Origin of the sequence: Streptomyces sp. NPDC006134, assembly GCF_040628835.1 — a bacterium.
Lineage (GTDB): Bacteria > Actinomycetota > Actinomycetes > Streptomycetales > Streptomycetaceae > Streptomyces.
This window is the reverse complement of record NZ_JBEXTV010000035.1, coordinates 1-57671: the sequence shown is the minus strand read 5'-3', so window position 1 is coordinate 57671 and position 57671 is coordinate 1. Positions and strand designations below refer to the sequence as shown.

Annotated in this window: 47 protein-coding genes and 1 pseudogene (1 of these 48 running past the window's edge); 15 read left to right on the top strand and 33 right to left on the bottom strand. The window is 73.1% G+C overall.

Going from position 1 to position 57671, the window contains the following annotated elements:
• Together ABZ340_RS22745 and dapE are read right to left on the bottom strand one after the other, a co-directional pair.
• Positions 1 to 507: the 5' portion of a TIGR00730 family Rossman fold protein gene (locus ABZ340_RS22745; protein ID WP_358783631.1), read on the bottom strand. It extends 252 nt beyond the left edge of the window; 507 of the gene's 759 nt are visible here — the first part of the coding sequence; it begins with the start codon at positions 505 to 507; the stop codon falls past the left edge of the window.
• Between the two features lie 122 nt (positions 508 to 629).
• Positions 630 to 1709: a succinyl-diaminopimelate desuccinylase gene (gene dapE / locus ABZ340_RS22740; RefSeq protein ID WP_358783630.1), complete on the bottom strand. Its 1080-nt coding sequence runs from the start codon at positions 1707 to 1709 to the stop codon at positions 630 to 632.
• A gap of 163 nt (positions 1710 to 1872) precedes the next feature.
• Here dapE and ABZ340_RS22735 point away from each other — a divergent pair, with 163 nt between their 5' ends.
• A complete protein-coding gene (locus ABZ340_RS22735) occupies positions 1873 to 2832 on the top strand; it encodes a heavy metal transporter (RefSeq protein ID WP_358783658.1) in 960 nt (319 codons plus the stop codon).
• Positions 2833 to 3141: 309 nt separating this feature from the next.
• The gene (locus ABZ340_RS22730; protein WP_358783629.1) at positions 3142 to 3573 is read left to right on the top strand and encodes an ATP-binding protein; all 432 of its coding nucleotides are present in this window, start codon (positions 3142 to 3144) and stop codon (positions 3571 to 3573) included.
• 193 nt (positions 3574 to 3766) lie between these two features.
• On the opposite strand, the gene ABZ340_RS22725 is transcribed toward ABZ340_RS22730, so the two are convergent.
• Both ABZ340_RS22725 and fdxA read right to left on the bottom strand, forming a co-directional pair.
• A complete protein-coding gene (locus ABZ340_RS22725) occupies positions 3767 to 4906 on the bottom strand; it encodes a bifunctional succinyldiaminopimelate transaminase/glutamate-prephenate aminotransferase (protein ID WP_358783628.1) in 1140 nt (379 codons plus the stop codon).
• A gap of 119 nt (positions 4907 to 5025) precedes the next feature.
• Positions 5026 to 5346, bottom strand: coding sequence for a ferredoxin (gene fdxA / locus ABZ340_RS22720; protein WP_014674796.1), 321 nt, complete (start codon positions 5344 to 5346; stop codon positions 5026 to 5028).
• A gap of 140 nt (positions 5347 to 5486) precedes the next feature.
• Here fdxA and ABZ340_RS22715 point away from each other — a divergent pair, with 140 nt between their 5' ends.
• Entirely contained in the window at positions 5487 to 6602 is a 1116-nt protein-coding gene (locus ABZ340_RS22715; RefSeq protein ID WP_358783627.1) for a GNAT family N-acetyltransferase, read from the top strand.
• On the top strand, positions 6599 to 7471 hold the full coding sequence (locus tag ABZ340_RS22710; RefSeq protein WP_358783626.1) for a transglutaminase-like domain-containing protein: 873 nt from the start codon (positions 6599 to 6601) through the stop codon (positions 7469 to 7471). The genes ABZ340_RS22715 and ABZ340_RS22710 overlap by 4 nt, the downstream gene beginning before the upstream one ends.
• Before the next feature lie 165 nt (positions 7472 to 7636).
• On the opposite strand, the gene ABZ340_RS22705 is transcribed toward ABZ340_RS22710, so the two are convergent.
• The 8 genes from ABZ340_RS22705 to ABZ340_RS22670 all read right to left on the bottom strand — a co-directional run bounded on the left by ABZ340_RS22705 (position 7637) and on the right by ABZ340_RS22670 (position 15400).
• Positions 7637 to 8254 (bottom strand): response regulator transcription factor, encoded by a 618-nt coding sequence (locus tag ABZ340_RS22705; RefSeq protein WP_358783625.1) that lies wholly within the window; start codon positions 8252 to 8254, stop codon positions 7637 to 7639.
• A complete protein-coding gene (locus ABZ340_RS22700; RefSeq protein WP_358783624.1) occupies positions 8251 to 9453 on the bottom strand; it encodes a histidine kinase in 1203 nt (400 codons plus the stop codon). Before ABZ340_RS22700 ends, ABZ340_RS22705 begins: the two co-directional genes overlap by 4 nt.
• Complete coding sequence (locus ABZ340_RS22695; RefSeq protein WP_358783623.1) at positions 9450 to 10190, bottom strand: ABC transporter permease; 741 nt, start codon at positions 10188 to 10190, stop codon at positions 9450 to 9452. Before ABZ340_RS22695 ends, ABZ340_RS22700 begins: the two co-directional genes overlap by 4 nt.
• Complete coding sequence (locus tag ABZ340_RS22690; RefSeq protein WP_358783622.1) at positions 10187 to 11149, bottom strand: ABC transporter ATP-binding protein; 963 nt, start codon at positions 11147 to 11149, stop codon at positions 10187 to 10189. The genes ABZ340_RS22695 and ABZ340_RS22690 overlap by 4 nt, the downstream gene beginning before the upstream one ends.
• Before the next feature lie 140 nt (positions 11150 to 11289).
• Positions 11290 to 13653, bottom strand: a complete 2364-nt coding sequence (locus ABZ340_RS22685; RefSeq protein WP_358783621.1) for a hypothetical protein — start codon at positions 13651 to 13653, stop codon at positions 11290 to 11292.
• Positions 13654 to 13836: 183 nt separating this feature from the next.
• The gene (locus tag ABZ340_RS22680) at positions 13837 to 14247 is read right to left on the bottom strand and encodes a DUF6113 family protein (protein ID WP_358783620.1); all 411 of its coding nucleotides are present in this window, start codon (positions 14245 to 14247) and stop codon (positions 13837 to 13839) included.
• Positions 14244 to 15119 carry an N-acetyl-1-D-myo-inositol-2-amino-2-deoxy-alpha-D-glucopyranoside deacetylase gene (gene mshB / locus ABZ340_RS22675; RefSeq protein ID WP_358783619.1) on the bottom strand — a complete coding sequence of 292 codons (876 nt, stop codon included), beginning with the start codon at positions 15117 to 15119 and terminating at the stop codon, positions 14244 to 14246. Before mshB ends, ABZ340_RS22680 begins: the two co-directional genes overlap by 4 nt.
• An 86-nt stretch (positions 15120 to 15205) precedes the next feature.
• Positions 15206 to 15400: a hypothetical protein gene (locus ABZ340_RS22670; RefSeq protein WP_358783618.1), complete on the bottom strand. Its 195-nt coding sequence runs from the start codon at positions 15398 to 15400 to the stop codon at positions 15206 to 15208.
• Positions 15401 to 15645: 245 nt separating this feature from the next.
• Between ABZ340_RS22670 and ABZ340_RS22665 the strand changes: the two genes are divergently transcribed.
• A complete protein-coding gene (locus ABZ340_RS22665; protein WP_358783617.1) occupies positions 15646 to 17763 on the top strand; it encodes a prolyl oligopeptidase family serine peptidase in 2118 nt (705 codons plus the stop codon).
• Between the two features lie 177 nt (positions 17764 to 17940).
• Here ABZ340_RS22665 and ABZ340_RS22660 read toward each other — a convergent pair whose 3' ends face one another.
• The 5 genes from ABZ340_RS22660 to ABZ340_RS22640 are packed head-to-tail and all read right to left on the bottom strand — an operon-like array spanning position 17941 to position 23525.
• The gene (locus ABZ340_RS22660) at positions 17941 to 19014 is read right to left on the bottom strand and encodes a dipeptide ABC transporter ATP-binding protein (protein ID WP_358783616.1); all 1074 of its coding nucleotides are present in this window, start codon (positions 19012 to 19014) and stop codon (positions 17941 to 17943) included.
• Positions 19007 to 19990 carry an ABC transporter ATP-binding protein gene (locus ABZ340_RS22655; protein WP_358783615.1) on the bottom strand — a complete coding sequence of 328 codons (984 nt, stop codon included), beginning with the start codon at positions 19988 to 19990 and terminating at the stop codon, positions 19007 to 19009. Before ABZ340_RS22655 ends, ABZ340_RS22660 begins: the two co-directional genes overlap by 8 nt.
• A 6-nt stretch (positions 19991 to 19996) precedes the next feature.
• Positions 19997 to 20977 (bottom strand): ABC transporter permease, encoded by a 981-nt coding sequence (locus ABZ340_RS22650; protein ID WP_358783614.1) that lies wholly within the window; start codon positions 20975 to 20977, stop codon positions 19997 to 19999.
• Positions 20970 to 21893: an ABC transporter permease gene (locus ABZ340_RS22645; protein WP_358783613.1), complete on the bottom strand. Its 924-nt coding sequence runs from the start codon at positions 21891 to 21893 to the stop codon at positions 20970 to 20972. The genes ABZ340_RS22650 and ABZ340_RS22645 overlap by 8 nt, the downstream gene beginning before the upstream one ends.
• A gap of 9 nt (positions 21894 to 21902) precedes the next feature.
• The gene (locus tag ABZ340_RS22640) at positions 21903 to 23525 is read right to left on the bottom strand and encodes an ABC transporter substrate-binding protein (RefSeq protein WP_358783612.1); all 1623 of its coding nucleotides are present in this window, start codon (positions 23523 to 23525) and stop codon (positions 21903 to 21905) included.
• Between the two features lie 325 nt (positions 23526 to 23850).
• On the opposite strand from ABZ340_RS22640, the gene ABZ340_RS22635 reads away from it, so the two are divergent.
• The 5 genes from ABZ340_RS22635 to ABZ340_RS22615 are packed head-to-tail and all read left to right on the top strand — an operon-like array spanning position 23851 to position 29672.
• Positions 23851 to 25680 (top strand): ABC transporter substrate-binding protein, encoded by a 1830-nt coding sequence (locus ABZ340_RS22635; protein WP_358783611.1) that lies wholly within the window; start codon positions 23851 to 23853, stop codon positions 25678 to 25680.
• Positions 25681 to 25718: 38 nt separating this feature from the next.
• Positions 25719 to 26768, top strand: a complete 1050-nt coding sequence (locus tag ABZ340_RS22630; RefSeq protein ID WP_358783610.1) for an ABC transporter permease — start codon at positions 25719 to 25721, stop codon at positions 26766 to 26768.
• Positions 26765 to 27679, top strand: coding sequence for an ABC transporter permease (locus tag ABZ340_RS22625; RefSeq protein ID WP_358783609.1), 915 nt, complete (start codon positions 26765 to 26767; stop codon positions 27677 to 27679). The genes ABZ340_RS22630 and ABZ340_RS22625 overlap by 4 nt, the downstream gene beginning before the upstream one ends.
• Positions 27676 to 28668, top strand: coding sequence for an ABC transporter ATP-binding protein (locus ABZ340_RS22620; RefSeq protein WP_358783608.1), 993 nt, complete (start codon positions 27676 to 27678; stop codon positions 28666 to 28668). The genes ABZ340_RS22625 and ABZ340_RS22620 overlap by 4 nt, the downstream gene beginning before the upstream one ends.
• Positions 28665 to 29672 (top strand): ABC transporter ATP-binding protein, encoded by a 1008-nt coding sequence (locus ABZ340_RS22615; protein WP_358783607.1) that lies wholly within the window; start codon positions 28665 to 28667, stop codon positions 29670 to 29672. Before ABZ340_RS22620 ends, ABZ340_RS22615 begins: the two co-directional genes overlap by 4 nt.
• An 85-nt stretch (positions 29673 to 29757) precedes the next feature.
• Here the strand turns inward: ABZ340_RS22615 and ABZ340_RS22610 are convergent, their stop codons facing one another.
• From ABZ340_RS22610 to ABZ340_RS22580, 7 genes are all read right to left on the bottom strand, one after another.
• Positions 29758 to 30906: a dipeptide ABC transporter ATP-binding protein gene (locus tag ABZ340_RS22610; RefSeq protein WP_358783606.1), complete on the bottom strand. Its 1149-nt coding sequence runs from the start codon at positions 30904 to 30906 to the stop codon at positions 29758 to 29760.
• Positions 30899 to 31954 (bottom strand): ABC transporter ATP-binding protein, encoded by a 1056-nt coding sequence (locus ABZ340_RS22605; RefSeq protein WP_358783605.1) that lies wholly within the window; start codon positions 31952 to 31954, stop codon positions 30899 to 30901. Before ABZ340_RS22605 ends, ABZ340_RS22610 begins: the two co-directional genes overlap by 8 nt.
• A gap of 11 nt (positions 31955 to 31965) precedes the next feature.
• The gene (locus tag ABZ340_RS22600; protein WP_358783604.1) at positions 31966 to 32937 is read right to left on the bottom strand and encodes an ABC transporter permease; all 972 of its coding nucleotides are present in this window, start codon (positions 32935 to 32937) and stop codon (positions 31966 to 31968) included.
• Positions 32930 to 33859, bottom strand: a complete 930-nt coding sequence (locus ABZ340_RS22595) for an ABC transporter permease (protein WP_358783603.1) — start codon at positions 33857 to 33859, stop codon at positions 32930 to 32932. Before ABZ340_RS22595 ends, ABZ340_RS22600 begins: the two co-directional genes overlap by 8 nt.
• A gap of 82 nt (positions 33860 to 33941) precedes the next feature.
• Positions 33942 to 35570, bottom strand: a complete 1629-nt coding sequence (locus ABZ340_RS22590; protein ID WP_358783602.1) for an ABC transporter substrate-binding protein — start codon at positions 35568 to 35570, stop codon at positions 33942 to 33944.
• Positions 35571 to 36130: 560 nt separating this feature from the next.
• A complete protein-coding gene (gene typA, locus ABZ340_RS22585) occupies positions 36131 to 38047 on the bottom strand; it encodes a translational GTPase TypA (RefSeq protein WP_358783601.1) in 1917 nt (638 codons plus the stop codon).
• Positions 38048 to 38268: 221 nt separating this feature from the next.
• A complete protein-coding gene (locus ABZ340_RS22580; RefSeq protein WP_358783600.1) occupies positions 38269 to 40605 on the bottom strand; it encodes an ABC transporter family substrate-binding protein in 2337 nt (778 codons plus the stop codon).
• 299 nt (positions 40606 to 40904) lie between these two features.
• Between ABZ340_RS22580 and ABZ340_RS22575 the strand changes: the two genes are divergently transcribed.
• From ABZ340_RS22575 to ABZ340_RS22560, 4 genes are read left to right on the top strand one after another with little or no spacing between them, the layout of a single operon-like run.
• The gene (locus ABZ340_RS22575) at positions 40905 to 41195 is read left to right on the top strand and encodes a hypothetical protein (RefSeq protein WP_358783599.1); all 291 of its coding nucleotides are present in this window, start codon (positions 40905 to 40907) and stop codon (positions 41193 to 41195) included.
• A gap of 45 nt (positions 41196 to 41240) precedes the next feature.
• Positions 41241 to 42077 carry a hypothetical protein gene (locus ABZ340_RS22570; protein ID WP_358783598.1) on the top strand — a complete coding sequence of 279 codons (837 nt, stop codon included), beginning with the start codon at positions 41241 to 41243 and terminating at the stop codon, positions 42075 to 42077.
• A gap of 26 nt (positions 42078 to 42103) precedes the next feature.
• Positions 42104 to 44131: a fumarate reductase/succinate dehydrogenase flavoprotein subunit gene (locus ABZ340_RS22565; RefSeq protein WP_358783597.1), complete on the top strand. Its 2028-nt coding sequence runs from the start codon at positions 42104 to 42106 to the stop codon at positions 44129 to 44131.
• Entirely contained in the window at positions 44128 to 44895 is a 768-nt protein-coding gene (locus tag ABZ340_RS22560; RefSeq protein WP_358783596.1) for a succinate dehydrogenase/fumarate reductase iron-sulfur subunit, read from the top strand. The genes ABZ340_RS22565 and ABZ340_RS22560 overlap by 4 nt, the downstream gene beginning before the upstream one ends.
• A 31-nt stretch (positions 44896 to 44926) precedes the next feature.
• On the opposite strand, the pseudogene ABZ340_RS22555 reads toward ABZ340_RS22560, so the two are convergent.
• Positions 44927 to 45943 (bottom strand): annotated as a pseudogene (locus ABZ340_RS22555) (hypothetical protein); the annotation flags it as partial.
• A 407-nt stretch (positions 45944 to 46350) separates the two neighbouring features.
• Here ABZ340_RS22555 and ABZ340_RS22550 point away from each other — a divergent pair.
• Positions 46351 to 47976 carry a hypothetical protein gene (locus tag ABZ340_RS22550; RefSeq protein WP_358783595.1) on the top strand — a complete coding sequence of 542 codons (1626 nt, stop codon included), beginning with the start codon at positions 46351 to 46353 and terminating at the stop codon, positions 47974 to 47976.
• A gap of 56 nt (positions 47977 to 48032) precedes the next feature.
• On the opposite strand, the gene ABZ340_RS22545 is transcribed toward ABZ340_RS22550, so the two are convergent.
• From ABZ340_RS22545 to ABZ340_RS22510, 8 genes are all read right to left on the bottom strand, one after another.
• Positions 48033 to 50681, bottom strand: coding sequence for a SpoIIE family protein phosphatase (locus tag ABZ340_RS22545; protein WP_358783594.1), 2649 nt, complete (start codon positions 50679 to 50681; stop codon positions 48033 to 48035).
• A 220-nt stretch (positions 50682 to 50901) separates the two neighbouring features.
• The gene (locus tag ABZ340_RS22540) at positions 50902 to 51330 is read right to left on the bottom strand and encodes an ATP-binding protein (RefSeq protein WP_358783593.1); all 429 of its coding nucleotides are present in this window, start codon (positions 51328 to 51330) and stop codon (positions 50902 to 50904) included.
• A gap of 221 nt (positions 51331 to 51551) precedes the next feature.
• A complete protein-coding gene (locus tag ABZ340_RS22535) occupies positions 51552 to 52001 on the bottom strand; it encodes a (deoxy)nucleoside triphosphate pyrophosphohydrolase (protein WP_358783592.1) in 450 nt (149 codons plus the stop codon).
• A gap of 160 nt (positions 52002 to 52161) precedes the next feature.
• Positions 52162 to 52353 (bottom strand): SPOR domain-containing protein, encoded by a 192-nt coding sequence (locus ABZ340_RS22530; RefSeq protein ID WP_358783591.1) that lies wholly within the window; start codon positions 52351 to 52353, stop codon positions 52162 to 52164.
• Positions 52354 to 52796: 443 nt separating this feature from the next.
• Positions 52797 to 53549, bottom strand: a complete 753-nt coding sequence (locus ABZ340_RS22525; protein ID WP_358783590.1) for a GntR family transcriptional regulator — start codon at positions 53547 to 53549, stop codon at positions 52797 to 52799.
• Between the two features lie 146 nt (positions 53550 to 53695).
• On the bottom strand, positions 53696 to 54898 hold the full coding sequence (locus ABZ340_RS22520) for a DUF4190 domain-containing protein (protein ID WP_358783589.1): 1203 nt from the start codon (positions 54896 to 54898) through the stop codon (positions 53696 to 53698).
• Between the two features lie 350 nt (positions 54899 to 55248).
• Positions 55249 to 56817, bottom strand: a complete 1569-nt coding sequence (locus tag ABZ340_RS22515; protein WP_358783588.1) for a S8 family peptidase — start codon at positions 56815 to 56817, stop codon at positions 55249 to 55251.
• A gap of 328 nt (positions 56818 to 57145) precedes the next feature.
• Positions 57146 to 57547 (bottom strand): hypothetical protein, encoded by a 402-nt coding sequence (locus ABZ340_RS22510; protein WP_358783587.1) that lies wholly within the window; start codon positions 57545 to 57547, stop codon positions 57146 to 57148.
• Between the last annotated feature and the right edge of the window lie 124 nt (positions 57548 to 57671).

The following is a 57671-nucleotide window of genomic DNA, read 5'->3' as shown; positions in this document are numbered from 1 at the left end:
CCCTTGCGCGTACTTGACGAACATCATCTTCCGGACGAAGAAGTAACGGAAGTTCAGGCCGATGTCGACGTACGGGTTCAGCCCCTGCTCGAAGGGCAGCTCGATGCCCAGGCCCACGGAGATGCCGTTCGCCTCGCAGGCGCCCCGGTTGGCCGCCTCCATGGCGCCGGGGCCGCCGCCGGTGATCACCGCGAAACCGGCCTCCACCAGGCCGCGCCCCAGCCGGACACCCGCCTCGTACTCGGGCGAGTCCACCGGGGTCCGGGCGGAGCCGAAGACGCTGATGGCGGGCGGGAGTTCGGCGAGGGTACCGAAGCCCTCGATGAACTCCGACTGGATGCGCAGCACCCGCCAGGGGTCGGTGTGCACCCAGTCGGTGGGCGCCCGCTCGTCCAGCAGGCGCTGGTCCGTCGTGCCGGCCTGGACCTGGCCGCGCCGGCGAAGGACCGGTCCCAGCCGCTGCTCCTCGGGCGGACGCTTCTTGCCCTCGGGGTTGCCGGTAGCCATGCGAGCTCCCTCCGCTTGCGGTTTCCTGCACCTCAGCGTAGATCTACGCGGGTTACGTACGGGGGACCTCAGCATGTCCGCCACGCAGCGCCGTGAAACCCGTTCCGGGACGGCCGGGCAGGTCAGGCGGTCAGCCAGGCCCTCAGCCGCTCCTCCCCCGCCAGGATCTTGGCGACCTCCACGCGTTCGTCGCGCTTGTGGGCCAAGTGCGGGTTGCCCGGTCCGTAGTTGACCGCCGGGACACCCAGGGCGGAGAAGCGGGAGACGTCCGTCCAGCCGTACTTGGGCTGCGGGGTGCCGCCGACCGCCTCGATGAAGGCCACGGCGGCCGGGTGGGACAGGCCCGGCAGCGCGCCGGGGCTGTGGTCGTCGACGACGAACTCCGCGACCCCGCAGTCGGCGAACACCTCGCGGACGTGGGCGAGGGCCTCCTCGGGCGTGCGGTCCGGCGCGTAGCGGAAGTTGACGGTCACCACGCACGCGTCGGGGATGACGTTCCCGGCCACCCCGCCCGAGATGCCCACCGCGTTGAGGCCCTCGCGGTACTCCAGGCCGTCGATGACCGGGTACCGGGGTTCGTAGGCGGCCAGCTTCGCCAGGATCGGCGCCGCGGCGTGGATCGCGTTGGAGCCCATCCAGCCGCGCGCGGAGTGGGCCCGCTCGCCCGCGGTCTTCAGCAGCACCCGCAGGGTGCCCTGGCAGCCGCCCTCCACCTGGCCGTCCGACGGCTCCAGCAGCACCGCGAAGTCGCCCTGGAGCCACTCGGGGTGGGCCTCGGCCACGTGCCCCAGCCCGTTGAGGTGGGAGGCGACCTCCTCGTTGTCGTAGAAGACGAAGGTCAGGTCGCGGTTGGGGGCCGGGACGGTCGCCGCGATGCGCAGCTGCACGGCGACGCCCGCCTTCATGTCGCAGGTGCCGCAGCCCCACAGCACCCCGTCCTCGTCCAGCCGCGAGGGCACGTTGTCCGCGATGGGCACGGTGTCGATGTGCCCGGCGAGGATCACGCGCTGGGACCGCCCCAGGTTCGTGCGGGCCACGACGTTGTTGCCGTACCGGTCCACGGTGAGGTGCGGCAGGGCGCGCAGCGCGGTCTCGATCGCGTCCGCGAGCGGCTTCTCGGAGCCGCTGACGGAGGGGAAGTCGACGAGCTGGGCGGTGAGCTTCGCTGCGTCCAGGGCGAGGTCAAGCGGGGTGTCGGCCATGCCGTCGACCCTAGCGCGCCGGTCTTGCGCCCACCGCCTGCCCACGGTCCCCACCAGGCACGGGAGGCACGGTTTTCTCCAGTACCTTGTATCCGTGTCAGAGCCGTCTCCCACCGTCACCGTCACCCGCCGCGGCCGTCTCCTGCGCGTCGGGGCGGCCTTCGTGGTCCTGCTCGCGGTCGCCGGTTACCTCGTGGTGCAGTACGTCACCGGCGGCACGGGCGCACCGGGATGCAAGGTCGTCTCCGGCAAGGGCGACGGGGCGACGTACGAGTTCACGCCGGAGCAGGCGGTGAACGCGGCGACGATCACCGCGGTGGGCACCGCGCGCGGCCTGCCGGAGCGGGCCGTGACGATCGCGCTGGCGACCGCGTTGCAGGAGTCCGCGCTGCGGAACATCCGCCACGGCGACCGCGACTCCCTCGGCCTGTTCCAGCAGCGGCCCTCGCAGGGCTGGGGCACCCCGAAGCAGATCATGGACCCGGCGTACGCGGCGGGGAAGTTCTACGACCACCTGGCCGAGGTGCCCGGCTACACGCGGCTGCCGCTGACCGTCGCCGCGCAGCGCGTGCAGCGCAGCGGCTTCCCGCAGGCGTACGCCAAGCACGAGCCGGACGCCACGCTGCTGGCCGCCGCCCTCACCGGGCGGTCCGCGGCCACGCTGACCTGCGAGGGACGCCCGGACGCCACCCGGGCCGAGGGTGCCGGCTCCGTGCGCGCGGCGCTGGTGCGGGACTTCGGGCGCGATGTGCTCCAGCCGGCCGGCACGCGGGTGGACGGCGCGGCCTCGCCCGCCCCGTCGCCGTCCGCGAGCGGCGCGGACGGGTCCGACGGGTCCGACGGGCGGACCGTGACGCTGCCGGTGACGGCGGACTCGGCGGCGGCCGGGCGGAGCGCGGGGCAGCGCGGCTGGCAGCTGGCGCACTGGGCGGTGGCCAACGCCTCCGCGCTGCACATCAAGCGGGTCACGTACGCCGGGCGGGAGTGGACCGCCGGGAACACCGACAGCCGGTGGCGCCCGGTCGACGGCGACACCGAGGAGACCGTGGGCGCCGTGGGGACCTCGGGCGCCTCGGGTGCCGAGTGGAGCGCGGGAGCGGTGCGGATCGTCACTGGGCCCTAGTGCGAGCGTTCACCCGGAAGGGTCACGGGGCCCGCCGTGCGGGCGACGGGGCGCACGCATTCTCGAAGAGTCGCCCCGCGCCCGTCGGAACCCGCGGAAACACGGTGCCGTAAGGATTCGGCGCCCTTTCCGGCGGCGCCCTCTTCGCCCGCTTTCCGCGCATTCGATCATGCGACGCATTACCAACTCTTTACGTTGCGCTGCCGCAACCTTCGCGGACTTCGAGCGGTAGTCACTGCGTCCGAGCCCGGCCGGTCCAGCGCCGGGCGCGGTCGGATTCTCCACCGTTCACTCCGTCGAAGGAGCAACATGTCCCTCCCCCTGACCCGCCGGATCGCCCGTGCCGCGCTGCTCGTCGCTGCGGGAGCGGCTGCCGGGGTCGGTGCGGCCGGCTCCGCCAACGCGGCCCCCGAGCTGCCGGCCGCCCCGAACCTCGGCGGGCTGACCGCCCTGGACGGGGCGAACGTCGGCAACACCGTCGACGACGCGGCGCAGAAGACCACCGAGGCCGCGGGCGACACCGGCAGCAAGGCCGTGAAGAAGGCCGTGCCGGCCGCGGGCAAGACCGGCGGCAAGGTCGTGAAGAAGACCACGCCGGCCGCGCAGAAGGCCGCCGGGGAGGTGGCCGGCTCCACCGGTGACATCGTCGGGGACACCGCGCAGACCGCCACCCAGGGCGGCCTGCCGACGGGCTCGCTGGGCAAGGAGGGGCTGCCGGTCCAGGGGCTGCCGCTCACCTGACGGCCGGCTCCACCGGCCCGGCCGGCCGGCGTGAACCAGACGTGAACCAGGCGTGCACGACGACGGGGTCCAGGATTTCCCTGGACCCCGTCGTTCTGTTCCCGGCTGCCTTCCGGCCCCGTCGTTCTGTTCCCGGCTGCCTTCCGGCCCCGTCGTTCCGTTCCCGACTGTCTCCGGCCGTCGTCGTGCGGCGTTACGCCAGCCGCTCCACCGCGGCCCGCACCCGCTCGTCGGTCGCCGTGAAGGCGACCCGTACGAACCGCTCGCCCGCGGGGCCGTAGAAGTCGCCCGGCGCCACGAGGATGCCGCGCTCGGCGAGGTGGGCGACGGTGTCCCAGCAGGGCTCGTCGCGCGTGGCCCACAGGTAGAGGCTGGCCTCGCTGTGCTCGATGCGGAAGCCGTGGGCGGTCAGGGCCTCGCGCAGGGCGGCGCGGCGGGCGGCGTAGCGCTCCCGCTGCACGCGGACGTGCTCGTCGTCGCCGAGGGCCGCCACCACGGCCGCCTGGGTGGGCGCCGACGTCATCATGCCGCCGTGCTTGCGGATCTCCAGCAGGGGGCCGAGGACGGCCGGGTCGCCCGCGAGGAAGGCGGCGCGGTAGCCGGCCAGGTTGGAGCGCTTGGACAGGGAGTGGACGGCGACGACGCCGTCGTAGGAGCCCCCGTTGACATCCGGGTGCAGGACCGAGACAGGGTCGGCCTCCCAGCCCAGCTCCAGGTAGCACTCGTCGGAGACGACCAGCACGCCGTGCTCGCGCGCCCAGGCGACGATCCGGGTCAGCTCGTCCTGGGGCAGGACCTTGCCCGTGGGGTTGGACGGGGAGTTGAGCCACAGGAGCTTCAGGTGCGCCGGGTCCAGCTCGGTCGGGTCGTCGTAGACCTCGTACTCCGCGCGGGCCAGGCGGGCGCCGACCTCGTACGTCGGGTAGGCCAGGCGCGGGAAGGCCACCTTGTCGCCGGGGCCGAGGCCGAGCTGGGTGGGGAGCCAGGCGACCAGTTCCTTGGAGCCGACGATCGGCAGGACGTGGTGGTGGGTGACGTCCCGGGCGCCGAGGCGGCGCTCGACCCAGCCGGTGATCGCGTCGCGCAGTGCGGGGGTGCCCCAGACGGTCGGATAGCCCGGCGAGTCGGCCGCCGCGATCAGCGCCTTCTGGATCAGCTCGGGGACCGGGTCGACCGGGGTGCCGACGGAGAGGTCGACGATGCCGTCCGGGTGGGCGGCGGCCGTCGCCTTGTAGGGCGCCAGCTTGTCCCAGGGGAAGGCCGGGAGGCGGTCGCGAAGCGACTCCCTGGAAGGGTGGTGGGCGACAGGGGGGCGGTCGGGGACTGCGGACACGTTGTCTGACTCACTTTCTGCTGTGCGGCAAACGCCTCGGTCCCGTACGGCGATCGGAGGCGATCAGGCCGTACGGGACCGAGGCGGCACGTGCGGGCCGCTGAGGGGCCGCCCGGGACTTACTCGCCCTGGGGCGGCAGTGCGGCGACGAACGGGTGGTCGCGCTCGATCAGCCCCAGCTTGCTGGCGCCGCCGGGCGAGCCGAGCTCGTCGAAGAACTCGACGTTCGCCTTGTAGTAGTCCTTCCACTCCTCCGGCACGTCGTCCTCGTAGAAGATCGCCTCGACCGGGCAGACCGGCTCACAGGCACCACAGTCGACGCATTCGTCCGGGTGGATGTACAAGGACCGCTGGCCCTCGTAGATGCAGTCGACCGGGCACTCCTCGATGCACGCCTTGTCCTTGACGTCGACACAAGGCTGCGCGATGACGTAGGTCACGCTGTCGTTCCTCCTCGATAGGGCGCTGGCGGGCCTCCGCAGGCTCCGCCGCCTGGCGCGCGGGAGCGCGGCGTCGTCGATGCCCGCCCCTAGTATCTCCGTTCTTGGGCATGATCCGAACAGGAGGGGTGAACCGACCCGTGGAAATCTCTGCCGCCGGGCGCCTGGAGGTCCGTATCACCGCCGCTGACGTGGGAAAACGGGTCTCGGTGCGGCGGCTGGCCGAACCGGGCGCGCCGGGCGAGAAGTTCACCGACACGGTCGGCGTTCTCACATCATGGGACAGCGGTGTGCTGGTGATCACACGGAAGAGTGGCGAGAGCGTCCGCGTTCCGGAGTCGGCGCTGGTCGCGGGCAAGGTGGTGCCGTCCGCGCCGGCGCGGCGGCGCGGCCCGGCCGCCTCGTACGAGGAGCTGGCGCGGGTGGCCGCCCGGGCATGGCGGCCGGTGGAGAGCGAGTGGCTCGGGGCGTGGGAGCTGCGGGCGGCAGTCCAGAAGGTGCCGCGCGAAGCGCGTCCGCGGGAGGTGGTGGCCGGGCGACGGGCGGGCTTCACGCGGCGGGCCAACTCGGTGCTGCCGCTGGGTGATCCGGGGCTGCCGCTCGACGAGGCGCTGGCCGCCGTACGGCGGTGGTACGGCGAGCGCGGGCTGCCCGCGTACGTGCAGGCCGCGACCGGGGCGGAGGGCACCCAGGAGTTGCTGTGCGCGGAGCTGGAGCGGCGCGGCTGGACGCGGGAGGTGACCGCCGAGCTGTGGACCGGGGCGCTGGCCCCGGTCGCCGACCGGGCCGAGGGGGCCGAGGGGGCGCGGGTCGTGCTGGCGCGGACGGCGGACGAGGCGTGGCTCGCCCGGTACCGGCGCAAGGGCGTGAGCGAGGTGGCGCTGCAGGTGCTGGAAGGGAGGTCCTCCCGCGCGGGCGAGGCCGGAGGCGGGACAGGGCCGTCGGTGTGGTTCGCGACGGTGCCGGGCGAGGAGGTGCCGGCCGCGATCGGGCGGTGTGCCGTGGACGGGCGGTGGGCCGGTTTCTCGGCCGTCGAGGTCGATCCGGCGGCGCGGCGGCGGGGCCTGGCCACGGCGGTCATGGCCGCGCTGGCCCGGCGGGCGCTCGACGAGGGCGCGTCGGCCGCGTGGCTCCAGGTCGAGACCGGCAACGCGGCGGCACGGGCGCTGTACGCCGGGATGGGCTTCTCGGTGCACCACGCGTACCACCACTACCGCGAGCCGGGGTCCGGGTCCACGGAGGGCGGAGCGTCGTGACCGGACACCGACCCGCCCTGCCCTCCCCGCAGCCCCCGCCGTCCGGGCGGTCCGCCGAGCTGCGGCGGCGGTTCGCCGAGGAGGCCCGGTCCGGGCGGCCCGATCTGGCCGTGCTGTGCCTGCTGGTGGGCGCGCAGGCGGACGGCACGCTGGACGAGGCGGGCCTGGACGCCGCCCAGGTGGAGCTGGACCGGCTGGCCGGGCAGCTGCCCTTCCGGCCGGGCGGGCCGCGGGCCTGGGCGGTGGCGCTGCGGGAGCTGCTGGGCGACCGGTACGGCTTCCACGGCACGGCCGCGGACTACCGGCACCTGGAGTCGTCGCTGCTGCACGAGGTGGTGCGGCGGCGGCGCGGGCTGCCGATCCTGCTGTCGGTGGTGTGGATGGAGGTGGCCCGCCGGGCGGGGGCGCCGGTGTACGGGGTGGCGCTGCCCGGGCACTTCGTGGTCGGGTTCGGGCCCGCGGAGGACCAGGTGCTCGCGGACCCGTTCGACGGGGGGCGGGTGCTGACGGGCACCGACGCGGAACTGCTGGTGGCCGGGGCCACGGGGGCGCCGCTGGAGCCGTCGATGCTGACGCCGGCCGATCCGCTGGACGTGGTGCTGCGGATCCTGAACAACATCCGGGCGTGGGCGGCGGCCCGGCCCGAGCGGACGGACGTGGCGCTGTGGGCGGTGGAGCTGTCGCTGCTGCTGCCCTCGCATCCGGCGCGGCTGCGCCACGAGCGGGCGCAGCTGCTCGTGCAGCGGGGCGAGTTCCTGCGGGGCGCGGCGGAGCTGGACGCGTACGCCGACGTCCTCGCGGCGGTGGACGAGCCGGCGGCCCAGCGGGTGCGGGCGCAGGCGCGGGCGGCGCGGGCGCTGCTGAACTGAGCCGTGGCCCGGCGGACGGGCGGGGGCGTCGCGAGGGCGTCGGGGCCGGGCAGGGCTGCCAGGGCCGGGCAGGTCCGCCGGGGGGCAGAGCGTCAGAGCCAGGCGAGACCGTCAAGGCCGGGCAGGTCCATCGGGGCCGGGCAGGTCCGCCAGGGACGGGCGGCTCTACAGCCAGCCCTTCTCGCGGGCCACGCGGACCGCTTCCGCCCGGTTGCGGACCGCCAGTTTCCGGATCGCCGTCGACAGGTAGTTGCGGACCGTGCCCGCCGACAGGTGCAGGGCCGCCGCCAGCTCCGCGTTGGTGGAGCCGTCGGCGGCGGCGCGCAGGACCTCGCGTTCGCGGTCGGTCAGCGGGTTGGCGCCCTCCGCGAGGGCCGCCGCCGCCAGCGTGGGGTCGATGACCCGCTCCCCCGCCAGCACCTTCCGTACCGCCTCGGCGAGCTGGGCGGCCGGGGCGTCCTTGACCAGGAAGGCGTCGGCACCGGACTCCATGGCGCTGCGCAGGTAGCCGGGGCGGCCGAAGGTGGTGAGGACCACCAGTCCGACCTCCGGCAGCTCGCGGTGGAGCCGGGCCGCGGCCTCGATGCCGGTCGCCCCGGGCATCTCGATGTCCAGCAGGGCCACGTCCACGGCGTGCGCGCGGGCCGCGTCGAGCACCTCGTCGCCGCGCGCCACCTGGGCGACGACCTCGATGTCCTCCTCCAGGCCGAGCAGGGCGGCCAGCGCCTCGCGGACCATGGCCTGGTCCTCGGCCAGCAGGACCTTGATCGTCGTACCGCTCACGACCGGGATCCTACGTCCGCCCCGGCCGCGGCCGGCGCGCGGGCGACCAGGCGGAACCCGGGCCGGGTCCGGCCCGCCTCCAGGGAGCCGCCCGCCTGCCGGAGCCGTTCGGCCAGGCCCGTCAGGCCGTTGCCGGGGCCCTCTCCCCCGCCGCCGGTGCCGTCGTCCTCGACGGTGAGTTCGAGCTCCGGTCCGTCCAGGGTCTGGCGGCGCAGCAGCCGGACCGCGCAGCGACGGGCGCCGCTGTGCCGGACGACGTTGGTGACCGCCTCGCGCAGCGTCCAGGCGAGGGCCGTCTCGCTCTCCTCGGGAACGCCTTCGAGGTCCGGCTCGGCGGGGAGGTCCGCGGTGATGCCGGCCGCCGTCAGGGCGACGCGGGCGCCGGTGAGTTCGGCGGCCAGGCGGGGGCGCCGGTAGCCGGTGACGGCCTCGCGGACGTCGGCCAGGGCCTGGCGGCTGACCTGTTCGATGTCGGCGATCTGCCGGGCCGCCTGGCCGGGGTGGTCAGGGAGCATGCGGCCGGCCAGTTCGCTCTTCAGCGTGATCAGCGACAGCGAGTGGCCGAGCAGGTCGTGCAGGTCGCGGGCGAGGCGCAGCCGCTCCTCGTTGGCGGCGAGCTGGGCGACGGTGGCCCGGGCCTTGCGCAGCTCCAGGGACGTACGGATCTGCCGGACGACACCGGCCATCGCGAACCCGAGGAGCAGGGTCATCAGGAGCAGGTCCCGTGCTTCCTGCTCGGCGGAGTGCCGCCCGATGAGGTACATCAGGGCGGCCGAGGCCGGGACGGCCCAGGAGGCCGCGCGCAGCGGCAGGGCCGCCCCGCAGGCCACCGACAGGTAGACGAAGAGTCCCAGCCAGGCGCTGCCGAGCGTGCCGGCCAGCGCGCAGGCGAGGACGGTGAGGACCGTGAGGAGGACGGCGACGACCCGCCGGGGGAAGGGCCGGCTCGTGTTCCGGGCGAGCAGCGGCAGATAGACGCCGACGAAAGCGGCGAGGCCGAGCGTGGCGGCCACGGTGGCACGGGTGCCGTGGCCGCCCTTGACCAGGTCGCCGACGGGCGAGCCGAGGAAGACCAGCCAGACGCCGATCCAGAGCAGCTTGACCGTCGCCTCGCGCCGGTTGCGGGGCGGCCGGCCGATCACCGTGCCCCGCCCGGTCCCGCCGCCGGGGACCTCCCGGTCTTCCGTCGTGACGCTCACGCCTTCAGCGTGTCCTTCCGGTACAGCCAGGCCGCGCCGCCCGCGAAGAGGGCGAAGCAGGCGGCGAGGAGGGCGAGGTCCTGGACCTGCGGTGCGTGACTCTGTTCGATGGATCGCCCCAGGGCAGCGTACGCGTGGGTGGGCAGCCACCGGGCGACGTCCCGCAGCCACCACGGGAACGTCGTCGCCGGCATCCACAGGCCGCCCAGCAGGGACAGGCCGAAGTAGACGACCATGGTGACGGGGCGGGCCGTGTCGCCGCTCGCCAGGTAGCCGATGGCGACGCCGAGCGCGGCGAAGACCAGGCTGCCGGCCCAGATCGCGCCGGTGAGGGCGAGCCACTGCCAGGCGTCGAGGCGTACGCCCTTCACGGCCGCGGCCACGGCGAAGACGACCACGATGGACGGCAGGCCGGCCACGGCCGCGCTCGCGGTCTTGGCCAGGACGTACCCGCGCCCCGGCAGAGGGGTGAGCCGCAACTGCCGTACCCAGCCGCTCTCGCGCTCCTTGGCGATGCGTTCGCTGTTGCCCGTCAGGACGGCGGTCAGGGCGCCGAAGGAGGCCATGGAGACCATGATGTACGCCGGGAGGGTCAGCCCGGTGCCGTCGAGTTCGGTGGTGCCGTCGGCGTTGCCCGCGATGATCAGGAAGAGCAGCGCGGGGTGGAGCACGGAGAAGAACAGGAACTTGCGGTTGCGCAGGGTGCGGGCGAGCTCCAGCTTGACGAGGCTGTTCACAGCGGCTTCGCCTCCTCGGCGGCGGTGAGGGCGACGAACGCCTGCTCCAGGCCGAGCCCGGCGACCTCCAGGTTGCGGGGGCGCAGGCCCAGGCCGTAGAGGGCGTGCACGGTGGCGTCGGCGTCGGCGGACCGGATGCGGACGGTGGTGACCGGCCCCGCGGCGAAGCCGCCGCCGGAGACGGTGAGGGACGTCAGGAAGGGCAGGGAGCGCAGCGCGGGCTCGTCGACGGGGCCGTCCAGGTCGAAGGAGATCCGGCGTGCCCCGGCCTTCGCCTTGATCTCGGCCGCCGTCCCGTCGGCCAGCAGCCGGCCCCGGTGCAGCACCAGCACCCGGTCGGCGGCGGCGTCGGCCTCCTCCAGGTAGTGGGTGGCGAACAGGACCGTCCGCCCCCGGTCCGCCTGCTCGCGCAGGGTGGCCCAGAAGGACCGGCGGGCGGAGACGTCCATGCCGGTGGTGGGCTCGTCCAGGACGATCAGGTCGCTGTCGCCGGCGGTCGCCAGGGCGAAGCGGACCTTCTGGGCCTGGCCACCGGAGAGCTTGCCCACCGCGCGGCCGGCGATCGCCGTGAGGCCCGCGCGGGCGAGCACGTCGGCCGGCTCGTACGGCCTCGGGTGCAGGGAGCAGGCCAGCCCCACCAGTTCGGCCACGGTGACCCCGTCCATCAGCCCGCCGCTCTGCAGCATGGCCCCGACCCGCCCGGCGGCGATCGCCTCGCGCGGGGTGGTGCCGAACAGGGTGACCGTGCCGCTGTCGGGGCGCTTGAGCCCGAGCAGGAGGTCGAGCGTGGTGGACTTGCCCGCGCCGTTCGGGCCCAGGAGGGCGACGGTCTCGCCCGGGTTCAGCCGGAGCGTGAGCCCGTCGACGGCCCGCGTGTTCCCGTACGCCTTGGTCACCTGGTCGAACCCGGCCACCGGGGAGGCCGTGGCCGCCGCCGTCGTCGTCGTTGCCGCTGTCATGACGACCATGCTGGCCGCGCGGGGTGGGGGCCCGGCAGTGTCCGCGGTCCCGGGTTCCGGATGACAGATGTCATGCGGAACGGGTGACGGACAGGGCGGAGGGGGGCGCCCGGCGGGCACCCCCCTCCGCCGCGAGCGGACTAGCTCGGGTTCGTCTCGATGACCGCGACCCGGTCGGTCCTGCTCGTCAGCGCCTGGCGGAGGGCGGCGTAGACGTCCTCGGGGGTGACGGGCGTCTTCTTGCCGTTGCCCCGGGTGACGAGCACGCCGTCGAACGCCTGGCCGTAGAGCCCCTCCAGGGCGGCCAGGTCGGGCTTGTCGACCAGCTTGCCGTCGACCGCCGTGACCCGGAGGAACTTCCACAGCGACTTCTGCGGGCTCATCGGGACCGCGTGCGCCGCGTCGGTCTGCACGGTCACGTTGGCCGACATCGCCGGTTCGGCGAACTCCTTCATCATCCGGTCGACCTCGGCCTTGGAGACCGTGGGCTGCTGGGTGGTCGTCGGGACGTTCACCGGGCCGGCGGTGCCGGTCTCCACCTGGGTGCGGAAGGCCTCCTCCACCGCCTCGGCCGACTTGGCGACGTCGATGCCCTTGCCCGGCTTGCCGTACACGGGGACGGCCTTGCCGGGCTCGAACCTGATCGTGCCCTCGGTGACCGAGCCGGCGCCGCCGGCCGCGCTGCGCAGGGCGGCGTGCAGCTTCTCCTCGTCGACCGGCATGACCGGGTCGACGACCCGGTGGTTGCCGAAGAGGGAGCCGATGACGGAGACGGGGTTGTAGTCGCTCTTCGCGGCGGCGCCGACCGTGGCCTGCGTGTCGAACTGGAGCCCCGCCTGCTCGGGCTTGAGCGTGACGGTGTCGCCGCCGACGGTGAGCTTCAGCGGCTTGCCCACCCGGCCCTCGAAGGCGGCGTCCAGCTTCTCGACGGCGTCGTCGCGGGTGCCGCCGCCGATGTCGACGCCGAGCACGGTGGTGCCCTTGGGCACGTCGGAGTGGTTCATCAGCAGCCCGGCACCGTAGGCGGCACCGGCGAGGACGACCACGCCGCCGCCGAGCAGGACGAGCTTGCTGCGCCCCTTCTTCTTCGGCGGCTTCGGCTTCGCGGAGCCCGCCGGGGACGGCGGGGCCGGCTCGGGCGCCTTCGGGGGCGTGTGCGGCCGGGGTCCGCCGGCGGGCGAGCCGGGCCCGAACGGTCCCTGCCGGTCGCCGGGCACCACGGGGACGCCGCTGGTGACGGTGTGCCCGGAGACGTTGTCCGCGGGAGTGCCGTACCCCGGGCCGCCCCGTTCGGGGGCCGGCTTCTGCGGGGTGAGGATGGCGGTGTCGTCGCTCAGGCCGCCGCCGGGGCGGGGGGTGCCGGGGCCGGCGCCGGGTCCGGCCGGGGAGGAGCCGGGGCCGCGCAGACCGCCGGGACCGCCCGGACCGCCGGTCCCGCCGGACGGGTTCGGCGCGCCGGGCACGCCGGGCACGCCGAGTCCACCGGAACCGCCGGACGTGCCCGGTCCGCCGCCGGGCGACGGCGTCAGCCGCCCGTCGCCGGTGGCCGGGCCGGTCGTCGGGCCCGCGGGGCCCTGCGGGCCGGTGGGGCCGCCGGGCCGGAGGAAGGCGTCGGGGGCGCCCGGCCCGCCGGGACCGCCCGGACCGCCGCGGCCGTTGCGCGCGGCCTGCCCGCCCAGCGCGCTCTGCCCGTCCAGTGCGCTCTGCCCGTTCGGCGCGCTCTGTCCGTTCAGAGCACTCCGTCCGTTCGGCGCGCTCTGCCCGTTCGGCGACGCGTACGGCAGGTCGTCGCGGCGCTGCCCGGCGCCCGGGCGGGAACCGTTGCCCAGCGGGCCCGCCGTCAGCGCCTCGGTCACGTCGAAGGAGCCCGTGCCGCCGCCGTGTCCCGGCGCCACGGGGCCGCCGGTCGCGCCGGGGAGCCCGGCGCCGTTCGAGCCGCCGGGCCGGGAGGCGCCCGGTCCGTTCGGGGCGGCCGGGCCGCCGGGCCGGGAGCCGGACGCGCCGGCGCCCGCCGTCCCGGGGCCGGAGCCCGCGCCGGAGAGACCCGAACCACCGGACGTACCGGTCCCGTTGGCCGGTCCGGTGCCCGGGCTGCTCTTGGCCGCCGGGGACCTGCGCGGCGCGAACCAGTCGCTGGTCGCCTTCTCCTCGGCCGGCTGCGCGGAGGCGGCGGGCGGCTCGGCGGTGCCGCCCGTGGGGGCGGCGGAGCCCGGCGCCGGTGCCTCGGCGCCCGTCTCCTCCCCGTCGGCGGCGCCGTTCTCCGACTCCCCGACGGGCTTGCGCACGACGACCGGCGGGATGGGCCGGGATCCGGGAATGTTGATCCGGACCCGGGTGGTCAGCGTGGTTTCGGTCTTGCGTTCGTCCGGCCGCCCGGCCGCACGGCCCGCGTCCGTACCGTCGTCGGCAGCCGTGGGGGTCCCGTAGGGCGGCGTGCCCGAGGGGTAGGCGGTACCGCCGCGCCCGTGGGGCCCGGAGGACGGACTGTCAGTTTCACGACTCAAGGCAGGTTCTCCCGGTTGGCTCCGCCGCCCGTCACGATCTCACGGTGGGGTTCCCCTGCTCGAGGAGCTCGGGGAAGGCTCGGCGGCGCGCACCACCATACTGGCCGCTTCTTCGGCGCTTCCCGGGACCGCTGGGGAAATGCCCACGCGACGCGCTCTCTTCTGGTACGGCGAAGTGGTACGTCACTTGCCAAGTCGGGCGGCGCCGCCGTCCGGTTGCCGCACCGGCGCGAGGGTGGCACAGATCACAGCGAGGGCGATGCCGCCGAGCAGGAAGAGATAGGAGCCGCTGCCCGCGGCGAAGAGGAAGTCGCCCTCGGGGCGGCTGGCGGTGAGCAGGAGGACGGCGATCGTCCAGCCGGCGGCGGGCGCGACGGCCGCGCCCCGGGCGCCGGCGGCCCGCGCGGCCCCCAGGCAGAGCCCGGCCTCGGCGGCGAGGGCGAGCAGCAGTCCGCCCGGGAACCAGGCGGGCTGCACCAGCGCCCCGGCCGCGCCGGTCACGGCTCCGCCCAGGAACAGGCCCAGGCAGAGGAGGGCCCGCCCCGGGGAGGGCGGACGCAGCGGCTGGGCGAGCGGCGAGGTCCGGTCGTTCACGGCGTCTCTCCCTCCGGGGTGCCGGCGATCCCGGCGAACAGGTCGGTCTCCCGTGCGCCGGGAGCGCGCTCACCGCGCACCAGTTCGTAGTACTCGGTGGTGAAGACCGGCTGCGCCAGTTCGTTGGAGAGCGCGAAGTACGGTCCGGCGACCTCGATCTGGGTGGCGTGCGCCCGCATCGCCGCGGTCTTGGCGGCGGCGTACGCGGTGCCGTCGATCTCGGTGGTGATCCGGGCGTCGTCGACGACACCGGGTACGTCGTCGAGGGCGGCCGGCTCGGCGAAGGGCAGGCCGGGCAGGTCCTCGCGGAGCCGGGCGAAGGACCGCTCGGCGACGGAGCGGGGCACGCGGTTCCAGTACACCTTGGCGATCGGGCAGCCCGCCTCGGCGGCCAGGTCGGCGGCGCGCATCGCGACGCGGTGGGCCTGGATGTGGTCGGGGTGGCCGTAGCCGCCGTCGGGGTCGTAGGTGACCAGGACCTGGGGGCGCACCTCGCGGATCACCTCGACGAGGAGGGCGGCGGCCTCCTCGACGTCGGCCTGCCAGAAGCAGGCGGGGTCGTCGTTGTCGGGAATGCCCATCATCCCGGAGTCCGCGTACCGGCCCGGCCCGCCGAGCAGCCGGGCGTCCTCGACGCCGAGCGCGCGCATCGCCTCCGTCAGCTCGCCCAGCCGGTGCCGGCCGAGGGCGGCGCCGGTCAGGTGGCGCAGCCCCGGCGGGATGACCTCGCCGCGCTCGCCGAGGGTGCAGGTCACCAGGGTCACGTGGGCGCCTTCGGCCGCGTACCTGGCCATGGTGGCGCCGTTGTTGATCGACTCGTCGTCCGGGTGCGCGTGCACCAGCAGCAGACGGCGGGCGGGCAGTTCGGTCATGGTCCCACCCTACGAGGCTCCCGTCCTTCCCCGGCGGCTCCCCCGCGGCACGGCACTCCGGCCGCGGGCGCACGGGCCGGCCGGGGTCAGAACTTGATGCTGCCGATCATCCCCGCGATGTTCGACGTGAGCTCGCTGATCGTGGGGGCGACGGTCGAGGAGGCGAGATAGAAGCCGAGGAGGACGCACACGACGGCGTGTCCGGCTTTCAGCCCGGACTTCTTGATCAGCAGGAACACGATGATCGCCAGCAGCACCACCGCCGAAATCGAGAGTGCCACGGCGGCTCACCTCCAAAGAACCCGGGGACGCGGGGGTCGGACACGGGCGGGCCGTGTCGGGACTACGGGACGGACGGACCGGTCGGACCTGTCGGACCTGTCGGGCGGATGAATCCACACCGCTAAGTCCACACAGAGGGCAGCGAGTTGATACCCACTGTGCGCTAGTGATCATAACTATCCGTACGCGCGCATCGATCGGCGCACGGCCGCACAAGGGGGCGCATGGCCAATATGGTCGGGTCATGACGACCGAGGCTGACTCCTTCCCCAGACGGCACGCCCGCACCCAGCGGTTCACGCTCGGCGCGCCGCGTTCGTTCACCGTGGCACCCGACGGTTCCCGTGTCGCGTTCCTGCGCTCGTCCTCCGGCACCGACCGGGCGAACGCGCTGTGGGTCCTGGACCTCGCGGAGGGCGGGGAGCGCGTGGCGGCCGACCCGCGCGCCCTGCTGGGCGGGGCCGAAGAGCACCTGTCACCCGAGGAACGGGCGCGGCGCGAGCGCAGCCGCGAGGGCGGCGCCGGCATCGTCGGCTACGCCACCGACGCGGCCGTGGAGCTGGCCGCCTTCGCCTTGTCGGGGCGGCTTTTCGCGGCCGAGCTGCGGGCCGGGACGGCACGCGAACTGCCCGCCGCGGGGCCGGTGATCGACCCCCGCCCCTCCCCCGACGGGCGGCACGTCGCGTACGTCGCGCAGGGCGCCCTGCGGGTCGTGGGGGCCGAGGGAGAGGGCGACCGTGCGCTGGCCGTGCCGGAGGCGGAGGGCGTCACCTACGGTCTGGCCGAGTTCGTCGCCGCCGAGGAGATGGGACGGACGCGGGGGTTCTGGTGGGCGCCGGAGTCGGACCGGCTGCTGGTGGCGCGCGCGGACGACACGCCCGTGCGGCGGTGGTGGGTCTCCGACCCGGCCCACCCGGATCGTGACCCGCACCCCATGCCGTATCCGGCGGCGGGCACCCCCAACGCGGACGTCCGGCTCTTCGTGGCCGGCCTGGACGGGGCGCGCACCGAGGTGGTCTGGGACCGTGACCGCTACCCCTATCTGGCCCGCGTGCACTGGTCGGCGGCGGGCGCGCCGCTGCTGCTCGTGCAGTCCCGCGACCAGCGCGGCCAGCTCTTCCTGGCGGTGGATCCCGAGTCCGGTACGACCCCGATGGTCCACGCCGACGAGGATCCGATTTGGCTGGAACTTTTCGCCGGGGTGCCCTGCTGGAGTCCGTCCGGGCAGCTGGTGCGGATCGCCGACGAGGGCGGCGCGCGGGTGCTGGCGGTCGGCGACCGTCCGCTGACCGGGGCGCAGCTGCACGTCAGGGCGGTGCTGGACGTCTCCGACGACGACGTGCTGGTCTCGGCGTCCGCCGGTGAGGAGGCGGCCGAGGCGGAGACCGGCGAGGTGCACGTGTACCGGGTGAACGAGCTGGGCGTGGAGCGCCTGTCGCGGGAGCCCGGCGTGCACTCGGCGGTGCGCGCCGGGGGTGTGACCGTGCTGGTGTCCGCGACGCTCGGCCGGCCGGGCGCCCGGGTGGAGGTCCTGCGGGACGGGAAGCGCGTGGCGGTCATCGCCTCGTACGCCGAAGATCCCGGTCTGTCCCCGCGCGTACGGCTCACTCAGGGGGGCGCACGTCGGATTCCGTGCGCCGTGCTTATGCCAACGGACTACCCCGGTGACACCCCCCTCCCGGTCCTGATGGACCCCTACGGTGGCCCGCACGGGCAGCGGGTGGTGGCCGCGCACAACGCCCACCTCACCTCCCAGTGGTTCGCCGACCAGGGCTTCGCGGTGGTCGTCGCCGACGGGCGCGGCACCCCGGGGCGCTCGCCCGCGTGGGAGAAGGCGATCCACCGGGACCTCACCGTCTGCCTCGACGACCAGATCGAGGCGTTGCGGGACCTCGCGAAGACCCACCCCCTCGACCTGTCACGGGTGGCCGTCCGCGGCTGGTCCTACGGCGGTTACCTGGCCGCCCTCGCCGTCCTGCGCCGCCCGGACGTCTTCCACGCCGGCATCGCGGGCGCCCCGGTGACCGACTGGCGGCTGTACGACACCCACTACACCGAGCGGTACCTGGGCGACCCGGCGGCGGACCCGGCGCCGTACGCGCACAGTTCCCTGGTCACCGACGACGGGCTGGCCGCGCCCGCCGGGCCGCACCGGCCGCTGATGATCGTGCACGGCACGGCCGACGACAACGTGGTCTTCGCCCACTCCCTGCGCCTGTCCTCCGCCCTGCTGGCCGCCGGCCGCCCGCACGAGGTGCTGCCGCTGTCCGGGGTGACGCACATGACCCCGCAGGAACAGGTGGCGGAGAACCTGCTGCTGCTCCAGGTGGACTTCCTCAAGCGGGCCCTGGCCCTGGCATAGCGCCGCAAAAGCACCCGAACCGCGTTAACGCGCCCGCAACGTCCCGGAAGCGGTGCCGATATGGGGGCGCGGGAGGCTGTACCGCGTACGGCCGTGCGGGTGCCGTGAACGGGCCGGGGCGCGCCATGTCGCCCCGGCCCGTTGCCATGCGTCCCCGGCCCCGGCCGTCCGTCCGCCTCAGCCGGGCGCGGTGCCGTCCTGCCCGGGCGGCGCCGCCCCCGGTGCGGAGCGCCCGGCCGGCGCGGCCTCCTCCGCGAAGTGGCAGGCCGAGTCGTGGGCGGCGGGTGTGGTGGTGTGCCGGAACGCCTCCGGGACCGCGAGCGCGGGGACCTCCAGGGCGCAGCGCTCGCGCGCCTTCCAGCAGCGGGTGCGGAAGCGGCAGCCGGAGGGGATGTTGGCCGGGGAGGGCACGTCGCCGGCGAGGATGATCCGCTCGCGGTGCTCGCGCGCCTCGGGGTCGGGCACCGGCACGGCGGACAGCAGCGCCTGGGTGTAGGGGTGGGTCGGATGGTCGTAGATCTCCGTGTCGGTGCCGGTCTCCACGATCCGCCCGAGGTACATCACCCCGACCCGGTCGGAGATGTGCCGCACGATCGACAGGTCGTGGGCGATGAAGACGTAGGAGAGGCCGAACTCGTCCTGGAGCCGCCCCATCAGGTTGATCACCTGGGCCTGCACCGACACGTCGAGGGCGGAGACCGGCTCGTCGGCGACGATGATCTCGGGGCGCAGGGCGAGCCCGCGGGCGATGCCGATGCGCTGGCGCTGGCCGCCGGAGAACTGGTGCGGGTAGCGGTTGACGTACTCGGGGTTGAGGCCGACGACGTCGAGGAGTTCCCGCACCCGGCGGCGCCGGTCGCCCTTGGGCGCGGCCTCGGGGTGGATGTCGTACGCCTCGCCGATGATGTCGCCGACCGTCATGCGGGGGTTGAGGGAGGTGTACGGGTCCTGGAAGACCATCTGGATGTTGCGGCGGACCGCCTTCAGGGCCCGGCCCGAGAGCCGGGTGACGTCCTCGCCCTTGTAGCGGATCTCGCCGGCCGTCGGCTTCTCCAGGCTGACCAGCAGCCGGGCGACCGTGGACTTGCCGCAGCCGGACTCGCCGACGATGCCGAGGGTCTCGCCCCGGGCGAGGTCGAAGTCCACCCCGTCGACGGCCTTCACCGCGCCGACCTGCTTCTTGAAGAGGATGCCGCTGGTGAGCGGGTAGTGCTTGACCAGGCCGCGGACCTGGAGGATCGGCTCAGCCATGCAGGCACTCCCGCCAGAAGTGGCAGGCGCTGCCCCGCCCGGCCTCCGCCTCGGTCACCTCGTACAGCGGGGGCACGTCGGTGCGGCACACGTCCTGGGCCATGGGGCAGCGGGGGTGGAAGGGGCAGCCGGAGGGGATGTGCAGGAGGCTGGGCGGCAGGCCCTTGATGGCGTACAGCTCGCGGCCCTTGTGGTCCAGGCGCGGGATGGAGTCGAGCAGGCCACGGGTGTAGGGGTGGGCGGGCGCCTTGTACAGGGCGTGCACCGGTGCCGTCTCCACGATCCGGCCCGCGTACATCACGGCGATGCGGTCGGCGACGTCCGCGACCACGCCCAGGTCGTGGGTGATGAGGATGAGGCCCATGTGGTACTCGCGTTGCAGCTCCGCGAGCAGGTCCATGACCTGGGCCTGGACGGTGACGTCGAGGGCGGTGGTGGGCTCGTCGGCGATGATCAGCTTCGGCTCCAGGGCCAGCGCCATGGCGATCATGATGCGCTGGCGCATGCCGCCGGAGAACTGGTGCGGGTACTGCTTCACCCGCTCCCTGGCGGCCGGGATGCGCACCCGGTCCATCAGCTCGACGGCCCGGTCGCGCGCGTCCTTCCGCGACATGCCCCGGTGCACGGTGAACATCTCGGCGAGCTGGTCGCCGACGGTGAGCACCGGGTTGAGGGAGGACAGCGCGTCCTGGAAGATCATCGCCATCTCGGCGCCGCGCACCTTGCGCCGCTCGTCCTCCTTGAGCTTGAGCAGGTCCCGGCCCTCGAACAGCACCTCGCCGCGGGTGATGCGGCCCGGCGGCATGTCGAGGATGCCCATGACCGCCTGGGCGGTGACGGACTTGCCGGAGCCGGACTCGCCGAGCACGGCGAGGGTCTCGCCGGCGTCCACGCGGTAGCTCACGCCGTTGACGGCCCGGGCGACGCCCTCGCGGGTGTGGAACTCCACGTGCAGGTCACGCACGTCCAGCAGCATGGCGGCTCACCTCAGCTTCGGGTCGAGGGCGTCGCGCACCGCGTCGCCGAGCATGATGAACGCCAGCACGGTGACCGCCAGCGCGCCCGAGGGCCACAGCAGGGCGTGCGGGGCGTTGCGGACGTAGGGGGAGGCGGCGGAGATGTCGATGCCCCAGGACACGCTCGGGGGTTTCAGGCCGACGCCGAGGTAGGACAGGGTCGCCTCCAGCGCGATGTAGGTGCCGAGCGCGATGGTGGCCACGACGATGACGGGGGCGACGGCGTTGGGCGCGATGTGCCGCAGCAGCAGGCGGGAGGGGGAGGCGCCCAGCGCCCGGGCGGCCTGCACGTAGTCGTTGTGCTTGACGGTGATGACGGAGCCGCGGGCGATGCGGGAGACCTGCGGCCAGCCCAGCAGCACCATGAACCCGACGACCGGCCAGACGCTGTTGCTGGTCACCATCGACAGCAGGACCAGGCCGCCGAGGACGACCGGGATCGCGAAGAAGACGTCGGTGATCCGGGAGAGGAACCCGTCCCACGCCCCGCCGAAGAACCCGGCGAGCCCGCCGAGCACGCTGCCGAGGACGGCGACGCCGAGCGTGGCGCACACCCCGACCGTGACGGAGGTGCGGGCGCCGTGGACGGTGCGGGTGTAGACGTCGCAGCCCTGGCCGTTGAAGCCGAAGGGGTGGCCGGGCTGGGAGCCCTCCTGGGCCTTGGCCAGGTCGCAGGCGAGGGGGTTGCCGGAGGCGATCAGGGACGGCCACAGGGAGATGACGACCAGGAAGCAGATCACCAGCGCGGAGACGAGGAAGACGGGGTTGCGGCGCAGGTCGTGCCAGGCGTCGGACCACAGGCTGCGGGCCCTGCCCTCCGGGCCGGTGCCCTCCGGGCCGCCCGGCGTCTTCTCCAGCGTGGTGCCCTCGCTCACGGCGAGGTCCATCTGCCCGCCCATGCCGGTGCCGGCGACGGCGCGCTCGGGCTCGTAGGGCTGCTCAGGCATAGCGGATCCTCGGGTCGAGTACGGCGTACAGGAGGTCGACGAGGAGGTTGGCGGCCAGGAACACCAGGACCAGGACGGTGACGAAGCCGACGACGGTCTGGGTGTTCTGCCGGAGGATGCCCTGGTAGAGCTGGTAGCCGACGCCGTGGATGTTGAAGATCCGCTCGGTGACGATCGCCCCGCCCATCAGGGCGCCCACGTCGGTGCCGATGAAGGTGACGACGGGGATGAGGGAGTTGCGCAGCAGGTGCCGGACGACGACCCGGCGGCGCGGCAGGCCCTTGGCGATCGCCGTGCGGACGTAGTCGGAGCGCCGGTTCTCGGCGATGGAGGTGCGGGTCAGCCGGGTCACGTAGGCGAGGGAGACGGAGGCGAGGACCAGACCGGGGACGATCAGCTCGTCGACGGGGGCCTCGGGGGAGACGGACGGTTTGATCCAGCCCCACTTCACGCCGAGCAGGAGCTGGACCAGCAGGCCGGTGACGAAGGTGGGGACGGAGATGACGACGAGGGTGAGCAGCAGCACCGTGGTGTCGACGGGCCGGCCGCGGCGCAGGCCGGTGACGACGCCGAGGGTGACGCCGATGACGACCTCCAGGACGATCGCCACGAGGGTCAGCCGGATGGTGACCGGGAACGCCGACCCCATCAGCTCGGTGACCGGCTGGCCGTTGAAGGCGGTGCCGAAGTCGCCGGTGAGGACGTTGCCCATGTAGGTCAGGTACTGCTGCCACACGGGCTGGTCGAGGCCGAACTCCCGGCGCAGCCGGGCGGCGGTGGCCGGGTCGCACGCGCGCTCGCCGCACAGGCCGGCGATCGGGTCGCCCATGACGTGGACCATCAGGAAGATCAGCAGCGTGGCCCCGACGAAGACCGGGATCATCTGGAGCAGCCGCCGGACGACGTACCGTCCCATGGCGCCCCCTCAGCCGACCGTGATCTGGTCGTAGACGGGGACGCTGAAGGGGTTGAGCTTCACGCCGGACAGGCGCTCGGAGTAGCCGGCGCTGCCGTTCTGGTACCACAGGGGGATGGCGGCCATGTTGTCCCGGACCACCTCCTCGGCCTGCCGGAACAGGCCGACGGCCTTGGCGGTGTCGGACTCGGCGTTGGCCCGGTCCACGAGGTCGTCGAACTTCCCGTTCGACCACTTGCCGTCGTTGGAGGAGGCATTGGTGTAGTACAGCGGCTGGAGGAAGTTCTGGATGAGCGGGTAGTCCATCTGCCAGCCGGCGCGGAACGGGCCGGGCATCTTGCGGTCGGTGATCCGGCCGCGGAAGTCGGCGAAGGTGCCGACCGGGTTGCCGACGCAGGCGCGGTCGTTGCCGAGGGCGTTGTTGACGGAGTTGCACACGGCGTCCACCCACTGCTTGTGGGAGCCGGTGTCGGCGTTGTACGTGATCTTCACCTGGCCGCCGGGCAGCCCGCCGCCCTCCTCGATCAGCCGCTTGGCCTCGTCGGGGTCGTACCGGCAGGCGTCCCCGCACAGGCTCTTGTGGAAGCCGCCGTCCTCGCCGAGGACGGGTGAGGTCCAGTCGGTGGCCGGGGTGCGGGTCCCGTGGAAGATCGTCTCGGTGATCTGCTCCCGGTCGATCGCCCGGGACAGGCCCGTGCGGACCTTCTCCATGCCGGGCTTGTTCCAGTTCCGGTCGTAGAAGGGGAAGGCGAGGGTCTGGATGATGCCGGCCGGGGTGTTGATGTACCGGTCGCCGAGGTCGGTGTCGACGTTCTTGAGCTGGGCGGCGGGGATGTCGTCGACGAGGTCCAGGTTGCCGGCCATGAGGTCGGTGTAGGCGGTGTTGTTGTCGGTGTAGACCTTCAGGTCGACACCGCCGTTGCGCGCCTTGTCGTCGCCGGGGTACTGCTCCCACGTGCGCAGGGACATCTGGGAGCCCCGGGTGTAGTTCTCGACCCGGTACGGGCCGTTGCCGACGGGTTTCTTCAGCCAGGCGTCGTGGTCGTCGAAGAAGAGGCGGGGCAGGGGGGCGAAGGCGGGGTAGCCCAGGGTCTCGGGGAAGGTGGAGAACTTCTGGTTCAGCCGGACGGTGAAGGTGCGCTCGCCGGTGACCTTCAGGCCGGAGAGGGTGTCGGCGGTCTGCCTGCCGCTCTCCGGGTGCACCTTGTCGTAACCGTCGATGTAGCTGAAGAAGTAGGCGTTGCGCTGGTTGTTCTTCAGGCTCGCGCCGTAGTTCCAGGCGTCGACGAAGGACCGGGCGGTGACCTTCTCGCCGTTGCTGAAGGTCCAGCCGTCCTTGACGGTGACGGTGAAGTTCCGCGAGTCGGTGGTCTCGATCTTCTCGGCGAGCATGTCCTCGGCCTCGCCGGTCTCGGGGTGGTACCGCTTCAGCCCGCGGAAGATCATGTCGAGGACCTTGCCGCCCTGCACCTCGTTGGTGTTGGCCGGCTCCAGCGGGTTCGGCGGGTCGCCCCAGGAGGAGGAGAGCACCGCGTCGGGACCGCCGCCGGTTCCCCCGCCTCCGCAGGCCGTGGCGGCGAGGACCACCGCCGCCGCGCACACGGCGCGGCCGGCGTGCATGGCTCCACGCATGGAGTGCCTCCTCTGTGCTGCCCGACACGCTGATCCGTCATCCGCCACTATCCACCGACAACGGGCATAGCACTCATTCATCTCATCCGTCCGGGGCACCCGTCCCCCGTCCGGCGGCATCCGGCCCGCACGCCGGACGGCGGGGCCGTCAGCCCGTCACCAGCGGCGCTTCACCGGTCTGGACCACTGACTGCCCTACGCCGCCAACTCCCCTGTTTTCGCAGGCCACATGGGAGGCAAGGCACCGTTGACGCGCGCAGAGCGCGCTGATAGACACACTCATCAACCCAAGCGGCGTGCGAGCGATGACGCGAGGTCAGGACATATGAGCACACCAGTTCAGCACGGCAGAGGGGGCTTCCTCCCCCGGCTCGTCGCCGCCGGCGCCGCCGCCCTGCTCCTCACCTCCGCCCTGCCCCCCGGGCAGGCCCGGGCCGAGGACGACAAGAAGGTGCTCACCGTCGCGGTCGCGCAGAGCGTCGACTCGCTGAACCCGTTCCTGGCGACGCGCCTGGTCAGCACGAGCATCAACCGGCTGATGTACGAGTACCTGACCGGTTACGACACCGAGGACGCCCGCGCGGTCCCGGGGCTCGCCACCGCGTGGAAGCCGTCCGCGGACAAGCTCACCTGGACCTACACGATCCGCTCCGACGCCCGCTGGTCGGACGGCCGCAGGATCACCGCCGAGGACGCGGCCTGGACGTTCAACACGATGATGACCGACGAGGCGGCGGGCACCGCCAACGGCAGCTTCGTCGCCAACTTCGAGAAGGTGACGGCCCCGAGCCCCACCGAACTGGTCATCCGGCTGGACAAGCCGCAGGCCACGATGGCCGCCCTCGACGTGCCGATCGTGCCCAAGCACGTGTGGGAGAAGGTCGGGGATCTCTCCAAGTTCCACAACACCGGGGACTTCCCCGTCGTCGGCAGCGGCCCGTTCGTGCTCACCGGCTACAAGCCCGACAGCTACGTGCGCCTGAAGGCCAACGACCGGTTCTGGCGCGGGGCGCCCAAGTTCGACGAGCTGGTCTTCCGCTACTACAAGGACCAGGACGCCGCGGTGGCCGCCCTGCGCAAGGGAGAGGTCTCCTTCGTGGCCGGCTCGCCCTCCCTGACGCCCGCCCAGGCCGACTCCCTCAAGGGCCAGGAGAACATCAAGGTCAACGACGCGCCCGGCCGCCGCTTCTACGCCCTCGCCGTCAACCCGGGCGCCCGCGCCAGGAACGGGGAGCGCTTCGGCGACGGCCACCCGTCCCTGCTCGACCGGCGGGTGCGGCAGGCGCTGTTCCTGGCCGTGGACCGCAAGGCCCTCGTCGACAAGGTCTTCCAGGGCCACGCGGTCGAGGGCGCCGGATACATCCCGCCCCGCTTCTCGCGCTACTTCTGGAAACCCTCGCCGGACCAGGAGCTGGCCCACGACCCGGCCAGGGCGGCGCGGCTGCTCGACGAGGCCGGCTACCGCAAGGACGGCGAGGGCAGGCGCCTGGGCAAGGACGGCAAGCCGATCACCTACCGCCTCCTGTGCCACGCCACCGACCCCAACGACAAGGCGGTCGGCCAGTACCTGGAGGAGTGGTGGGGCGAGCTCGGCATCGGCGTGCGGCTCGACTGCCTGGACAACGTCAGCGACCCCTGGCTCGCGGGCACCTACGACCTCGCCTTCGACGGCTGGTCCGTCAACCCGGACCCGGACTTCGTGCTGTCGATCCACACCTGCGCGGCCCTGCCCGCCACCCCCGAGGACACCGGCGCCACCGACAACTTCATCTGCGACGAGAAGTACGACGGCCTGTACGCCCGGCAGCTCGCCGAGTACGACCCGGACAAGCGGGCCGCCCTGGTCAAACAGCTCCAGTCCCGGCTGTACGACCTCGGGTACATGAACGTCATGGCGTACCCGAACGCCGTGGAGGCCTACCGCACCGACCAGATCGCCTCCATCGAGACGATGCCGAAGGCCGCGGGCAACATCTACGGCCAGGACGGCTACTGGAGCTGGTGGTCGGCGGTCCCGGCCGACTCCGGCGGCTCCGGGGACGGGGCCGGCTCGGCGGCCGTCGTCACCGGGATCGTCGTGGGCCTCGTCCTGCTCGCGGGCGCCGGCGGATTCCTGGTGATGCGGCGGCGGGCCACGGCCGAGGACCGCGAGTAGCCGATGAACCGACCAGTTCCCCGCGCGGGCGGCCGCCCATGACCACCGGCACCCCCTCCGTACCGGCCGCCGAGACCGCCCCGGCGCCCCGCGGGCCGCGGGCGCGCACGGCCGCCGCCTACCTGCGCTACGGGGCCCAGAAGGCGGGCGGCGCCCTGGTCTCCCTGGCCGCCGTCCTCGTCACCGGCTTCTTCCTGTTCCGGCTGATCCCGGGCGACCCGGTCAAGACGATGACCGGCGGGCGCCCGGTCTCGGCCGAGCAGCTGGCCGCCTACCGGCGGGAGTTCGGGCTCGATCTGCCCCTGTGGCGGCAGTTCACGGACTACTGCGGCAAGGCGCTCACCGGGGACCTGGGCACCTCGTACCAGTTCCGGGCGCCGGTCACCGAGAAGATCGCCGAGGCCCTCCCGAACACCCTGCTGCTCACCGGCACCGCGTTCGTGCTGTACACCCTGCTCGGCATCGTCCTGGGCACCCGGTCCGCCTGGCGGCACGGCCGGCTCGGGGACCGGCTGAACACGGGCCTGGCGCTGACCCTGTACTCCGTCCCCTCCTTCTGGCTGGGCCTGCTGCTCATCATCGTGTTCTCGGTCGGGGCCGGCCCGGTCCCCGGCCTGTTCCCGACCGGCGGCATGGAGTCGGGCGGCGAGGAGGGCCTCGCGTACGTCCTCGACGTCGCCCACCACCTGATCCTGCCGGTGCTCACCCTGGTCGCGGTCGAGTACGGGCAGACGCTGCTGGTCACCCGTTCCGCGCTGCTGGACGAGATGGGCAGCGACTACCTGACGACCGCCCGCGCCAAGGGGCTCCGGGACGACCTGGTGCGGCGCCGGCACGCCGTGCCGAACGCGCTGCTGCCGACCGTGACGCTGGTCTTCGTCAACCTGGGCCGGACGGTGGCGGGAGTGATCCTCGTCGAGACGGTGTTCTCCTGGCCCGGCCTGGGCGGCCTGTTCTACCAGGCCCTGAGCGTGCCCGATCTGCCCCTGGTCCAGGGCCTGTTCCTCTTCTTCGCCTCGGCGGTGATCCTCATGAACACGCTGGCCGACCTGGTCTATCCGCTGTTCGACCCCCGGGTGGGCCGATGACGGCCGCTCCGGTGGCGCCCTCCTCGCCGCGCCGGCTCGCCTGGCAGCGCCGCCGCCGGGCCGCCGCGCGCTTCTGGCGGCAGTACCGCACCCACCGCGCCGGGCTCGTGGGCCTGGCCGCGCTCGTCCTGTGCGCGCTGGTGGCGCTGACCGCACCGCTGACGGTCGGTTCCGACGTGTCCGGCGTGACGGACGCGCCGGGCCGGCCGCTGGAGAGCCCGAGCGGGGAGTTCCCCCTCGGGACGGACCGGTTCGGGCGCGACGTGCTGGGGCTGGTGGTGTGGGGCTCGCGGGTCTCGCTGCTGGTCGGGCTGCTCGCGGCGGTGCTGTCGGTGGCGATCGGCGCGGTGGTCGGCATCACCGCCGGGCACTTCCGGGGGGCGTACGCGACCGTGGTCATGCGGGTCACCGACTGGTTCCTGGTGATGCCGACGCTGGTGCTCGCCATCGCGCTCGCCACGGTGATGTCCCGCTCGCTGGGCACGGTGATCCTGGCGATCGGCGTGACGACGTGGCCGACCACGGCCCGGCTGGTGCGGGCCCAGACGCTGGCGGTGGAGTCGCGGCCGTACATCGAACGCGCCAGGGCGCTCGGCGGCGGGCACGGGCACATCATGACCCGGCACGTGCTGCCGAACGTGATGCCGCTGGTGCTGGCGCAGACCACCCTGATGGTGTCCGCCTCCATCCTGGCCGAGGCGACGCTGGCCTTCCTCGGGCTCGGCGATCCGACGGTGGTGTCCTGGGGCGGGCTGCTCCAGGACGCGCGGGAGGCGGGCGCGGTCAGCTCCGGCGACTGGTGGTACCTGGTGCCGCCCGGCATCGCCATCGCGGCGGTGGCCCTGGCGTTCACCCTGTGCGGGCGCGCGGTGGAGTCCGTTCTCAACCCGAGGCTGGGGGTGGCCCGTTGACGCTGCTGGAGGTCGAGGGCCTGGAGGTGACGTATCCGGGCGGGGTGGCCGCCGTGCGGGGCGTGGACCTGCGGCTGGAGGCCGGGCGGAAGCTGGGCGTCGCGGGCGAGTCGGGCTGCGGCAAGTCCACGCTGGCGCTGGCGCTGCTGCGGCTGCTGCCGCCCGGGACGCAGGTCGGCGGGCGGATCCTGCTGGACGGCGAGGACGTGCTGACGATGAAGTGGGGCCGGGTGCGGGCGGTCCGCTGGGCCGGCGCCTCGATCGTCTTCCAGGGGGCGATGCACGCGCTGAACCCCGTCCACCGGGTCGGCGACCAGATCGCCGAACCGGTCCTGCTGCACCGCCGGGCGACCGCCGCCGCCGCGCGCCGGAGGGCGGGCGAGCTGCTGGAGCGGGTGGGGCTGCCGGCGGCGCGGGCGTCGGCGTACCCGCACGAGCTGTCCGGCGGGCAGCGACAGCGCGTGATGATCGCGATGGCGCTGGCCTGCGATCCGCGGCTGATCGTCGCGGACGAGCCGACCACCGCGCTGGACGTGATGGTCCAGGCGCAGATCCTGCGGCTGATCGAGCGGTCGGTCGCCGAGCGGGACCTCGGCCTGATCATGATCAGCCACGATCTGGCGGTCCTCGCCGACACCTGCGACCGGCTGGCGGTGATGTACGCGGGCCGGGTGGTCGAGGAGGGACCCGCCCGGGCGGTGTACGAGGACGCCCGGCACCCCTATGCCGGGGCGCTGTCGGCCGCGTTCCCGCGCATCGGCGACCCGGCCTCCCGCCTCGCCCCGCGCGGCCTGCCCGGTGACCCGCCCGACCCCGCCGCGCTGCCGTCCGGCTGCGCGTTCCACCCGCGCTGCCCGGTGGCGCTGGAGAGCTGCGGTACGCGGGACCAGGTGCTGCGGGAGGCGGGAGCGGGCCGGCGGGCGGCCTGCGTGCACGTGGCGGGCGCCGCGCCGGCCCAGAACCCGACGAACACCGGGAGCGCCTCATGACGACCCCCGCACCGCTGCTCGGCGCCCGGGGCCTGCACGTGACGTATCCCGGCCGCCGCGGCGACGCGCCCGCGCGGGCGGTGGACGGCGTCGACCTCGACATCCGGCCCGGTGAGATCGTGGCGCTGGTCGGCGAGTCGGGCTGCGGCAAGACGACGCTGGCGCGTGCGCTGCTGGGCCTGGTGAAGCCGACGGCGGGACGGGTCGGCTTCGCCGGACGGCCGCTGGAGTACACCTCGCGCGCCCTGAAGGCGTACCGCAGGCGGGCCCAGCTCGTCCTCCAGGACCCGAGCGGCTCGCTGAACCCGCGGCACACGGTGTACGACGCGGTGGCCGAGGGGCTGCGGATCCACGGCCACCGCGGCGACGAGCGGGCGGCGGTCGCCGGGGCCCTGTCCCGCGCGGGCCTGCGCCCGCCCGAGCGCTTCTTCCTGCGCTACCCGCACGAGCTGTCCGGCGGCCAGCGCCAGCGTGTGGTGATCGCGGGCGCGCTGGTCCTGGAGCCCGAACTCCTCGTCGCCGACGAGCCGGTGGCCTCCCTGGACGCCTCCGTGCGGGGGGAGATCCTGGCGCTGCTGCTGCGGCTGCGGGACGAACTGGGCCTGGCGGCGCTGGTGGTGACGCACGACCTGGGCCTGGCCTGGAACATCGCCGACCGGGTGGCGGTGATGTACCTGGGCCGCATCGTGGAGACGGGCCCGGTCGAACAGGTCCTGACGGCTCCCCGGCACCCCTACACCCGGGCCCTCCTCTCGGTCCTCCCGGAGGCCCCCGGAGATCCGGTGGTGCTGTCCGGCGAACCTCCGGACCCCTCCCGCATCCCCACCGGCTGCCGTTTCCGCCCCCGCTGCCCCGTCCTCGCCTCCGGCGAGGCGGACCGGGCGGGCGTGGCCGAGCACTGCCGTACGCGGGACCCGGGCCTGTCGGCGGAGGACGGCGAACCGGCGGGGAACGACGGGCCCCGGGTGGCCTGTCACTGGGCACGGGCTGCGGCATCCGCCTGAAAAGGCCGGTGAAAGGCCGGCGAAAACGCCGGTTCCCGGCACCTGGGGGCAGGTGCCGGGAACCGGAACGGACCGCAGGGGGAGGTCAGGCCGCGTGGACCACGTCCTTCTCCTCCGCGAAGTGGCAGGCCGACTCGTGGGCCGCCGGGGAGTCCGTGCCCCGGAAGCGCTCGGGGATCGCGAGCAGCGGGACCTCCTCGGCGCACTTGTCCTGGGCCTTCCAGCAGCGGGTGCGGAAGCGGCAGCCCGAGGGCGGGTTGGCCGGGGACGGCACGTCGCCGGTGAGGATGATCCGCTCGCGCCCCTCCCGGGTCTCCGGGTCGGGGACCGGGACGGCGGAGAGCAGCGCCTGGGTGTACGGGTGCGTGGGGTGGTCGTAGATCTCCGCGTCGGTGCCGATCTCGGCCATCTTGCCGAGGTACATCACGCCGACGCGGTCGGAGATGTGCCGGACGATCGACAGGTCGTGGGCGATGAAGAGGTAGGAGAGGTTGAACTCGTCCTGGAGCTTCTCCATCAGGTTGATGACCTGCGCCTGGACGGACACGTCCAGCGCCGACACCGGCTCGTCGCAGATGATGATCTCCGGGTTGAGCGCGAGGCCGCGGGCGATGCCGATGCGCTGGCGCTGGCCGCCGGAGAACTGGTGCGGGTAGCGGTTGATGTACTCGGGGTTGAGCCCGACCACGTCCAGCAGCTCCTGCACCTTGCGGCGCCGGTCGCCCTTCGGGGCCGCCTCGGGGTGGATCTCGAAGGGCTCCCCGATGATGTCGCCCACCGTCATCCGGGGGTTCAGGGACGTGTAGGGGTCCTGGAACACCATCTGGATGTTGCGGCGTACGGCCTTCAGGGCGCGCCCGGACAGCTTGGTGATGTCCTGGCCCTTGTAGAAGATCTCGCCCGCGGTCGCCGTCTCCAGCATCATCAGGAGCTTGGCGACGGTGGACTTGCCGCAGCCGGACTCGCCCACGATGCCCAGGGTCTCGCCCTGGTGGAGGTCGAAGGAGATCCCGTCGACCGCCTTGACCGCGCCGACCTGCTTCTTGATCAGGATGCCCTGGGTGAGCGGGAAGTGCTTCACCAGGTTGCGGACCTGGAGGATCGGCTCGCCCCGGCCGACCGGCGCCTCGAGGGCGGCCACCGCGTCGGTCTCGGTCGCGGCGTCGACGACCTCGACCTCGGAGACGTTCGGTGTGGCGTCCTGCGGCTCCCCGTTCTTGCCGGTCTCAGCCATGGATCGTCTCCTTCCAGAAGTGGCAGGCGCTGGCGCGCCCGGCGATCTCGGTGCCGTCCCGCTCGGTCACCTGCACCAGCGGCGGAACGTCGGTGCGGCAGATGTCCTGCGCCTTGGGGCACCGCGGGTTGAACGCGCAGCCACTCGGGATCTTCAGGAGGTTGGGCGGCAGTCCCTTGATCGCGTACAGCTCCTGGCCCTTCTGGTCCAGGCGCGGGATCGAGTCGAGCAGACCCCGGGTGTACGGGTGGGCCGGGCGCTTGTACAGCTCGTGCACGGGCGCCTGCTCGACGATCCGTCCCGCGTACATCACCGCGATCTTGTCGGCGACGTCCGCGACGACACCCAGGTCGTGGGTGATCAGGATCAGGCCCATGTTGTACTCCCGCTGCAGTTCGGCGAGGAGGTCCATGACCTGGGCCTGCACGGTCACGTCGAGGGCCGTGGTCGGCTCGTCCGCGATGATCAGGTCCGGTTCCAGGGCGAGCGCCATCGCGATCATGATGCGCTGGCGCATACCGCCGGAGAACTGGTGCGGGTAGTCGCCGACGCGCTCCTTGGCGGCGGGGATCTTCACCCGGTCCATCAGCTCGATGGCCTTGGCCTTGGCGTCCTTCTTGCTCAGGCCCTGGTGGACGCGGTACATCTCGCCGAGCTGGTAGCCCACCGAGAGCACGGGGTTGAGCGACGACAGCGCGTCCTGGAAGATCATCGCGATCTTGCTGCCGCGCAGCTTCCGGCGCTCCTCGCCCGGCATCTTCAGCATGTCCTGGCCGCGGAAGAGGATCTCGCCCTGCGGGATCCTCCCCGGCGGCATGTCGAGGATGCCCATGATCGCCTGGGCGGTCACGGACTTGCCGGAGCCGGACTCGCCGAGCACCGCGAGGGTCTCGCCGGCGTTGACGGAGTAGTTGACGCCGTTGACGGCCTTGACGACACCGTCACGGGTGTGGAACTCGACGTGCAGGTCCCGCACTTCGAGCAGCGTGCCGCCGTCGTCCTCGCCCGAGCGGGGGACGGGGACGTTCGCGGGCGTGGTGGTGGTCATGTACGCCTCCCTCAGCGCAGCTTCGGGTCGAGGGCTTCGCGTACAGCGTCGCCGAGCATGATGAACGCCAGCACCGTGAGGCTGAGCATGCCCGCCGGGAAGAACAGCAGGTGCGGTGCGTTGCGGATGTGGTCGGTGGCGGTGTCGATGTCGCCGCCCCACGAGACCTCGTTGGTGCCCAGGCCCAGACCCAGGAACGACAGCGTCGACTCGGCGACGATGTAGACACCGAGCTGGATGGTGGCGACGACGATCACCGGCGCGATCGCGTTCGGCAGGATGTGCTTGAACAGGATCCGTCCGGTCCCGGCGCCGAGCGCCCGGGCGGCGACCACGTAGTCCGCGTGCTTGGCGGTGACCACCGCACCGCGCATGACGCGCGCGATGGTGGTCCAGCCGAGGAACGCGAGGGCCCCGATGACGGTCCACACGGTGCGTTCGGTGAACGCGTTGAGCACCACCATCGCGCCGAGGATGAACGGGATGCCGAAGAACACGTCGGTGATGCGGGACAGCAGGGTGTCCCAGACGCCGCCGAAGTAGCCGGCGAGCATGCCGATCAGGCCGCCGAACACGGTGACCAGCAGGGTCACCCCGACGCCGACCATGATCGACACCCGGGCCCCGTAGACGACGCGGGCGTAGATGGACCGGCCCTGGTTGTCGTAGCCGAACCAGTCCGCCTGGAAGAAGTGGCCGAGGTTCGGCTTGTCCAGGAAGTGCGCGCTCAGGTCGCCGGCGGTCGGGTCCGTGCTGCTGAACAGCGACGGGAAGGCCGCCATCACCAGCAGGAACGCGATCAGTACCGCGGAGATGACGAACAGTGGCCGGCGGACGAGGTCGGCCCAGGCGTCGGCGGCGAGCGAGCGCGGCTTGTCCTGGGCGGGACCGGCCTCCGCGGCGGTGGCGCCGACGGCGCCCGCGGGCTCCTCGACGGCCGTGCCGGAGCCGGTCTTCTGCGGCTTCACGGTGTTCTCAGGCATAGCGAATCCTCGGGTCCAGCACCGCGTAGAGCAGGTCGACGAGCAGGTTGGCGGCGAGGTAGATGAGGACGAAGACCGTCACACACCCGACGACGACCGTGCCCTCGCGGCGGGCGAGCGCATCGAAGAGCAGGTTGCCGACGCCCTGCACGTTGAAGATGCCCTCGGTGACGACGGCGCCCGCCATCAGCGAACCGATGTCGGTGCCGAGGTAGGTGACCACCGGGATCAGGGAGTTGCGCAGCAGGTGCACCGAGACGATGCGGCGCTGCGGCAGCCCCTTGGCGATGGCCGTGCGCATGTAGTCGGCGCGCGCGTTCTCGGCGATCGAGGTACGGGTGAGCCGGGCGACGTAGGCCAGCGAGAGCGAGCCGAGCACCAGCGCGGGCAGCAGCAGCTCTCCCAGGGTCGGGGACTCCGAGACGTTCGGCTTCACCCAGCCGAGCTGGGTACCGAAGATCTGCTGGCCGAGCAGGCCGAGCACGAAGACCGGAACGGAGATCACCAGCAGGGTGAAGACCGTGACACCGGTGTCGATCATCTTGCCGCGCTTCACGCCGGCGAGCACGCCGAAGAAGATGCCGACGACCATCTCGAAGACGAACGCCATCAGCGCGAGGCGGATGGAGACCGGGAACGCGCCCGTCATCTCGTCGATGACCGGCCGGTTGCCGGCGATCGTCGAACCGAAGTCGCCCTGGAGCAGGTTGCCGAGGTAGTGCAGGTACTGCTGCCACAGCGGCAGGTCGAGCCCGAGGTCGTGCTTGATCTGCGCCATCTGCGCCGGGTCCGGCGGCTTGTCTCCCCAGAGCGCCGCCACCGGATCACCGGGCAGCACGTTCACCATCAGGAAGATGAGCAGGGTTGTCCCGAGGAAGACCGGGATCATCTGGAGCAGTCGCCGCGCGACATAGCGCCCCATCGTGCCTCCGTCCATAGCGGAGCCGACCGCAGCGCAGGCCGGGGTCACCGGCCTGCGCTGCGGGTCAACTGCCCCGGCTGGATTACTTCTTGTAGACCTCGACCTCGGTGAAGATCGGGTCGCCGTCCTGGCCGAACTTCATGTTCTTCACGTTCTCCGAGTGGCCGGAGATCGTGCGGTTGTACCAGAGCGGGATGCCCGGGAAGCTGTTCTGCAGCTCCTTCTCGGCCTCCTGGTAGAGCTTCGCGGACTCTTCGGTGGTGGCGGCCGCGTCGGCCTTCTTCACCAGGTCGTCGAACTTCTTGTCCGAGAAGTCGCCCTTGTTGCCGGCCACGCCGGTGCTGTACAGGTCGCGGAGGAAGTTGCCGTTGAAGGGGTAGTCGAGCACCCAGCCGGAGCGGTAGAACGACTTGACCTTCTTGGCGTCACGGGTCTCCAGGTCGGCCTGGAAGTCCGTCTTGGCGTCACCCTCGCACTCGACGCCGGTCGCCTTCTTGATGGAGTTGCAGACGGCGACGACCCAGTCCTTGTGCGGCTGGTCGGCGTTGTACTGGATGGAGATCTTGTTGCCGGGGACGCCGCCGCCTTCCTCGATGAGCTCCTTGGCGCGCTTCGGGTCGTACTTGCAGTACTCGCCGCAGGCGCCCGGCTGGTAGCCCAGCACGCCCTTGGCGACCCAGCCGGTGGCCGACTCGCGCGTGCCGTAGAAGACGGTCTTGTTGATGGTGTCGCGGTCGATCGCCATCGACAGGCCCTGCAGGACCTTGACGTCGATGTCCTTCCACTGCTTGGTGTAGAAGGCCGGGTTGATCGTGTTGATCGCCGCGTAGTCCTGCTCGATGGCCCGGTCGCCGAGGTCTTCCTTGTAGTTGGCGAGCTCGGAGTTGGGCACGATCGGCATGGAGTCGACGTTGTTCGACACCAGGTCGTTGTACGCGGCCGTGTCGGACGTGTACGCCTTGAGGTTGATGCCGCCGTTCTTCGCCTTGTCCGGGCCCTTGTAGTCGTCGTTCCGGACGAGCTGGATCGACTTCTTGTGCTCCCAGGACTTGAACTTGTAGGGGCCGTTGCCGACCGGCTTCTCGCCGTAGCCCTCGGGGTCCTTGAAGAAGCCGCTCGGGAGCGGCGAGAAGACCGGGTAGGCGAGCTTGTAGTTGAAGTACGGGATGCCCGTGGTGAGCGTGATGGTGAAGGTGTGGTCGTCGACGACCTTCAGCCCGGACATGGCGTCCTTCTTGGGCGCGCCCTTCTCCGGGTGGACGTCGGCGTAGCCCTCGATGTCCGAGAACCAGGAGGAGTTGACCTGGTTGTTCTTGACGTTGGCGGCCCAGTTCCAGGCGTCCACGTAGGACTTGGCCGTGACCTCTTCGCCGTTGTGGAACTTCCAGCCCTTCTTGAGCTTGACCGTCCACACCTTGTTGGCCTTGTCCGGCGTGACGGACTCGGCGTTGGTCATCGAGATCTTGCCGTCGTCGGTGTAGTCGACGAGACCGGCGAAGATCGCCTCGATGGTGACGGAGCCGTAGGCCTCCATCGTGTTGGCCGGCTGCAGCGGGTTCTGCGGCTCGCCGTTCGCGTAGGTGACGATGCCGTTCGGGTCGATCTCCCGGTTGGCGTTGTCGCTACCGCTGCCGCCGCCGCCACAGGCGGTCGCAGCCAGCGCGACGACACCGGCCATGGCAACCCACTTGGCGCTCCTGGCACCACGCATGGGGCTCCTCCTCATGAGTCCACTTGTTCACCGCGAGGGGGCACGCGCGTAGATTCCGCCATCTGGCGAGGATTCGTGCGGCCCCCAGTGTGCTCGTGAGTCGGCGCTCCCCACAGCGCGTGACCCATTGACCCGAGCTCTACGCGGTCAACTATTAGCCACGGCGGCGGTCTCGACCACAGTTCTTCGGTCTCGGTTCGATCACACCTGACACGTACTTCTCCCGAAATCCGGGCAAATCAATCGTAGATAGATGACCGCGAAACGGACGTGTTACATATCTATCGGCCGAAGGTCACCGGATACCGGACGTCGGTGCCGACTTAATGAGTTGCGCGGGAGCGGAAGCCCGCCCTCACCGATGACGGAGGCCGCCCGGACGGCCACCGCGCGTGAGCAGGAGCAGGGTAGCCACAGCGCGGCCGGACCGGCACGCCTTCCGCCGGATCGAGACCAACTGGCGCGGGGCCAGGCCCACTTGGCGGCATACGCAAGAGGCCGGCTCCCGTCCCGGAGGGGACGGGAGCCGGCCTGCCGTCGTGCGGTGGCGCGGGCCGGCGTCAGCCGTGCTTGGCGCGCGAGGCGGCGCGGGCGCGCTCGCGGGCGTCCAGGTTCACCTTGCGGATGCGCACGGCCTCCGGGGTGACCTCGACGCACTCGTCGTCGCGGCAGAACTCCAGCGACTGCTCCAGCGACAGCTTGCGCGGCGGGACGATCGACTCGGCCACGTCGGCCGTGGACGACCGCATGTTGGTGAGCTTCTTCTCCTTGGTGATGTTGACGTCCATGTCGTCGGAGCGGGAGTTCTCACCGACGATCATGCCCTCGTACACCTCGGTGCCGGGCTCCACGAACAGCACGCCGCGCTCCTGGAGGTTGGTCATCGCGAACGCGGTGACGACACCGGCGCGGTCGGCGACCAGCGAGCCGTTGTTACGGGTGGTGAGGGTGCCGAACCAGGGCTCGTGGCCCTCGTGGATGGAGTGCGCGATACCGGTGCCGCGGGTCTGGGTCAGGAACTCCGTCCGGAAGCCGATCAGGCCGCGGGAGGGCACGACGAACTCCATGCGCACCCAGCCGGAGCCGTGGTTGGACATGTTGTCCATGCGGCCCTTGCGGACGCCCATGAGCTGCGTGACCGCGCCCATGTGCTCCTCGGGCACGTCGATCGTCATGCGCTCGACCGGCTCGTAGACCTTGCCGTCGACCTCCTTGGTGACGACCTGCGGCTTGCCGACGGTCAGCTCGTAGCCCTCGCGGCGCATCTGCTCGACCAGGATGGCCAGCGCCAGCTCGCCGCGGCCCTGTACCTCCCAGGCGTCGGGACGGTCGGTCTCCAGCACGCGCAGCGAGACGTTGCCGATCAGCTCGCGGTCCAGGCGGTCCTTGACCTGGCGGGCGGTGACCTTGCGGTCCTTGACGGCCGCCTTCGCGTCGGCGCCCTTGCCGGAGCCGCCGCGGCCGACCAGCGGGGAGGTGTTGGTGCCGATGGTCATGGAGATCGCGGGCTCGTCGACCGTGATCAGCGGCAGCGGAACCGGGTTCTCCGGGTCCGCGAGCGTCTCGCCGATCATGATGTCCGGGATGCCGGCGACCGCGCAGATGTCACCGGGGCCGGCCTTCTCGGCGGGCTTGCGGGTGAGCGCCTCGGTCATCATCAGCTCGCTGATGCGCACGTTCTGCACGGACCCGTCGCGCTTCATCCACGCGACCGTCTGGCCCTTCTTCAGCTCGCCCTGGTGGACGCGGAGCAGCGCGATACGGCCGAGGAAGTTGTCGGCGTCCAGGTTGGTCACGTGGGCCTGGAGCGGGGCGCCCTCCTCGTAGGTGGGGGCCGGGATGTGCTCCAGGATCGTGGAGAAGAACGGCTCCAGGGAGGTGGAGTCGGACGGGACCGTGCCGTCCTCCGGCTTGGTCAGGGAGGCGACGCCGTCCCGGCCGCAGGCGTAGACGATCGGGAACTCGATCTGCTCCTCGTCGGCGTCCAGGTCGAGGAAGAGGTCGTAGGTCTCGTTGACGACCTCGTCGATCCGGGCGTCGGGACGGTCCGTCTTGTTGATGCACAGGATGATCGGCAGCCGGGCCTGGAGCGCCTTGCGCAGCACGAAGCGGGTCTGCGGCAGCGGGCCCTCGGAGGCGTCCACCAGCAGGACGACGCCGTCCACCATCGACAGGCCGCGCTCGACCTCGCCGCCGAAGTCGGCGTGGCCGGGGGTGTCGATGATGTTGATGGTGATCGGGTCCCCGCCGTCCTTCGGGTGGTACTTCACCGCGGTGTTCTTGGCGAGGATCGTGATGCCCTTCTCACGCTCCAGGTCGTTCGAGTCCATCATGCGGTCGTCGACGGAGTCGAGCTGGTGGGCGGCGAAGGCGCCGGCCTGCTTCAGCATGCCGTCGACGATGGTGGTCTTGCCGTGGTCGACGTGGGCGACGATGGCGACGTTGCGGATGTCATGACGTGTGGTGGACACGGCCATATTGCGGCGTACTCCCGGAGTGTGAGGAATGCCCTGCGCGTACGTCTGTGTTGCGCGGGCCCTGCCGGGCTGAACATGCCACGGCCTCACCCCATGGTACGGGGCCGCCGCCGGGACGGCTTGCCGGGTACGTCGGCGCAGCTCACGGCAGCCGGCTCACCCGTCCGGCGCACGGCACCGGCTCACCCCTCCGGCTCACGCGCGCGGCCCGTCCGTCCGGCTCACGCGCGCGGCCCGGTCGACGGGCTCGCCGACGGCCGCGCCCCCTGGGCGCCCTTCTTCAGGAAGCCCATGTCCTCGTACACCGGCGTCTCGAAGCCGAAGGCGCCGGCGTTGGCGAGGTTCTTGCGCGCGGCGACGAGCTGGGGGCGCTGGTAGAGGGGGAGGGAGCCGGCCGCCGCCCAGATGCGGGAGTCGGCCTTGCGCAGCAGCGCGCGGGACTCCTCCTCGTCCAGCGTCGCGAGGGCCTGGTCGAAGAGCTGGTCGACCTGATCGGTGCCGACCCGGGTGTAGTTCTGCTCGACGTTCAGGGAGCCGTCGGCGGCCGGGACCGGCTTGGCGTAGATGGGGCGCGCGTCGGTGGCGGGGAAGGCGGAGGCGGGCCAGGAGTACAGGGCGAGGTCGTACTGGCCGGACGCGATGTGGTCCTTGAAGTAGCTCGCGTCGGAGACCTTGACGAGGTCGGTGCGGATGCCGACCCGCTCCAGCATGCGGGAGATGCGGTCCGCCACCGTGCGCAGCGACCGGGAGCCGGAGCCGGAGGGGACGACGAAACGGAGCGTGAGCGGCTTGCCGCTCTTGGCGAGCGGTGCCGACGCCGGGTCCGCCGGGGCGGCGGTGCCCTTCGGGGCGTAGGCGCCGGGGGCGCTGCCCTGCGCCTTGTTCTCCCCGCCCCTGCTCTTCTCGGCGTTCTTGTCGGCGTCCTTCTTCCCCTTCTCCCCCTTCTTCTCCTTGTCCCGGTCACCCTCGTCGCCGTTGTCGCCCTTGTTGTCCTCCCCGACGATGTACGTCCCGTCGTCGCCGCCCGGCGACTCCTCCCGCTCCTTCTCCTTCCCCTCCCCGGCCGCCTCGCGCTGCCCGCCGGCCGTCTTCTCACCCTCCTTCACGGGCCCGCCCGGCACCCACCCGGCGTCCGCGAGCAGGGCCCGCGCCTCCTTGGTGTCCTGGCCGCCGAGCGCCCCGCTGCCGTCGGCGTAGGCGGCCTGGCCGGCCAGCGCGAGGTGACTGCCGACGGGCACGGCGGGCAGGCCGAGGGGCTTCAGGACGGTCCGGGCGAGTTCCTCGCGGTCCAGGGCGCGGGCCACGGCCCGGCGGACCCGTTCGTCGGCGAGCGGGCCGTCGGCGCCGTTGAGGGCGAGCTGGGTGTAGGCAGGCTCCAGGGACTTGCGCACCTCGTAGCCGCGCAGGGCCCGCTGCCGGCGTTCCCGGGCGGCACGGGCCTTGCTCCGCTCCTGGCGGGCGAGGGTCTCCTCGTAGGCGGCCTCCTCGTCGGAGCCGTTGGCCACGGCCCAGGAGCGCAGGGCCCGGGCGGCCGTCCGGGTGCCGCCCGGACCGGCGAGCGGCGAGCCCTCCGAGCCGCCCGCCCCCGCACCGTCCGGGGCCGCGTCGTCCGGGTCCGCGGACGGGGAGCCGTCCGGGCCCATCAGCGGCGCGCCGGAGCTCGCGCGGCGCGGGGGCGCGGCCGAGAGCCCGACCTCCCGGGCCGCGTCCGGGTCGATCTCGGCCAGGTCGACCTCGCCGGCCACCAGCGCGGCCATCCGCTTGCCGCGGGGCAGCTCGCGCAGCACGATCCGCGACAGCTTGGCCTGGTCGCCCCACCAGCGCGGGTTGCGGGTGAGGACCACCTCGTCCTCCTCGCGGTCGACCTCCCGGACCGCGAAGGGGCCGGCGGTGACCTCCAGCTCCCGCCGCGCTCCGTCGTTGAAGGAGTCCGGGGTGCCCATGACGTCCTTCGGGTACAGCGGGGTGAACAGCGACTTCCAGTCGGCGTAGGGGCGGCTGAAGGTGACCCGGACCTCCAGGTCGTTCCGGCCGCGCTCGATCTTCTCGATGCGCTCGTATCCGGCGTTGCGGGCGGTCCAGTAGGCGCTGTCGCGGCCGGAGAGGGCGCGCCACTGGGCGGCGAAGTCGGCGGCGCCGATCTCCCGGCCGTCGCTCCAGACGGCCTGCTGGTTGAGCTTGTAGAGGACGACCTGCTTGGGCTCGGTCTCGACGACCTTCGCCGACTCCAGGTAGTCGGGGTTGCGCACCGGGCGGCCGGTGGCGTCCGTCCGGTACATCGAGGGCAGCACGGCCTGGGCGACGCGGGCGGTGGTCGCGTCGGCGTCCGCCTGGAAGGTGTTCAGGGTGTCGGGGACGGAGTCCACGGCCCAGCGCAGGGTGCCGCCGTCGGCGACGCGGGCGCGGGCGGCGGGGGCGAGGTCCTGCGCGGCGAGCGGCTTGCCGGCCGCGTCGTCCTCGGAGGTGCAGGCCGCGAGGGCGGGCACCGCGAGCACGCCCGCGGTGAGGAAGGCGACCGAGCGCGTGACCGCGCGCGGTCCGGCGCCGACGTGGGACATCTCTGCTACCTCCGGAAGGCCAGGAGAGTTACGATCACTTTTGGCCGTATATGGGGCAATATGGTGCTCATCAGATGTATGCGGCCACTGAAGAGGAAAGGGTTCTGCAACACAGGGCGACACGTCGGCCACCGACGGCAAGGTCACCCGTCCGGCGCAGCGCTCCCGGGTGTGCGCCCACGTGCCTCGGCCAATCGGTGCACGTCCCTTCCCAGGGCGCGGTGTGACGCGCGACACTCGCAGGCGCATGAACGTTGCCGCCTTGGGCCTCGAAGGACCCGCGGAAGTGAGGGCAAGTCATGTCCGTTCACGACGAACTCACCTCGGTCCAGCGCTGCCTCGACGACCTGTCCCGGTCCGTCGGCCGCCTGGAACAGCAGCTCGGCAGCGGCGGCCTGGAGATCCGCCGGGTCCGCACCGACGCCGACCACCTGCGGGAGAGCGTCGCGCTGCTGCGGCAGGCGGCGGCGACCGCGGCCCCGCAGAAACGGCCCGACCTCGTCACCATCTCCGACGCGCCCTACGACCTCTCGCTGTGGACGGACACGGACGACGAGGGCCTCGGCGCCCGCGACCGCCGCGCCCCCTGACCCCTCGACCAGCCCCCTGAACCCTTCCGTAAGGGGAGGCACCCCTTGGCCACCGGTACGGAACCACCCCCCGCCACAGAACCCCACCCCCGCGGCGGCGTCCACACCCCGGCGCGCGCCGCCATCGCCGCCCGGCACCTGCGGACCGACCGCTGGTGGCTGGCCCCGGCCGCCACGGCCGCCGGACTGCTGGCCTTCGTCGTCTACTCGACGTGGCGGGCCTTCGCGAACGCGGACTACTACGCGGCGCCGTACGTCTCGCCGTTCTACTCCCCGTGCCTGGCGGAGAACTGCGTGCCGATGCGCTCCGGCCCGAACTGGGAGATCTTCGGCACCTGGTGGGGCGTCTCCCCCGCGATCATCATCCTGATCTTCCCGCTCGGCTTCCGCCTGACCTGCTACTACTACCGCAAGGCGTACTACCGGGGCTTCTGGGCGTCCCCGCCGGCCTGCGCGGTCGCGGAGCCGCACCGGAAGTACACCGGCGAGACCCGCTTCCCGCTGATCCTGCAGAACGCCCACCGGTACTTCTTCTACGCGGCGATCCCCGTCGCGGGCATCCTGACCTACGACACCGTGCTCGCCTTCCGCGACGAGCACTACGCGTGGGGCCACATGGGCCTGGGCACGCTGGTCTTCCTGGTCAACATCGGGCTGATCTGGGCGTACACCCTGTCCTGCCACTCCTGCCGGCACATCGTCGGCGGCAAGCTCAGGCACTTCTCGAAGCACCCCGTGCGCTACCGCATGTGGCGGCTGGTGGGGAGGCTCAACGCCCGGCACATGCAGCTCGCCTGGGCGTCCCTGGTGAGCGTGGCGCTCGCCGACTTCTACGTGTACCTCGTCGCGTCCGGCGTCTTCGACGACCCGCGCTTGTTCTGATGAGCTCCGATGAGTGAGGACCTGTGATGTCCGTGGCCGACCGGCAGGAGTGGGACGTCGTCGTGGTGGGCGCGGGCGGCGCCGGGCTGCGCGCCGCGATCGAGGCGCGCGAGCGGGGCGCCCGTACGGCGGTGATCTGCAAGTCGCTGTTCGGCAAGGCGCACACGGTGATGGCCGAGGGCGGCATCGCGGCGGCGATGGGCAACGTCAACGCGGGCGACAACTGGCAGGTCCACTTCCGCGACACCCTGCGCGGCGGCAAGTTCCTCAACCAGTGGCGGATGGCGGAGCTGCACGCCCGGGAGGCACCCGAGCGGGTGTGGGAGCTGGAGACCTGGGGCGCGCTGTTCGACCGCACGGAGGACGGCCGCATCTCGCAGCGCAACTTCGGCGGCCACGAGTACCCGCGCCTGGCGCACGTCGGCGACCGCACGGGCCTGGAGCTGATCCGCACCCTCCAGCAGAAGGTGGTGGCGCTCCAGCAGGAGGACCACCGCAGGACCGGCGACTACGAGTCCCGGCTGAAGGTCTTCCAGGAGTGCACGGTCACCCGGGTCCTCAAGGACGGCGAGCGGGTGTCCGGCGTCTTCGCCTACGAGCGCGAGACCGGCCGCTTCTTCGTCCTGGAGGCGCCCGCGGTGGTGATCGCCACCGGCGGCATCGGCAAGTCCTTCAAGGTCACGTCGAACTCGTGGGAGTACACCGGCGACGGCCACGCGCTGGCGCTGCTGGCGGGGGCGCCCCTGCTGAACATGGAGTTCGTGCAGTTCCACCCGACGGGCATGGTCTGGCCGCCGTCGGTGAAGGGCATCCTCGTCACCGAGTCGGTGCGCGGCGACGGCGGGGTGCTGCGCAACAGCGACGGCAGGCGGTTCATGTTCGACTATGTCCCCGACGTCTTCAAGGACAAGTACGCCGAGACCGAGGACGAGGCCGACCGCTGGTACGACGACCCGGACCGCAACCGGCGCCCGCCCGAGCTGCTGCCCCGCGACGAGGTGGCGCGGGCCATCAACACCGAGGTGAAGGAGGGCCGGGGCTCCCCGCACGGCGGTGTCTTCCTCGACGTGTCGACCCGGATGCCCGCCGAGGTGATCAAGCGGCGGCTGCCCTCCATGTACCACCAGTTCAAGGAGCTGGCCGACGTCGACATCACGGCGGAGGCGATGGAGGTCGGGCCCACCTGTCACTACGTGATGGGCGGCGTTGCCGTCGACTCCGACACGGCCGCCGCGCGCGGGGTGCCGGGGCTGTACGCGGCTGGTGAGGTCGCCGGCGGCATGCACGGCTCCAACCGGCTCGGCGGGAACTCGCTGTCCGACCTGCTGGTGTTCGGGCGGCGGGCGGGCCGGTACGCCGCCGAGTACGCGGCGGGCCTGGCCGGGGCACGCCCCCGGGTGGACGACGGGCAGGTGAGCGCCGCCGCCGCCGAGGCGCTGCGGCCCTTCTCCGCCGGGGCGCAGGCCGAGGAGCCGGCCGGCGGCCCGCCGGAGAACCCGTACACCCTCCACCAGGAACTCCAGCAGACGATGAACGACCTGGTCGGCATCATCCGCCGGGAGACGGAGATGAAGCAGGCCCTGGAGAAGCTGGCCGAGCTGCGCGGCCGGGCGCGCCGGGCCGGCGTCGAGGGGCACCGGCAGTTCAACCCCGGCTGGCACCTCGCCCTGGACCTGCGGAACATGCTGCTGGTCAGCGAGTGCGTGGCGCGGGCCGCGCTGGAGCGCACGGAGTCGCGCGGCGGGCACACCCGCGAGGACTTCCCGTCGATGGACCGCAGGTGGCGCCGGATCAACCTGCTGTGCCGGCTCACCGGCCCGGCGGACGGGGCCGCGGCGGAGGGCCCCGCGGCGGACGGGGGCGCGGCGGAGGGCCCCGCGGCGGACGGGGGCGCGGCGCCGGGCCCGGCCGGTGACCTGCCGGCGCCCGACCCGGCCCGCGGCCGCATCGGGCTCACCCGCGAGACCACCGAACCCATCCGCCCCGACCTGCTCGCCCTCTTCGAGAAGGAGGAGCTGGTCAAGTACCTGGCCGAAGAGGAGCTGACCGAATGAGCGGCTACGAGGCCCGCTTCCAGGTGTGGCGGGGGGACGCCGGGGGCGGCGGCCTGAAGGACTACACGGTCGAGGTGAACGACGGCGAGGTGGTCCTCGACATCGTCCACCGCCTCCAGGCCACCCAGGCCCCCGACCTCGCCGTGCGCTGGAACTGCAAGGCGGGCAAGTGCGGTTCGTGCTCGGCGGAGATCAACGGACGGCCACGCCTGATGTGCATGACCCGCATGTCCGTCTTCGCCCGGGACGAGACGGTCACCGTCACCCCCCTGCGCGCCTTCCCCGTCATCCGCGACCTGGTGACGGACGTCGGCTTCAACTACGCCAAGGCCCGGCAGGTCCCGGCGTTCGTCCCGCCGGCCGGGCTGGGGCCCGGCGAGTACCGCATGATGCAGGAGGACGTGGACCGCCCGCAGGAGTTCCGCAAGTGCATCGAGTGCTTCCTGTGCCAGGACACCTGCCATGTCGTCCGCGACCACGAGGAGAACAAGCCGGCGTTCGCCGGTCCCCGCTTCCTGATGCGCGTCGCCGAGCTGGACATGCACCCCCTGGACGCGGCGGCCGAGGCGGGCCTGGACCGCAGGAGCACCGCCCAGGACGAGCACGGCCTCGGCTACTGCAACATCACCAAGTGCTGCACGGAGGTCTGCCCCGAGGGCATCAAGATCACCGACAACGCGCTGATCCCGCTGAAGGAGCGGGCCGTCGACCGCAAGTACGACCCGCTGGTGTGGCTGGGATCGAAGATCAGGCGGCGGTCCTAGCCCGGCCGTGTCGTCTCGGGCCGGGCGGCCCTCACCGCACCCAGCCCTCCCGGTACGCCCGCCAGTCCGCCTCCGTCGCCGCGAAGTCGATGTACAGGGCCACGCCGAAGCGGGCGCGGCCGGCGTCCGTGCGAGACAGGCCGAGGCGGACGCCGCGGACGGCCGCGGGGACGGTCTCGGCGTGGTCCCAGTGGCCGAAACGGTTCTCGTGGAAGAAGGGCAGGCCCATCAGCAGGTCGGTGGTGGGCGGGGTGGCTTCCAGGGCGAGCGAGGTCTGCCGGGCGACGTATCCGCCGTAGGTGCTCTCCAGCGGCTGCATCGTGTCGTACGACATGACGGCGATCTGGTCGACGCGGCGGGCCACCTGCCCGAAGAACTCCTGCGACCACCACTTGGGGTGCCCGGTGACGGCGCCCCAGAAGGAGTGGAAGCCCGGCAGCGGGTCGATCTGGTGCGCGGCCACCGACAGCCGCGCGTCCCGGGCCCGGGTGAGGCGGCGCAGGTCGTCCAGGAGCGAGAGGTAGTGGCGGTCGCCGGAGTGCAGGGGCTCCAGGTCGAGGTGGACGCCGTCGTAGCCCGTGTCGAGCACCTGGCGGGCGGAGCGGACGACGGCGGCGCGGGTGGCGGAACGTTCCAGCCGCATGCCGTCGGGGCTCTCGGTCGCAAGGACGTCGCCGAGGAAGGCCTGGACGCGGACGCCGGGCAGCACCCGGTGCACCCCGTCGGTCAGCCAACGGGCCCGTGGGTACAGCGACGCCGGCAGCGTGCCGTCGTGCTCCAGCGGGCCGGTGTGGACGTACAGGTCGCGGATGCCGGTGTCCCGCAGGCGCCGGGCGAGGGCGGCGAGGTCGGCGTCGTCCCTGCGGCCGTCGACCCAGGCGTGGCCGAGCCAGAGGGCGTCGCGGTTCCTGGTGTACGTGCCGTCGGCCGGATCGCCCGCGTAATTGACGCGCAGGGCCGTCTCGGCGGCGAGGAGGGGAAGGAGCACGGCGAGGACGAGGGCCAGCGCGGTACGGCGGGCCCGGCGCAGCCACCGGGGCGGGCGACGGCGGCCCTCGGTCCCCTCGGCCTCCGAGGCTCTCCCCGTCCCCCCGGCTCCCTCACTCGCCTCGGCCTCCGAGGCTCTCCCCGTCCCCCCGGTCTCCTCACTCCCCTCGGCCTCCGAGGCTCTCCCCGTCCCCTCGGCTCCCTCACTCGCCTCGGCCTCCGAGGCTCCCCCCGTCCCCCCGGCTCCCTCACTCGCCTCGGCCTCGTCGGCTCGCCCGGCCTCGTCGGCTCGCCCGGCCCCGTCGGCTCGCCCGGCCTCCGGTTCGGTGGCCCCGGCGGACGGCTCCGGCCCCGTCTCTCCCCCGTCCCGCCCCGCATGCCCCGTCCGCTCCATCGGCCCGCCCCTCGTGTGTCGGCCACCCGGCGCCCCGGTCGCGGAGCCGCACTCCAGCTCATACGCTCCGGAATGTGACGCCATCCTTGATACGGGGCCGGCCGCGTGGCGCCGCAGCGCACATATCCGTGCGGGTGGCGCACGCCGTGCTGGGCAGTGCGGCCGGACTGGTGTGGCTGGTGTTGCCGGGGATGACGACACGGACCGACGTTCCGGTTGCGCTCACCGGTGGTCTCCCGGCGGCGAGCGCCGCCGCGCCGGCCGCCATGGTGGGCGCGTCACCCTGCGCGGCGGCCGGTGCGGCGGCCGGCGCGGCGGCCAGCGCGCGGGGCGACACCTCCACCGCCGACCTCGCCCTCCCCCTCCTCGCGGCGAGCGCCGCGGCGGCGCTGGCGGGCTACGGCTACGTACGGCGCACCCGCCGCGCCCGGACCAGGACCACCCCCGGCGGCGCGCCCGTCTCCCCGCCCGAGCCGCCCGTCGCCGAGCTCGACGCCCGCACCCGGGCGGCGCTGGTCGAGACCGACGACTGCGTCCGCACCAGCCGTGAGGAGCTGGACTTCGCCGGGGACCTCCTCGGCCCGGCGGCGCAGCCGTTCGCAGCGGCCCTGCGGACGGCGCAGGCCGAACTGTCGGCGGCCTTCCGGATGCGGCAGCGCTACGACGACGGCGTCCCGGAGGAGACCACGGCCCGGCGGCACGCCCTGGCGGGCATGGCCGGGCGGTGCCTGGAGGCGGGGCGGCGGCTGGACGCGGTGGCCGCCGGTCTCGACCGGGCACGCGGCCTGGAGCGCGACCCCGGAAAGGCGCTGAAGGAGGCGGAGGCCCGGTTCCGGGAGCTGACCTCCCGTACGTCCGCCGCGGTCACCACGCTCACGGAGCTCGCCCGGCGGTACCCGCCGTCCGCCACCGCCCCGGTCACCCGGTACCCCGAACAGGCCGAGGACCGGCTGGTCTTCGCCACCGCCCGGCTCAATCTCGCCCGTCAGGCCGCCGACCTGGGCGACCTTCCCCGGGCGGCCGGGCACCTGCGGGCCGCCGAGAGCGCCGTGGCCCAGGCCGGTGTGCTGGTGGGCGCCGTCGAGCGGCTCGCGGCGGACCTGGCGGCGGCGGTACGGCTGGTGCCGGCCGCGCTGACCGGGGCGGAGGCGGAGCTGGCGGCCCTGCGGGCCGAGGCGGAGGGGCCCTTCGGGGAGCCGCGGGCACGGCTGGGGCAGGCCGACGGCGTCCTGGCCGCCGTACGGGAGGAGGTGACGGGCGGGCCGTACGACCCGCTCGACGCGCTGCGGCGGATCGTGCGGGCCGTCGCGGCGGCGGGGGCCGGGCGGGAGGGGGTGCTGTCCGCCGCGGCGCTGCTCTGCGCCCGCGTCACCACCGCCGCCACCGCCGCCTTCCTCGTCACGCACCGGGGCGCGGTGGGCGCCGAGGCGCGCACCCGGCTCGCGGAGGCGGAGCGGCTCCTGGCCGCGCGTCCGGCGGAGCCGCTGGCCGCCGACGCGCTGGCCCGCCGGGCGCGGGAGCTCGCCGCCCGGGACGTACGGCAGTACGGCGGGCCGTCCGCCGCCGGAGCCGGGGACGTGAACTGGACGGACGGGGCCGTCCTCGCCGGCATCCTGCTGGGCGGGGACCCGGACGGCGGCCCGCCCGCGAGCTTCGGCGGGCCGCGCACGAGGGCGCGGCGGGCGCACCGGGCGCAGTGACGCCGTCGGCGCCCTCGCGCCGGGCCCGCGCCGGGACGACAGGCACCGGCCTTGCGTCAGAACAGGCTCAGCAGCGCCTCCGCCGGGTCCGCCGGGCCGTCGTCGTCGCCCGGCAGGGGCAGCTCGAACCAGACCGTCTTGCCGCGCGGGGTGCGCCGGGAGCCCCAGGCGGCGCTGAGCAGGCCGACGAGTTGCAGGCCCCGGCCGCCCTCGTCGGTGTCGCGGGCGCGGCGGCGGCGCGGCTGGACCAGGCCGGAGTCCCAGACCTCGCACACCAGCGTGCGGTCCAGGAGCAGCCGCAGTCTGATCTCCCCCTCGCCGTAGCGCAGCGCGTTGGTGACCAGCTCGCTGACGAGCAGTTCGGTGGTGTCGACCAGGGGTTCCAGGCCCCAGGCGAGCAGCCGCTCGCGCGTGTGTTCGCGGGCCCGGCCCACGCTGCGCGGCTCGCGCGGCAGGGTCCAGTCGCCGACGTTCCCGGCGGGCAGGCCCTGGACGCGGGCCATGAGCAGGGCGATGTCGTCCTCGCCGTGGTGGGTGCCGAGGGTGTCGAGGACGTGGTCGCAGACGTCCTCCAGGGGGCGGGTGGGGTCGGTGAGGGCGCCGACGAATGCCTGGAGGCCCTCGTCCAGGGGGTGGTCGCGGGATTCGACCAGGCCGTCCGTGTAGAGGGCGAGGAGCGAGCCCTCGGGGAGTTCGACCTCCACCTCCTCGAAGGGTTCCCCGCCGACACCGAGCGGCATGCCGGGCGGCACGTCGAGCATGCGGGCCGGCCGGCCGGGTTCGACCAGGACGGGCGGCAGGTGGCCGGCGTTGGCGAAGGTGCAGCGCCGGGTGACGGCGTCGTAGACGGCGTAGACGCAGGTCGCCAGGTACACCTCGGACAGGTCGGCCTCGCGGGGGCGGCGGGCGGCGCGGGTGGCCTGCCGGACGCCTCCCCCGAAGGCCTGGGCGGGGCCGCCGGGGGCGCCCAGGCCGCGGGCGATCTCGTCCAACTGGGCGAGGACCTCCGCCGGTTCGAGGTCGAGCTGGGCCAGGGTGCGCACCGCCGTGCGCAGTTCACCCATGGCGACGGCGGCGCGCAGGCCGCGGCCCATGACGTCGCCGACGACCAGCGCGGTGCGGTGGCCGGGCAGTTCGATGACGTCGAACCAGTCGCCGCCGACCTCGCTGGGCCGCCCGGTGGCCGCGTTGCCCGGCAGATAGCGGCAGGCGATGTCCAGGCCGGATGCCTCCGGGTCGCCGGGCGGGAGCAGGGAGCGCTGGAGGATCAGGGCACGTTCGTGCTCGCGCCGGTACAGGCGGGCGTTGTCGATGCAGACGGCGGCCCGCGCGGCCAGTTCCACGGCGAGCTCGCGGTCGCGGTCGCCGAACGGCTCGCTGCCCTTGGTCCGGGCGAACTGCGCGAGCCCCACGACCGTGTCGTGCGCGACCATCGGGACGGCGAGCGTGGACTGCACCAGGCCGCCGTCCTCGGCGGGGACGGACCGCGGGCGGGCGGTACGCAGGGCGTCGGCGCAGGGCGAGTTGAAGGGGAAGTGGTGGACGGCGCCGACCGGGACCCGCTGGCCGGAGCCGAGGAAGGGGACGTCGGAGACGGCGCTGGCGAAGGCGACACGGCGCAGCTCGGCGCTGCCGTCGGCGAGTCCGGGCGGGGTCTCGTCGCCGGCGAGCAGACCCTGGTAGAGGTCGACGGTGGCCAGGTCGCAGAAGCCGGGGACGACGACGTCGAGGAGTTCGCGGGCGGTGGTCTCCAGGTCCAGGGAGTTGCCGATGCGGGCGCCGGCCTCGTTGAGGAGGGCGAGGTTGCGCCGGGCGGCGGCGGCCTCGCGGGCGGCGGCGCGGCGGGCGGTGATGTCGGTGCCGAGCCAGGCGATGCCGATGGGGCGGCCGGTGCCGCTGTGGACGCGGTAGAGGTTGACGGACCAGTTGCGGCGCTCGTCGGAGCCCGGGACGTGACCGGTGACGTGCATGTCCGTGATGGAGTCGCCGGTCTCCAGCACCCGGCGCAGGGTCGCGGCGACGCGCTCGGCCTCGCCGCGCGGCAGGTAGTCGTGGACGCCCTTGCCGCGGTGGTCGTCGGGGGTGCCGCCGAAGACGGACGCGAAACGCTGGTTGGCGCGGCGGATCCGCAGGTCGGTGTCGATCAGCAGGAAGCCGAAGGGGGACTGCCCGAAGATGGCCTGCGAGGCGGCGAGGTCGGTCTCGATGGTGCGCAGGGTGCGCACGTCGACGACGATGCACACGGCGGCCTTCTCGCCGTCCTCGGTGCGCGTCGGCATGACGTAGACCTCGGCCAGTCCGCGCCGGCCGCACGTCCCGCCGGCGCCGTCGGGCAGCCGGAAGGGGACCACCCCGGTCCACTCGCGTCCGTCGAGGATCTCGGCCATCTTGCGCTGGCCCCGCTCGCGCAGGTCGGGGTCGATGAAGACCTCGATGGGGTCCGTGCCGACGGCGCGCCCGGCGGGGATGCCGAAGAGCTGCTCCGCGCGCAGGCTCCACTGCTCGACGAGCCCGTCGGGGCCGATGGAGAAGGACGCGACCTTGATGTAGTCGTAGATGGAGCCGGGCGGACTGCTCTGCCACATCGCGTCCCCGGGCGGCAGCACGCCGGAAGCCGTCCCGTCCGCGGCCACCGTCCGTACACCGTCCGACGGGCCGCCCGCCGGGTCGTCGGAGCTCGTGGCCCTCGCTGGTATCTCGCTCACGCGAACCGTCCCCTCCAGCTCACCGCGTCCGGCACCGGTCACCGGGGGCGGCTGCCCGCAGTATCCAGCACTACGGTGCCGCACAACACGGTGTTCACGATCACAGCACGATCCCGATGCTTTGTGGACCGGACCGTGACAACACTTCCCGTCTTCTAACCAGCGGACACGCCCTCGAATCACGCCTTTCGGCGTCGGGTGCCGGCGCCGCCCCCGCCCGTCACCGGGGCACGGCGAGTTCGAACCAGACCGTCTTGCCCGCCTCGTCGGGACGGGTGCCCCAGCGGCGGGTGGAGGAGGCCACCAGCTGCAGGCCGCGCCCGCCCTCGTCCTCGGGGCGGGCGATCCGTGCGTGGGGCATGTCGGGGAGCGAGTCGGACACCTCCACGCGCAGGACGCCGTCCCGGGCGGAGGGCGCGACGAGGCGGAGGCCGATGGGGCCGGTGGCGTACCGCAGGGCGTTGGTGACGAGCTCGCTGACGAGCAGGACGGTGAGGTCGCCCACGCTGTCGAGGCCCCAGCCGCGCAGCCGGCCGCGGACGAGGGACCGGGCGGTCCGGACGGTGCCCGGTTCCGCGGGAAAGGACCACTCGACGCAGTCGCCGTCGATGTCGGTCACGCCGATCACTTCCCCGGCCAGCCGGCCCACCGATGTACGGTTTCGTGTGGTTAATGGCCACATACCCGGTATCGCACCGCCGGTACCACCCGGGACCGGCCAGGACCGGCCGGTGGCGCATGGGACCGGGGCCAGGACCGGCCGGTGGCGCATGGGACCGGCCAGGACCGGCCGGTGGCGCATGGGGTCGCGCACGGCGTACGGGGGTGCTCGCACCGGAGGGCGGGAGAGCCGCACTCCCCCGCCGCGCCTCAGAGCCCCCGGCGCCTCTTCTGCCCGGGGCTCTCAGTCGCCGGGGGCCGCCTCCAGTCGAGATGCGCGAGGGTCCGGCGGACGGCCGGCACGTCCTGGTCGAGCCAGGGCACGTCCCAGACGTCCGCGGGCGTGAGCCAGCGCAACGCGTCGTGGTCCTGGAGGGGTGCGGGGGCGGCGGAGCCGGGCAGCAGGCGGGCCGTCCACACGTGCAGGACGTACGGGGATCTCAGCGGCCACTCCCCGGGGACGCGCTCGCCGGCCTCGGCCTCCACGCCCAGTTCCTCGCGCAGTTCGCGCACGAGTGCCGCCTCGGGCGCCTCGCCCGCCTCGACCTTGCCGCCGGGCAGCTCCCAGCGGCCGGCCAGCTCGGCCGGTGCGCTGCGGCGCGCGGCGAGGAGGCGTCCACCGTCGAACAGGGCGGCGCCCACCACGATCCGTACCGTCATGCGCCGGAGCCTACGGGAGGGCGGGGAGGGCGGTACGGGCACCCTCGGGGGCCGCCGCCGGGCCGGGCGGCGGCCTTCGGCCTCGGGCGCGCCTCACGCGCGCCGTGCAGGCGCCGTGCACGTGACGTGCCGCGCGCGGCGGGTCGGTCGCTCACACCGGTCAGTCGCCCGCGCCGGTGCCGTTCTGGCCGATCCTCTCGACCCAGTAGAGCTGCTTGTGGCCGCGGCCGTCCAGGCTGTCCACGATCCTCTGGGCCTCGGCCTGGGTCGCGTACCGGCCCACGCGGTAGCGGTTGCCGTTGTCGTCCTGCCGGATGACAAGCCAGGGCAGAGTGACCTTGCTGTCGTTCATCGTGCCCCTCCCCTTCTCGCCCGCGGTCCGCACCGGACCCCGCCCACCGAAGAAACCCCGATCCGCATATGCCCGAGCCTACGCCTAACCTTTACGCACCGGATACGGCTTTTCACAAAGAGGTACGCAACCAGCCAGAACGCAGGGGGCGCACAACACCGAACGCGCCGCCCCGTACACGGACTCCTCCGGTCGGCGCCCTGCCGGGCGGCCGGGGGGCGACCTGCGAGAACGGCCGGATTCCAGCGCCGCGGGAACGGTCCGCGCCCGCCGGAACCACCGGCGGGCGCGCGGGAGGGGCGTGCGGGGCGCACGGGAGATGTGCGCCGGTCGCCCGGAACCGCGGGCCCGCCGGCGGCCCGCGGAGGACGGTGATGGCCCGCGGAGGGCGGCGGCCCGCAGAGAACGGTGATGGCCCGCGGAGAACGGTGGCCGCCCGCGGCCTACTTCACGGGCAGGTGGTACGCCACCCGGTACCGGTCCGCCGGGATCACCACGTCGGCCGTCTCCACCGGGCGGCCCGAGGCGTAGAACGTGCGGTGGACGACGAGGACGGCATGGCCGGGGACCCCGCCCAGGGCGAGCAGCTCCTCGGCGAGGCCGGGGCGGGCGCCGACCTCCTCGGTGACGTTGTCGACGACGACGTCGATGGCGGCCATGCGCTCGACCACGCCCATGCCGCCGAGCGGCCCCTCCTCGGGCAGCATCACGGGCGTGCGCCCCGTCAGGGCCAGCGGCTCCCAGGACGTGGAGAGCATCATCGCCTCGCCGCCCTCACGGAAGACGTACTTCGTGCACATCACGCGGTCGCCGGGCTCGATGGCCAGCCGCTCGGCCACGGCGGCGCTCGCCTCGGTCTGCTCGCTGCGCGACTCCCAGGTGCCGCGCACCCCGGCGTCGGCCTGCTCCTGACGGAAGGGCGTGGCCCCGTCGGCCGGGCGGTACCCGGAGCGGGCGACGCGCCGGGGCACGGGCCGCTCGCGCACGTACGTCCCCGAGCCGGAGCGGCCCTCGACCAGGCCCTCGGCCATGAGCACCTTGCGCGCCTCCAGGGCGACGGTGTCCGAGACGCCGTACTCCTCGCGGATGCGGGCCTGGGACGGGAGACGGGTGTGCGGTGGCAGCAGGCCGTCGACGATCTTCTTGCGGAGATCACCCGCGACGCGCAGGTACGCCGGCTGCTCACCGAATGTCACTGGCCGCTCCCATCAGCTGTACAGACAGCAACAGCGTGGCAACCACAGGTTGTGCCAGGCAAGCAAAGGCCAGAGATTCACCCGAAGTGATGACATGCCCCGGCGCAGGGCTTTACGCAGGCACTTTCTCCCCACTACGGCGGCCCTCACACCTGCATGCCGCCGGCCTCCTCCGCGCTGCCGTCCCCCTCGCCGCCGGTGCCGCCGCCCTCGCCGCCGTCGCCCTCCTCGTACACCGGCGGGGTGGTGGCCAGTCCCAGGGCCTCGCGCGCGGCGACCGACTTCTCCGGGGCGATGAGGTCGTAGCCCCTCTCGTAGTGCTCGTAGAAGGTGTCGGCGTCGGTGGTCGCGGCGGCCCGCGCCCACTCCTCCCGCGCGGCGTCCAGTTCCGCGGCCAGTTCGGTGAGCTGCCGCCGCGCGCCCTCGGACCAGGTGTGCGCGCGCAGCAGCCCCGCCTGCTCGGTGAGGGCGCCGGTCATCCGCCCGGCCCATTCCCGGTGACCGGGCAGGTCGTCCTCGACGTACTCCGTGTCGGGCTCGGACTCCAGGGCGGTGTTCAGGACGCGGGCGGCCTTCAGGTAGGCGACCTGGTCCGCGTCGAGGGTCGTCTCGTCCTTGCGCAGGGAGCCCGTGAGGGTGCCTCCGGTCTCCGTGCTGCCGAACAGGCAGGTGACCTCCCGGTCGCCGGCGCGCCAGCTCTGCCGGGTCGGCATGAAGTAGTACATGTCGACGTCCTCGGGCACGGCCCAGGTGTCCATGGCGTACTCGTCCTCCAGGGCGTAGCACCTGTCCTCGGCGGTCCGCGCGATCCCGTCCTCGCCGGGGTAGGGCCCGGACGGGAGGTCGAAGACGGCGAAGACCTCGCCGTGGTGGCCGCCCGCGCAGGGCACCTCGTCGACGCCGTAGGCGTATCCCTCCAGCGAACCGCCGGGGGTGACGAAGCACTCCCCCTTCACGAGCGAGTACGCCGTGCCCTCGCCCCGCGCGGCGTCGCGGAAGCCGTCCCAGAGCTCGGCCACGGCACCGGTGGCGAGCGACACCGTCCACAGGGCGAGCCCGAGGGCGGACAGCACGGATCCGGCCACGGCGAAGCCCTTGCCGCGCTGGCCCTTCCGCTTGATCTGACGCAGCGCCACCAGCCCGAGGACCAGTCCGACGGCCGGCAGGAAACAGAGCAGGCCGAGGACGAGCGCGGCGATCGCGACGCCGTTGACGGGCGCCTGGGCGGCGTACGGGCCGTAAGGTCGGCCCCAGGTCTGCTGCGGCTGCGCGGGGTACGGCGCCTGCGGGTACGCCCCGTAGGGGTCGTGGGGCTGGTGGGGCCCTGGGGGCGGCGGGGGTATGGACACGGGTACCGTGCTCCTGCTTCAGGCGGCGGTGCGGGCGCCGGGAGTGACGACGGCGAGGACGGCGACGAGACGACGGCGCGGCGGACTGCCGCACGACTGTGCGACTGAGGCATGGTAAGCGCGGGGCCGAGGACCTCGGCAGACTTCCCCTCACCGGCGGCTCGCACACGTCATCGGCGTACTCCCGGGTGTGCGCCGGAGAGTTCGGCTCTCCCCTCTTCCCTCCTTCCCCCTCCTCTCTCTCCTTCTCTCCCTCCCCTCCGCCGCACACGGCTCGTCCTCGCGGCGGGCGGGCCGGGTCACCGGTCCGGGGCCGTGCCGCGAGGACGAGGGGAGTCACCGAGCGGGCGTCAGAACTGCAGCGCCCAGGCGTCGATGCGGCCGGTGTCCCGTGCCGAGTTGTCGCTGACCCTGAGCTTCCAGGTGCCGTTCGCGGCCTCGGCGGAGGCGTTGACGGTGTACGTGGTGTCGATGTTGTCCGCGCTGCCGCCGGTGCCGTACGGCTTCAGCGTGTACGCCGTGCCGTCGGGGGCGACCAGCTGGACCTGGAGGTCGCCGATGTAGGTGTGGACGATGTGCACCTCGACGGCGAGCGCCGAGGGCGCGTTGCCCGCGACGCCGGAGACGGTCACCGGGGACTCGACGGTGGTGTTGTCGCCGATCGCGTAGTCGCCGGTGTTCTCGAAGCGGGCGCCGGGCGGGGTGGTCGTGCCGCCGCCGACGTGCAGGAGCCGGTTGGGCGAGCCGGTGCCCGGGTTGGTGACGACGCCGGTGGTGGCGGCGGACGTCAGCGCGGCGGAGACCTGGGCGGGGGTGGCCGTGGGGTGGTCGGCCAGGTAGAGCGCGGCGGCCCCGGCGACGTGCGGGGACGCCATCGACGTACCGGAGATGGTGTTCGTGGCCGAGTCGCCGGTGTGCCAGGAGGAGGTGATGGAGGAGCCCGGCGCGAACAGGTCCAGGGACGTGCCGTAGTTGGAGTAGCTCGCGCGCGCGTCGCTCGACGTGGTGGCGCCGACGGTGATCGCCTCGGCGACGCGGGCGGGCGACCGGGTGGAGGCGTTGGTGGACTCGTTGCCGGCGGCGACGGCGAAGGTGACGCCGGAGGCGATGGCGTTGCGGACGGCGGTGTCGAGGGCGGTGTCGGCGCCGCCGCCGAGGGACATGTTGGCGACGGCCGGCTTGACCGCGTTGCGGGCCACCCAGTCGATGCCGGCGACGACCTGGGCGGTGGTGCCGGAACCGGAGTTGTTCAGCACCCGCACACCGACGATCTTCGCCTTCTTGGCGACGCCGTGGGCGTTGCCCGCCACCGTGCCGGCGACGTGGGTGCCGTGGCCGTTGCCGTCCTGGGCGGTGTTGTCGTTGTCGATGGCGTCGTAGCCGTAGGAGGCCCGGCCGCCGAAGTCGGTGTGCGTGATGCGGACGCCGGTGTCGATGACGTACGCCGTCACGCCCTGCCCGGCCGAGTCCGGGTAGGTGTACGAGCCGTTCAGCGGCAGGCTGCGCTGGTCGATCCGGTCCAGGCCCCAGGAGGGCGGGCTCGGCTGGGTGCCGGTGGCGGTGAAGACGCGGTCCTGGACGACGGAGGCGACGGCCGGGTCGGCGGCCAGGCGCTTCGCCTCGGCCTCGGACGCCTCGATCGCGTAGCCGTTGAGGGCCTTGGTGTACGTGCGCTCGATGTCCGCGCCGTACTTCTTCGCCAGGGCGCGGCCCTCGGCGGAGCCGGCCTTCTCCGTCTTCAGGGTGACGATGTAGCTGCCGGCGACGGCGTTGGCGGCGTCCTCGTACTGGATCCGGCCCTCGGCGGCGGCCGGGGCGGCACCCGCGGGGAGGGCGGAGACGAGGCTCGCGGCGAGCGCGGCGGTGGTCGCGGCGCCGATCGCGGCCAGTCTTCGGCGGGTGTGACGCATCACGGTCATGTGAGGGGTCCTCCTCAGTCGGTGGTGCGCGGTGGGGTCGGTGCACGCCCATCGAGCCACCCGGAAGACATGTTCATGTCAACGTTGGGCGGCGTTTGTGCGTCAGCCGAAAGATTGGGGCCTGCGGAGGAATTGCACAAGGGTCCCGCGAAGCTTTGGCCGACGGACGTGCGGGGCCCCGCTCGGATGTGCGGGGCCCTGCGCTCCGGCCGGACGGCGGGGCCTCGGACGTCACAGGCGGCATCCGGCCGCGGGTCTGGCATACGGCGTCGTCGGTGACGCCTTCGCCCGGCCGCTCCGAAACGGCGCTCACCGGGGCCCGGGCTCCCTACGCGACGGGGGAACCGGTGACGGGAACGCCGGGGTCGTCGGCGAGGTGGATCCACAGTCCCTGTGCCGGATCACCCGCGGCACACGGTCGCGCTTCCAGACCATGGCGCGCCAGAGCGGACCGGACCGCGGAATAGTGCGCGCCGCGGAACTCACGGAACCCGACCGTAAGGGACCTCACGTTGCTCTGCGCTCCCGCGAAGTCGCGCGAGACGTACCCCGGCAAGTACCGCACGGACGTGCCCCACGTGAACTTCTTGCTCCTCAACTGGCCGGCCAGGCGGCCGAAGAGACGGTCCACGTGCCTTTCCCAGCGGCCGGGATCGCGGCTCATCGACAGGGCCAGTCTCGCGGGCGACAGGAAATGGGCCAAGGGGTGCCTCATGTCGATGCCGTCCACACCGTGAGCCGTTTCCAACTTGGCTGAGGGACCGGCCGGTTGGTGTGGGGGCGGCGTTGAGGAAGAGGTGAAGCTCCTGGTAGATGGGTTGTCGACCAAGATCAACCTGTCCGCCCGGAGCTTC

Bases quoted from the DNA above. Each gene is read 5' to 3' on its own strand.
- ABZ340_RS22590 (WP_358783602.1), bottom strand. From the start codon at position 35,570: ATGCGTGGTGCCAGGAGCGCCAAGTGGGTTGCCATGGCCGGTGTCGTC.
- ABZ340_RS22595 (WP_358783603.1), bottom strand. From the start codon at position 33,859: ATGGGGCGCTATGTCGCGCGGCGACTGCTCCAGATGATCCCGGTCTTC.
- ABZ340_RS22655 (WP_358783615.1), bottom strand. From the start codon at position 19,990: ATGCTGCTGGACGTGCGTGACCTGCACGTGGAGTTCCACACCCGCGAG.
- ABZ340_RS22580 (WP_358783600.1), bottom strand. From the start codon at position 40,605: ATGTCCCACGTCGGCGCCGGACCGCGCGCGGTCACGCGCTCGGTCGCC.
- ABZ340_RS22650 (WP_358783614.1), bottom strand. From the start codon at position 20,977: ATGCCTGAGCAGCCCTACGAGCCCGAGCGCGCCGTCGCCGGCACCGGC.
- ABZ340_RS22560 (WP_358783596.1), top strand. From the start codon at position 44,128: ATGAGCGGCTACGAGGCCCGCTTCCAGGTGTGGCGGGGGGACGCCGGG.
- ABZ340_RS22645 (WP_358783613.1), bottom strand. From the start codon at position 21,893: ATGGGACGGTACGTCGTCCGGCGGCTGCTCCAGATGATCCCGGTCTTC.
- ABZ340_RS22600 (WP_358783604.1), bottom strand. From the start codon at position 32,937: ATGCCTGAGAACACCGTGAAGCCGCAGAAGACCGGCTCCGGCACGGCC.
- mshB (WP_358783619.1), bottom strand. From the start codon at position 15,119: ATGACCGAACTGCCCGCCCGCCGTCTGCTGCTGGTGCACGCGCACCCG.
- ABZ340_RS22665 (WP_358783617.1), top strand. From the start codon at position 15,646: ATGACGACCGAGGCTGACTCCTTCCCCAGACGGCACGCCCGCACCCAG.
- ABZ340_RS22660 (WP_358783616.1), bottom strand. From the start codon at position 19,014: ATGGCTGAGCCGATCCTCCAGGTCCGCGGCCTGGTCAAGCACTACCCG.
- typA (WP_358783601.1), bottom strand. From the start codon at position 38,047: ATGGCCGTGTCCACCACACGTCATGACATCCGCAACGTCGCCATCGTC.
- ABZ340_RS22635 (WP_358783611.1), top strand. From the start codon at position 23,851: ATGAGCACACCAGTTCAGCACGGCAGAGGGGGCTTCCTCCCCCGGCTC.
- ABZ340_RS22535 (WP_358783592.1), bottom strand. From the start codon at position 52,001: ATGACGGTACGGATCGTGGTGGGCGCCGCCCTGTTCGACGGTGGACGC.
- ABZ340_RS22515 (WP_358783588.1), bottom strand. From the start codon at position 56,817: ATGACCGTGATGCGTCACACCCGCCGAAGACTGGCCGCGATCGGCGCC.
- dapE (WP_358783630.1), bottom strand. From the start codon at position 1,709: ATGGCCGACACCCCGCTTGACCTCGCCCTGGACGCAGCGAAGCTCACC.
- ABZ340_RS22610 (WP_358783606.1), bottom strand. From the start codon at position 30,906: ATGGCTGAGACCGGCAAGAACGGGGAGCCGCAGGACGCCACACCGAAC.
- ABZ340_RS22730 (WP_358783629.1), top strand. From the start codon at position 3,142: ATGTCCCTCCCCCTGACCCGCCGGATCGCCCGTGCCGCGCTGCTCGTC.
- ABZ340_RS22530 (WP_358783591.1), bottom strand. From the start codon at position 52,353: ATGAACGACAGCAAGGTCACTCTGCCCTGGCTTGTCATCCGGCAGGAC.
- ABZ340_RS22565 (WP_358783597.1), top strand. From the start codon at position 42,104: ATGTCCGTGGCCGACCGGCAGGAGTGGGACGTCGTCGTGGTGGGCGCG.
- ABZ340_RS22690 (WP_358783622.1), bottom strand. From the start codon at position 11,149: ATGACAGCGGCAACGACGACGACGGCGGCGGCCACGGCCTCCCCGGTG.
- ABZ340_RS22605 (WP_358783605.1), bottom strand. From the start codon at position 31,954: ATGACCACCACCACGCCCGCGAACGTCCCCGTCCCCCGCTCGGGCGAG.
- ABZ340_RS22625 (WP_358783609.1), top strand. From the start codon at position 26,765: ATGACGGCCGCTCCGGTGGCGCCCTCCTCGCCGCGCCGGCTCGCCTGG.
- ABZ340_RS22615 (WP_358783607.1), top strand. From the start codon at position 28,665: ATGACGACCCCCGCACCGCTGCTCGGCGCCCGGGGCCTGCACGTGACG.
- ABZ340_RS22630 (WP_358783610.1), top strand. From the start codon at position 25,719: ATGACCACCGGCACCCCCTCCGTACCGGCCGCCGAGACCGCCCCGGCG.
- ABZ340_RS22575 (WP_358783599.1), top strand. From the start codon at position 40,905: ATGTCCGTTCACGACGAACTCACCTCGGTCCAGCGCTGCCTCGACGAC.
- ABZ340_RS22640 (WP_358783612.1), bottom strand. From the start codon at position 23,525: ATGCGTGGAGCCATGCACGCCGGCCGCGCCGTGTGCGCGGCGGCGGTG.